53 protein-coding genes, 9 pseudogenes and 2 riboswitches (1 of these 64 running past the window's edge) are annotated in these 57407 nt (G+C 53.1%); of the genes and pseudogenes, 44 read left to right on the top strand and 18 right to left on the bottom strand.

Annotated features, from left to right (window positions below; translation table 11 throughout):
• A protein-coding gene (gene pdxR, locus BA6348_RS00300) for a MocR-like pyridoxine biosynthesis transcription factor PdxR (protein WP_005835559.1) crosses the window boundary here: on the top strand, positions 1-106 show its end. The gene continues 1274 nt to the left of window position 1, outside the view; only the last 106 of its 1380 coding nucleotides appear in the window; the start codon falls outside the window, past its left edge; the stop codon is at positions 104-106.
• Positions 107-480: 374 nt separating this feature from the next.
• Here the strand turns inward: pdxR and BA6348_RS27075 are convergent, their stop codons facing one another.
• From BA6348_RS27075 to BA6348_RS00240, 12 genes are all read right to left on the bottom strand, one after another.
• Positions 481-570 carry a putative holin-like toxin gene (locus BA6348_RS27075; RefSeq protein WP_221175370.1) on the bottom strand — a complete coding sequence of 30 codons (90 nt, stop codon included), beginning with the start codon at positions 568-570 and terminating at the stop codon, positions 481-483.
• Positions 571-722: 152 nt separating this feature from the next.
• Positions 723-1028 carry a hypothetical protein gene (locus BA6348_RS00290; RefSeq protein WP_122953217.1) on the bottom strand — a complete coding sequence of 102 codons (306 nt, stop codon included), beginning with the start codon at positions 1026-1028 and terminating at the stop codon, positions 723-725.
• 165 nt (positions 1029-1193) lie between these two features.
• Positions 1194-2009 (bottom strand): ABC transporter permease, encoded by an 816-nt coding sequence (locus BA6348_RS00285; protein ID WP_005835554.1) that lies wholly within the window; start codon positions 2007-2009, stop codon positions 1194-1196.
• Positions 2006-2992 carry an ABC transporter ATP-binding protein gene (locus BA6348_RS00280; protein ID WP_026558281.1) on the bottom strand — a complete coding sequence of 329 codons (987 nt, stop codon included), beginning with the start codon at positions 2990-2992 and terminating at the stop codon, positions 2006-2008. The genes BA6348_RS00285 and BA6348_RS00280 overlap by 4 nt, the downstream gene beginning before the upstream one ends.
• Positions 2993-3008: 16 nt before the next feature.
• Positions 3009-3818, bottom strand: coding sequence for an ABC transporter permease (locus BA6348_RS00275; protein WP_007776835.1), 810 nt, complete (start codon positions 3816-3818; stop codon positions 3009-3011).
• Position 3819: 1 nt separating this feature from the next.
• Positions 3820-4911, bottom strand: coding sequence for an ArsR/SmtB family transcription factor (locus BA6348_RS00270; RefSeq protein WP_026558280.1), 1092 nt, complete (start codon positions 4909-4911; stop codon positions 3820-3822).
• A gap of 155 nt (positions 4912-5066) precedes the next feature.
• Complete coding sequence (locus BA6348_RS00265; protein ID WP_237716574.1) at positions 5067-6398, bottom strand: DUF4129 domain-containing protein; 1332 nt, start codon at positions 6396-6398, stop codon at positions 5067-5069.
• 11 nt (positions 6399-6409) lie between these two features.
• Positions 6410-7600, bottom strand: coding sequence for a DUF58 domain-containing protein (locus BA6348_RS00260; protein WP_005835549.1), 1191 nt, complete (start codon positions 7598-7600; stop codon positions 6410-6412).
• A gap of 4 nt (positions 7601-7604) precedes the next feature.
• The gene (locus tag BA6348_RS00255) at positions 7605-8543 is read right to left on the bottom strand and encodes an AAA family ATPase (protein ID WP_026558278.1); all 939 of its coding nucleotides are present in this window, start codon (positions 8541-8543) and stop codon (positions 7605-7607) included.
• A gap of 66 nt (positions 8544-8609) precedes the next feature.
• Positions 8610-9824: an MFS transporter gene (locus tag BA6348_RS00250; protein WP_122953218.1), complete on the bottom strand. Its 1215-nt coding sequence runs from the start codon at positions 9822-9824 to the stop codon at positions 8610-8612.
• Positions 9821-10876: an ArsR/SmtB family transcription factor gene (locus tag BA6348_RS00245; RefSeq protein ID WP_026558276.1), complete on the bottom strand. Its 1056-nt coding sequence runs from the start codon at positions 10874-10876 to the stop codon at positions 9821-9823. Before BA6348_RS00245 ends, BA6348_RS00250 begins: the two co-directional genes overlap by 4 nt.
• Before the next feature lie 234 nt (positions 10877-11110).
• The gene (locus BA6348_RS00240; RefSeq protein ID WP_122953219.1) at positions 11111-12415 is read right to left on the bottom strand and encodes a homocysteine synthase; all 1305 of its coding nucleotides are present in this window, start codon (positions 12413-12415) and stop codon (positions 11111-11113) included.
• A gap of 89 nt (positions 12416-12504) precedes the next feature.
• Positions 12505-12613: riboswitch (SAM riboswitch) on the bottom strand.
• Between the two features lie 494 nt (positions 12614-13107).
• On the opposite strand from BA6348_RS00240, the gene BA6348_RS00235 reads away from it, so the two are divergent.
• Positions 13108-13419: a rhodanese-like domain-containing protein gene (locus BA6348_RS00235; protein WP_005835542.1), complete on the top strand. Its 312-nt coding sequence runs from the start codon at positions 13108-13110 to the stop codon at positions 13417-13419.
• Between the two features lie 125 nt (positions 13420-13544).
• On the top strand, positions 13545-14168 hold the full coding sequence (locus BA6348_RS00230; protein WP_005835541.1) for an SCO family protein: 624 nt from the start codon (positions 13545-13547) through the stop codon (positions 14166-14168).
• On the opposite strand, the gene BA6348_RS00225 is transcribed toward BA6348_RS00230, so the two are convergent.
• Positions 14169-14507, bottom strand: coding sequence for a YqzG/YhdC family protein (locus BA6348_RS00225; protein ID WP_005835540.1), 339 nt, complete (start codon positions 14505-14507; stop codon positions 14169-14171).
• A gap of 110 nt (positions 14508-14617) precedes the next feature.
• Here BA6348_RS00225 and BA6348_RS00220 point away from each other — a divergent pair, with 110 nt between their 5' ends.
• The 5 genes and pseudogenes from BA6348_RS00220 to BA6348_RS27905 all read left to right on the top strand — a co-directional run.
• Positions 14618-15394 (top strand): hypothetical protein, encoded by a 777-nt coding sequence (locus tag BA6348_RS00220; protein WP_122953220.1) that lies wholly within the window; start codon positions 14618-14620, stop codon positions 15392-15394.
• A 98-nt stretch (positions 15395-15492) separates the two neighbouring features.
• Positions 15493-17163: a ribonuclease J1 gene (gene rnjA, locus BA6348_RS00215; RefSeq protein WP_035316672.1), complete on the top strand. Its 1671-nt coding sequence runs from the start codon at positions 15493-15495 to the stop codon at positions 17161-17163.
• A gap of 88 nt (positions 17164-17251) precedes the next feature.
• Complete coding sequence (locus tag BA6348_RS00210; protein WP_005835537.1) at positions 17252-17680, top strand: BrxA/BrxB family bacilliredoxin; 429 nt, start codon at positions 17252-17254, stop codon at positions 17678-17680.
• 81 nt (positions 17681-17761) lie between these two features.
• Positions 17762-18634, top strand: a complete 873-nt coding sequence (locus tag BA6348_RS00205; RefSeq protein ID WP_007776867.1) for an aldo/keto reductase — start codon at positions 17762-17764, stop codon at positions 18632-18634.
• A gap of 58 nt (positions 18635-18692) precedes the next feature.
• Positions 18693-18761: pseudogene (locus tag BA6348_RS27905) on the top strand (hypothetical protein); the annotation flags it as partial.
• A 2-nt stretch (positions 18762-18763) separates the two neighbouring features.
• Here BA6348_RS27905 and BA6348_RS27065 read toward each other — a convergent pair.
• Positions 18764-19165 (bottom strand): MFS transporter, encoded by a 402-nt coding sequence (locus BA6348_RS27065; RefSeq protein ID WP_242507430.1) that lies wholly within the window; start codon positions 19163-19165, stop codon positions 18764-18766.
• Positions 19166-19180: 15 nt separating this feature from the next.
• Entirely contained in the window at positions 19181-19354 is a 174-nt protein-coding gene (locus tag BA6348_RS27060) for a hypothetical protein (protein ID WP_157179489.1), read from the bottom strand.
• 189 nt (positions 19355-19543) lie between these two features.
• Here BA6348_RS27060 and BA6348_RS00190 point away from each other — a divergent pair, with 189 nt between their 5' ends.
• The 7 genes from BA6348_RS00190 to BA6348_RS00165 all read left to right on the top strand — a co-directional run bounded on the left by BA6348_RS00190 (position 19544) and on the right by BA6348_RS00165 (position 25912).
• On the top strand, positions 19544-20551 hold the full coding sequence (locus BA6348_RS00190; RefSeq protein ID WP_005835535.1) for an LCP family protein: 1008 nt from the start codon (positions 19544-19546) through the stop codon (positions 20549-20551).
• A 65-nt stretch (positions 20552-20616) separates the two neighbouring features.
• Entirely contained in the window at positions 20617-20766 is a 150-nt protein-coding gene (locus BA6348_RS26460; protein WP_005835534.1) for a hypothetical protein, read from the top strand.
• 145 nt (positions 20767-20911) lie between these two features.
• The gene (locus BA6348_RS00185) at positions 20912-21175 is read left to right on the top strand and encodes a hypothetical protein (RefSeq protein ID WP_025845724.1); all 264 of its coding nucleotides are present in this window, start codon (positions 20912-20914) and stop codon (positions 21173-21175) included.
• 105 nt (positions 21176-21280) lie between these two features.
• A riboswitch (SAM riboswitch) is annotated at positions 21281-21398 on the top strand.
• Positions 21399-21497: 99 nt separating this feature from the next.
• Positions 21498-22511 carry a methionine ABC transporter ATP-binding protein gene (locus BA6348_RS00180; RefSeq protein WP_005835532.1) on the top strand — a complete coding sequence of 338 codons (1014 nt, stop codon included), beginning with the start codon at positions 21498-21500 and terminating at the stop codon, positions 22509-22511.
• Positions 22512-23177 (top strand): methionine ABC transporter permease, encoded by a 666-nt coding sequence (locus BA6348_RS00175; RefSeq protein ID WP_005835531.1) that lies wholly within the window; start codon positions 22512-22514, stop codon positions 23175-23177.
• Positions 23178-23236: 59 nt separating this feature from the next.
• Positions 23237-24076 carry a MetQ/NlpA family ABC transporter substrate-binding protein gene (locus BA6348_RS00170; protein WP_005835530.1) on the top strand — a complete coding sequence of 280 codons (840 nt, stop codon included), beginning with the start codon at positions 23237-23239 and terminating at the stop codon, positions 24074-24076.
• Between the two features lie 189 nt (positions 24077-24265).
• Positions 24266-25912, top strand: coding sequence for a peptide ABC transporter substrate-binding protein (locus BA6348_RS00165; RefSeq protein WP_122953221.1), 1647 nt, complete (start codon positions 24266-24268; stop codon positions 25910-25912).
• A gap of 71 nt (positions 25913-25983) precedes the next feature.
• On the opposite strand, the gene BA6348_RS00160 is transcribed toward BA6348_RS00165, so the two are convergent.
• Positions 25984-26433, bottom strand: a complete 450-nt coding sequence (locus BA6348_RS00160; protein ID WP_122953222.1) for an SRPBCC family protein — start codon at positions 26431-26433, stop codon at positions 25984-25986.
• A 117-nt stretch (positions 26434-26550) separates the two neighbouring features.
• Here BA6348_RS00160 and BA6348_RS00155 point away from each other — a divergent pair, with 117 nt between their 5' ends.
• The 12 genes from BA6348_RS00155 (at position 26551) to pstB (BA6348_RS00100) (ending at position 40343) form a co-directional block, all read left to right on the top strand.
• Positions 26551-27357 carry a helix-turn-helix domain-containing protein gene (locus tag BA6348_RS00155; protein ID WP_122953223.1) on the top strand — a complete coding sequence of 269 codons (807 nt, stop codon included), beginning with the start codon at positions 26551-26553 and terminating at the stop codon, positions 27355-27357.
• Between the two features lie 281 nt (positions 27358-27638).
• On the top strand, positions 27639-29264 hold the full coding sequence (locus tag BA6348_RS00150; RefSeq protein WP_007776885.1) for a peptide ABC transporter substrate-binding protein: 1626 nt from the start codon (positions 27639-27641) through the stop codon (positions 29262-29264).
• A 433-nt stretch (positions 29265-29697) separates the two neighbouring features.
• Positions 29698-31344 carry a peptide ABC transporter substrate-binding protein gene (locus tag BA6348_RS00145; RefSeq protein ID WP_005835494.1) on the top strand — a complete coding sequence of 549 codons (1647 nt, stop codon included), beginning with the start codon at positions 29698-29700 and terminating at the stop codon, positions 31342-31344.
• Positions 31345-31574: 230 nt separating this feature from the next.
• Positions 31575-33170, top strand: a complete 1596-nt coding sequence (locus BA6348_RS00140) for a peptide ABC transporter substrate-binding protein (RefSeq protein WP_122953394.1) — start codon at positions 31575-31577, stop codon at positions 33168-33170.
• A 142-nt stretch (positions 33171-33312) separates the two neighbouring features.
• The gene (locus BA6348_RS00135; RefSeq protein WP_005835490.1) at positions 33313-33570 is read left to right on the top strand and encodes a hypothetical protein; all 258 of its coding nucleotides are present in this window, start codon (positions 33313-33315) and stop codon (positions 33568-33570) included.
• A 93-nt stretch (positions 33571-33663) separates the two neighbouring features.
• Entirely contained in the window at positions 33664-34083 is a 420-nt protein-coding gene (locus BA6348_RS00130) for a hypothetical protein (protein ID WP_005835488.1), read from the top strand.
• A 175-nt stretch (positions 34084-34258) separates the two neighbouring features.
• The gene (locus BA6348_RS00125) at positions 34259-35896 is read left to right on the top strand and encodes an N-acetylmuramoyl-L-alanine amidase family protein (protein ID WP_005835486.1); all 1638 of its coding nucleotides are present in this window, start codon (positions 34259-34261) and stop codon (positions 35894-35896) included.
• A 14-nt stretch (positions 35897-35910) separates the two neighbouring features.
• Positions 35911-36459, top strand: coding sequence for a GerMN domain-containing protein (locus BA6348_RS00120; protein WP_007776898.1), 549 nt, complete (start codon positions 35911-35913; stop codon positions 36457-36459).
• A gap of 220 nt (positions 36460-36679) precedes the next feature.
• Positions 36680-37621, top strand: a complete 942-nt coding sequence (locus tag BA6348_RS00115) for a phosphate ABC transporter substrate-binding protein (RefSeq protein ID WP_005835481.1) — start codon at positions 36680-36682, stop codon at positions 37619-37621.
• 94 nt (positions 37622-37715) lie between these two features.
• Positions 37716-38663 (top strand): phosphate ABC transporter permease subunit PstC, encoded by a 948-nt coding sequence (gene pstC, locus BA6348_RS00110; RefSeq protein ID WP_005835479.1) that lies wholly within the window; start codon positions 37716-37718, stop codon positions 38661-38663.
• Positions 38664-39554, top strand: a complete 891-nt coding sequence (gene pstA, locus BA6348_RS00105) for a phosphate ABC transporter permease PstA (RefSeq protein WP_007776903.1) — start codon at positions 38664-38666, stop codon at positions 39552-39554.
• Positions 39555-39569: 15 nt separating this feature from the next.
• Positions 39570-40343: a phosphate ABC transporter ATP-binding protein PstB gene (gene pstB / locus BA6348_RS00100; protein ID WP_007776906.1), complete on the top strand. Its 774-nt coding sequence runs from the start codon at positions 39570-39572 to the stop codon at positions 40341-40343.
• 169 nt (positions 40344-40512) lie between these two features.
• Here the strand turns inward: pstB (BA6348_RS00100) and BA6348_RS00095 are convergent, their stop codons facing one another.
• On the bottom strand, positions 40513-42540 hold the full coding sequence (locus BA6348_RS00095; RefSeq protein WP_005834685.1) for a methyl-accepting chemotaxis protein: 2028 nt from the start codon (positions 42538-42540) through the stop codon (positions 40513-40515).
• A 210-nt stretch (positions 42541-42750) separates the two neighbouring features.
• Between BA6348_RS00095 and pstB (BA6348_RS00090) the strand changes: the two are divergent.
• The 7 genes and pseudogenes from pstB (BA6348_RS00090) (at position 42751) to BA6348_RS27900 (ending at position 49119) form a co-directional block, all read left to right on the top strand.
• A pseudogene (pstB, locus tag BA6348_RS00090) lies at positions 42751-43502 on the top strand (phosphate ABC transporter ATP-binding protein PstB).
• Positions 43503-43578: 76 nt separating this feature from the next.
• Positions 43579-44876: pseudogene (locus tag BA6348_RS00085) on the top strand (arsenic transporter).
• A gap of 108 nt (positions 44877-44984) precedes the next feature.
• Positions 44985-45377, top strand: coding sequence for a hypothetical protein (locus BA6348_RS00080; protein WP_005834680.1), 393 nt, complete (start codon positions 44985-44987; stop codon positions 45375-45377).
• Between the two features lie 6 nt (positions 45378-45383).
• Positions 45384-45947 (top strand): gluconate 2-dehydrogenase subunit 3 family protein, encoded by a 564-nt coding sequence (locus BA6348_RS00075; protein ID WP_242507429.1) that lies wholly within the window; start codon positions 45384-45386, stop codon positions 45945-45947.
• An 84-nt stretch (positions 45948-46031) separates the two neighbouring features.
• Positions 46032-47605: pseudogene (locus BA6348_RS00070) on the top strand (GMC family oxidoreductase).
• 95 nt (positions 47606-47700) lie between these two features.
• A pseudogene (locus BA6348_RS00065) lies at positions 47701-48034 on the top strand (ArsR/SmtB family transcription factor).
• A 785-nt stretch (positions 48035-48819) separates the two neighbouring features.
• Positions 48820-49119: pseudogene (locus BA6348_RS27900) on the top strand (transposase).
• Between the two features lie 603 nt (positions 49120-49722).
• Here the strand turns inward: BA6348_RS27900 and BA6348_RS27895 are convergent.
• On the bottom strand, positions 49723-49878 hold the full coding sequence (locus tag BA6348_RS27895; protein ID WP_242507428.1) for a glutaredoxin family protein: 156 nt from the start codon (positions 49876-49878) through the stop codon (positions 49723-49725).
• Between the two features lie 530 nt (positions 49879-50408).
• Here BA6348_RS27895 and BA6348_RS00045 point away from each other — a divergent pair.
• The 10 genes and pseudogenes from BA6348_RS00045 to BA6348_RS00005 all read left to right on the top strand — a co-directional run.
• Positions 50409-50708 carry a holo-ACP synthase gene (locus BA6348_RS00045; protein WP_129552143.1) on the top strand — a complete coding sequence of 100 codons (300 nt, stop codon included), beginning with the start codon at positions 50409-50411 and terminating at the stop codon, positions 50706-50708.
• Between the two features lie 299 nt (positions 50709-51007).
• A pseudogene (locus tag BA6348_RS27770) lies at positions 51008-52041 on the top strand (outer membrane lipoprotein-sorting protein).
• Positions 52042-52233: 192 nt separating this feature from the next.
• Positions 52234-53009, top strand: a protein-coding gene (locus BA6348_RS00035) for an IS5 family transposase (protein ID WP_170206163.1) whose coding sequence is annotated in 2 segments (ribosomal slippage) — positions 52234-52561 and positions 52561-53009 — 777 coding nt in all. Because the reading frame shifts where the segments join, the coding sequence is not laid out codon by codon here.
• A gap of 98 nt (positions 53010-53107) precedes the next feature.
• Entirely contained in the window at positions 53108-54229 is a 1122-nt protein-coding gene (locus BA6348_RS00030; protein WP_122953518.1) for a coiled-coil domain-containing protein, read from the top strand.
• 280 nt (positions 54230-54509) lie between these two features.
• Entirely contained in the window at positions 54510-54950 is a 441-nt protein-coding gene (locus tag BA6348_RS00025; RefSeq protein WP_005830198.1) for a hypothetical protein, read from the top strand.
• A gap of 2 nt (positions 54951-54952) precedes the next feature.
• Positions 54953-55593 (top strand): annotated as a pseudogene (gene alr / locus BA6348_RS28175) (alanine racemase); the annotation flags it as partial.
• 69 nt (positions 55594-55662) lie between these two features.
• Positions 55663-56154, top strand: coding sequence for an alanine racemase C-terminal domain-containing protein (locus BA6348_RS28170; RefSeq protein WP_479722893.1), 492 nt, complete (start codon positions 55663-55665; stop codon positions 56152-56154).
• Between the two features lie 177 nt (positions 56155-56331).
• Positions 56332-56631 (top strand): CopG family ribbon-helix-helix protein, encoded by a 300-nt coding sequence (locus BA6348_RS00015; protein ID WP_129552142.1) that lies wholly within the window; start codon positions 56332-56334, stop codon positions 56629-56631.
• 3 nt (positions 56632-56634) lie between these two features.
• Positions 56635-56985 carry a type II toxin-antitoxin system PemK/MazF family toxin gene (locus BA6348_RS00010; RefSeq protein ID WP_129552141.1) on the top strand — a complete coding sequence of 117 codons (351 nt, stop codon included), beginning with the start codon at positions 56635-56637 and terminating at the stop codon, positions 56983-56985.
• Between the two features lie 128 nt (positions 56986-57113).
• Positions 57114-57405 (top strand): annotated as a pseudogene (locus BA6348_RS00005) (transposase zinc-binding domain-containing protein); the annotation flags it as partial.
• Between the last annotated feature and the right edge of the window lie 2 nt (positions 57406-57407).

Raw genomic sequence — 57407 nt, 5'->3', positions numbered from 1 at the left:
GCATGACACGCGGCAGTATGCGACGGTATTGCTTGGGTACGGCGCTTTGAGCGAGCAGGAGATCGAGGAAGGCATTCGCCTGCTCGCTTCTGCCTGGTTCGGGTGACTGTACCCTTTTTTTCTGTCCCGCTCACCTTGTTCCATCTGTCCCTTCAAGCAGTGGCCCTTGACCCTCTATGATGGACAAGAAAGCGACAAAGCAAAGGGGACAAACACGAGATGAGATTTATATTCGATCTGGACGGGACAATCTGCTTCAAAGGCCAGCCGATCTCCAAAGCCCGTTGTCAGTGAAGCGGGAAGGGTGCTAGGATGGAAATAGAAAAGTTATCAGTATTTCGACTGATGCAACGGGAACACTAAAAAGAAACCGACACGGTGCGGGAACACTATGTCGGCAGTACAAGACGGCCCCTTTCAGGGGATCGGCTCAAGTTTATTGCACGACTGACAAAATGACCGCCTTAGCCTGTCAAAGCTTTAAGGGCGGTCATTTCGTTTGGTCAGGGCAACGACGATTGCTACGACAAGGCTCAACAGTCCGACAAGAAAACCGCCAAACTGGAGCATGAGCGAAAGCGTTTCAGGAAGTACTTGCCACGCTCCCACGCTCCTTCCGTTTCCGACGCGGGAGATGAGCCGACCATCTAACTCAGCTTTGAACGGCTGAAAGAAGAAATCCGCCAGCGGCAAAGAGCGATCCAGACTGGCCCCAAGTATTATCAGACCAAATGCGCAAAATACGTATCAATTACAATATTTGTGCAAGTGTACGCCAACATAACCATCACAGCATATATCGCATAATCGAGTACAAGCTCCTTTTTATTGCTATGAAAACCTTTCCTATATATCACTTTCACAGTCCACACGACAATAACAAACCCCATGATGTAATAACCATTTTTCAAAAAGTGATAAATAGTAGTATCGCCAAGGGCATGGGGATCGGCTAGCAAAAATACGAGCATTTCTCCAAAAAAAGTATATACGACTGACAAACAGCACATGGCTACATACTTTTTCATGCATGACCACCTGCCTTTCCCTTTCCGCATGGTACTAGCCAGCCCACCCTTCATTGGAGCGGGCCGACTGACGTTCGTTACTCAGAACCAGCGATTGTCGTCATACCAGCTTGTACCTTCATGTCCCCAATATAGGCTACCCATCCTTGATTTTCCAGAAAAACCTCAATACATCACCATATTCCCCGTCTCTTTCATATGCCTTTCCGCTTTTTTCAACAGCAGGACCGTCGCCATCACCAGCACAAGCAAGACACCGACCAAAAGCGCCAATTCGGGCAGCAAGGACGCGAGCGAAGCCCCTTCCATCAGCAAACCGCGCACGAGCTGGAGAGCGTAGGTCAACGGAAAGCAAAAGGAAATCGCCTTGGCCCAGAGCGGATAAGCCATGGGCGGGAGGCGGACGCCGGAGAAAATCAGCATCGGCTCATCCAGCACGGTGTACAAAAAGCTGGAATCGCGGGAAAACAGAAACAGGACGCTCAAAAATCCACCCCAGACGATCGCCGAGCCGAGCAGGACGACAAAGGCGAGCGGCACTGCCCACCATCCGCTCAGGTGAACGCCGCCGACGAACAAAAGCGCAAGCAGCGTGAAGCAAAAGAACAGCCAGCCCCCCTCGACGAGCGAAGACAGCGAGCGCCCGTATAGAAAGGCCAGACGATTGACCGGGCTGATAAAAATCATCTCCATCGTCCCCGCCTCCCGCTCAAAGCTCATTTGCCAGGCAGACTGCACCAGGCACCAGAAAAAAATGTAGCCGAGATACCCGGTCAGCAAAAACAGGGGCAGTTGTTCCGGCGAGAGAAAGCGGGCAAGCGGCGAGTCAGCCCCCAGGCGAAAAGGGGCAAAAGAATAATACGCGGTCACAAACATGATGGCTGGCCAGATGAGCAGGCTGAAGTACACCATTTTGCTGTGAAAAGAATGGCGGTGCTCCTTCACCATTTCCGCCCACAGCAAGGAAGCGAGCTGTTTCATGCGCCTCTCCTTTCCGCCATGTGCAGGATGACGTCCTCCAGCGACGGCTGCTCGGTGTGCAGGCGCAGGACAGGCGATTGGTGGGCGGCCAAAAGCGAGAGCAGCGGAGTCGTCATATCGGTTTTGCCGCGCAAGGTCACTTCCCATGTCTGTTCGTCCGTCTCCGCGATTTCCCGCGTGCCGCCGTTGCGCAGGGCGAGCTTTTGCAGATCGGTGTCCAGCGTGTCGGAGAGGGCGGGGATCACGACGTGCAAAGCCGTCTCCAGGTGGAGCGAGCGAGTCAACTGCTCGGGCGTGTCGTGGGCGACGAGCTTTCCTTTGTCGATGATGTACACCTCGTCACACAGTTCCTCGACCTCGTGGATGTAGTGGCTGGTCAAAAGAATCGCTTTTCCGTGCTCTACAGCCAGTTCCTTGACATGCTTGCGAAGCTGTCTGGCGATGGGCGCGTCCAGCCCCAGCGTCGGCTCATCCAGGAACAGGTAGCGCGGGTCGTTGATGAGTCCGCGGGCGATTTGCAGCCGTTGCTTCATCCCTTTGGAGTAGCGCTCGACAGGCGTATCGGCCGCGTCCAGCAGTCCGACCTGCAAAAGCAAGGCGTCAATCCGGCTGCGCAGCGCCTGGCCGTGCAGTCCGTACAAGCTGCCGAAATACTGCAAGTTTTCCCGCCCGGTCAACCGCCAGTACAGCATCCGTTCGCCGCCCGCAATCATGTTGACCTTGGCCTTCACGAACCGATCGTCTTTTACCGCGTCATATCCGTCAACCGTAATCGTGCCGCTGGTCGGGGTGAGCAGCGTGGAGCACATTTTGATCGTCGTCGTCTTTCCCGCGCCGTTGATGCCCAACAGCCCGATGATTTTGCCGGGCACCATCCGAAACGAAACGTCGGAGACCGCCTCGACCTGTTTCCATTGCTGCCGGAGCCAGCCTTTTTTCTCCTTCACCCGATATACTTTCCGCACATTTTCCACAATCAGCATGAGAAAAAACCTCCTGTTATCCAAAGATTGATTCGACGACGCGCTTTTCCATCCGCCGCATGCCCCACACGCCGATCGCGAGGTAGACGAGCGACAGAGCCGCCATGTGGAAAAGCTGTGGGGAAACGGCGATCAGCGGCTTGCCCTGGATCACGCATTGGCGAAAAGCGTCCAGCGCAGGGGCAAGCGGCATGATCGCGCCCAGCGGCTGCAGCCATTCCGGCAAGTACGGGATGGGAAACGTGACGCCAGATACAAACGCCATGATGACAAACAGCGTGTTTTGCGTGATGTACGTATCGCGAAAGCGCAGCATCAGGCTGCCCAAGACGAGCGCCTGACAGAAAAACGCCCCGGTAGACAAAAGCCAGACAACGATAGCGCTCCCGATGTGGGCGTGGACAAGCGTAAGCCCGAACAAGGCGCCGACGATGACGATGACGGAAAATTCAAACACTGTGCGCATGAGCTGTTGGGCAACGTTGCCCAAAAAGTATCCTCTGCGCAGGGACGGGGTGAGCAATACCGCCTCCAGTGTTCCTTCCCGCAGCTCGGTAATGAGCGAGCGGCTGACATTCATCAGCGTGGAGACGGCAAAAGCGTAGAAGGCGCCGCCCAAAATGGCGTAGGACAAATAATCGTCTGTCCCCGTCAAATGCAGGAAACGGCCGTCCAACTGCCCGGCAAATACGTAATGATAGGCAAAGTAGGCGAACAGCACGGTGTACACGCCAGACAGGATGTGGCCGATGACGAACGACCACGGGTAGGCGCGCATCATTACCAGCGTATTGCGGACAAAGGTTGCTTTGGCAACTCGAAACACGTCAGTTCCTCCGTTCAGATGGTTTTGGCGTCGAGAGTGCAAGGCCAGGGGCAGGCATGTCGATGAACTCGTGAAGATCGACAGCCAGTTGTTCCAGCCGGGAAGTGATGCCGCGGTAAAACACGTACCGACCGCGCCGCTCGCTCCAGACGAAGCCCGCCTCTACCAGCAGCTTCAAATGCTTGTTGACGGCTGGCTCGCTGATGCCGTGCAAGTCTGCCAACTGCTGCGTGCAGTAAGGGTGATCGAGCAGCGACTTGAGAATAGCCGTCCGCGTCGGGTCGCTGAACACCTTCATTTTCAGCGTGAAGTCCGCGGGAATGGTTGAGGCTGTGGAGATGCCCGGAACGTCGACCGCAAAGCCGACGGAAATATGCTCCCCGCAAATGCCGAGCAGCAGGTGGGGCGAGACGAAGGTGGAGGCGCGCAGGTGGATGCCCGCCAGCTCGGAGTAGGCGAAGGTGTACGTCTGCGCTTTGTGAAACTGCAAAAAGTTCTCATGCACCTTCAGCCGAGGATGCACCTGCGCCAAAAAGCCGACCGGATCCGCGGCAATCCGCTCCTGTCCCTCGTGGACCGCGCGTACCAGCCAAGGTTCGATGCGCCGTTCCTCTGCCCGGAAAAAAGGGAGGTAGGCGTGGCAAAACTCAAGAAAACGGCGTTTTGTGGACAAGGGATGCCGCAGTAACTCCCGATGCTCCGGCTTGAGCTGCTCAAACAGATCGTCCGTGTGCCCTTGCATCCACTGTTGCAGTTGCCGGGGGTGATAGACAGGCCCCAGCATCAACTGGGCAAACTGTGCCGCATCCATTGCCTGCAACTGCTCCAGGCTGGCCTCGACGGAATGCTCGTATCGCTCCTCCCACGGCACCAGGAAGTCCATTGCATCGAGAAACTGGTTGGACATGTTGCTGAACTGGTGCAGCTTTTTCACAAGCGATGCGGGAAGCGCGGAGAGAGACTCCTGCGCCCAGCCAAGACGGCTCGTGTGGTGGTCAGGGTTGGCGAGCACGTGCAGGCTGAGAAAAAACTCGTGACCCGGCACGTACGCAATCGACAAATGCTTTTGCAGCCAGGCAGCCAGGTCTTGCATTGCGAAACCTCCTTTCTTTTCGATTAACCGTTTGGTGAATTGAATTTACGAGTGGGCAAAAGTGAAAAAATTATGCAAGAGGAAGAAACGGTTGTCAAGCGAAAAAAAGCAACCACAGACGCCGGGAGCGCGTGGTTGCTTCATGATCGTGCCCGTTACACTTCTTTTGGTTCACTCGGACTGCTGGTCTGCTCATAGGCCACCAGCGCCTGGACAGCTTGCTGCATGTCCGCAAGTTCTTGCTGCGACAAGGGATGTTCCTGGTAACGATACTGCTCGTAAAAGTCGGTGATTTTGCCTGCCAGCTCCAGTTGTGCCGCCGTCAGCGCAGGATGCTTTTGCAGCCGCTGCAAAAACTCCTGCGTCGTTTCATGCGGGTGGATCGTGACACCTTGCTTGCCCATCGTCTGCAAAAACTGGAAGTAGGCGTAGCGGGTCGCGTCGTCTGCGGGGCCAAGCGGTTTTTTGAACCATTTGGAGACATCCCATTCCGCCGCTTCGCCTTCAGCAGCGGGGGGCAGCGGGGCCAGATCAATCGCCGGGGCAGCCGTGATTGCTTTTTCCTCCTGCCAGTTGCGATTGCGCCGTTTCCACATGTACCTGCCCAACAGAAACAGCGCTACGACGACGACAAGCGAGATCAGATAAGGCTCCAGCAAGGAAAAGAGCGGTTCGCCCTGGCTGACAGGGTCCAGGGGAGGATTGCCGCCTTGCCCTTCGTTGTTCAGCACATTATGAACGCGCTGGTCTTTGTCCAATACTTGCGACAGCCCGGAAATCCACTCCGCCAGCATCTGCAAGGCAGGCTCGATCAGCATGTAAAGCCCGGTGCCAAGCGGTCCTTTCACCCACGACCAGAGCAGGCTCAACAAACCGAGCAGGGCAGAGGCAGCCGCCACATAGCCAACTGTCACAAGCAGGCGCGTCCCCAGCACCTGACCCGCGAGCATCAGGCGGAGGCGGGCAGGCAGGCGGATGGGAAGGGCTTCCTCCCGCAGCAGGTAAGCCCCGACCGCGATCAGCACGTAGCTTGCGGTCACGAGGGCGAGCATGCCGAAGTAAGGGGCAGGCGAAAACGTCTCCGAATCAACGGCAGTTCCGTACAGAGCCGCGACAACCAACTGGATCAGGCAAACCATAAAGGCCAGAACGAACCGCCGCAGCAGACTGACATGGTTGATCCCGTTTGCAGCCGCTCCCTGAATCCGCCAAAAAAAGACGCCTGCCAGGGCGAGGGCGATCAGCCACGAGCCGAACAGAACAAAGCTGAGCACCCCGACGCCAAGCACAAACGGATAGAGCAAGAGATGCAGCACGGTATGGCGGCCGCCGTGGTGATACAGCCAGCTTCCCGCGATCAGGAGCAGACAGCCAGCGAGGCAAAAGAACAGCAGCGCGCCAAAGTCTGCCGTCATCCAGCCAAGCATCATCAGCGAACCGCCAACGAGCAGCGCCTCCAGCCAAAACGTCAGCGTCCATCGGCTCACGAGGGAAAAGCTCATCGCGCCATCACGCTCCTTTTTTCCAGACGCGCCTGTTCATATCGCCTGACCGTAGCCTGTTCCCCGGATACGTCGAGCACGGCAATGTTGTGTCCGCGCCGCACCAATCGCTCCAAAGTCGTCTGGGGCAATTCCTCCGGCCGCGCCGTCACGAGGATGATCGCTTCCTTGGCCGGACTTTCCTCCAGACGGCGGAGCAGGCTGGCTAGCGGCGTCGTCACATAATGGTGCATTTGCGCGAGTTGGGTCATGACGTGCAGATGGTGCGTCTTGCCGCTGCCGGCAGGCATGTGAAAATGCTCGCGGCCGCGCTGCTTGACGGTGAGAAGCAGCTCGTAGCCAATCGACTTTTTCCGGCACAGCATGGACAGCGCAGCAAGGCTGGATATAATCCGTTCATTGACGACATCGTTATGCCGCTGCTGCAACGGTTCATAGGACGGCAAAATATGGCCGACGATCCGCCAGTTTGGATGGGCGGTGTGCTCGAACAGCCTTGTCTCGAGCGTGCCCGTCTTGGCAGTCGCTTTCCAATGAATATGCTTGAACCGATCCCCGGGCATATACGGCCGCGCTCCCCGCAAAAAAGTGACATCCTCCTGTTGCCGTTGGCGCGAGAGCCTGCCTCCGTCCGGCTGCGTCTCTTCCAGTGACAGCGGAGGCAGCGGTAGCGGCAACGGGTAGACGAGCAGGGAAAACGATAGCGACAACGGCAAGGAAGTGACTTCCCCGGCGAACAGCGGCAATGTCTCCGATTGAATCTCTGTCAGCCAGACGGTGCCGCGCTTGTGGGGAGTAAGCGTCAAGGTTCGGGCTGCGCTCTGGCGCATGGGCAAGTCGAAGCGCAGTCGCACAATCGTCCGCTGGTTGCTCGTTTTCACTTCGTCCCCGCCGTCGGCCGTGACGTGCTCAGGCAAGGAAAAGCGCAGCCATGTCGAGGGCAACGGCAGCCAGGAGCGATTGTACAGGCGCACGGTAATCGTCACAGGCGTACCAGGCATGACGCGGGTTTGATCGCTTGTCCACTCCAGCTTGATCCATTTGGGGAGCGACTCGGCCCACCACTTTTGGGCGGCAGGCATGAAAAAGAAAAACCCGCCGAGCAGCCAAAGAAACCAACTGCCGGAAAACAGCGCGAAAAGCAGAAGCACAAAGCCGATCACATGAAAAGTTTGCTTCGTATCCATCCGGCTACACGCTTTCCTCGACGGGGGCTGGCACGCTCGACATGATCTGCGCTACCACTTCCTGCTCGGTTACATGCAGCTCCGCTTCCATGGACAGGCGGATGCGATGGACGGCGAGGCTCGGGAAAACAGCCTTCACGTCGTCCGGCAATACATAGGCGCGGCCCGAGACAAAAGCGTAAGCCTGGGCTGCGCGCAAGAGGGCGAGCATGGCGCGCGGACTGATGCCGACATCGACGGAGCGGTGGCTGCGCGTCGATTCCGTCAGGTCGATGACGTAATCTTCTACCGCCTGACTGACATGGACGGCCGTCACTTCTTTTTGCAGGGCGGCGATTTGTTCCACCGAGATCACTGGCTGCACCGTCTCCAGAGGAGAGGTGCTGCGGAATCTGCGGAGTATTTCCTTGGCGTCCTTGCGCGTGCCGTAGCCGAGTGACAGGCGGAACAGGAAGCGGTCCAACTGGGCTTCGGGCAGGGGATAGGTCCCCTCCGATTCAATTGGGTTTTGGGTGGCGATCACCAGCATCGTTGAGGGCAGCGGCAGCGTGACGCCTTCGATGGTGACCTGGCGTTCTTCCATGCATTCGAGCAGACCGGATTGGGTGCGGGGCGTTGCGCGGTTGATTTCATCCGCGAGCAAAACGTCCGCGAAAACAGGTCCTTTGCGCAGTTCAAATTCGCTCGTCCGCTGGTTGAACACGTGCAGTCCGACTACATCGGAAGGCAGCAGATCAGCGGTGAACTGCAGGCGGTTGTACGTCCCGCCGATGGCCTGCGCCAACGTTTTGGCAAGCACGGTCTTGCCCATGCCAGGCAAGTCTTCCAGCAGCACGTGCCCGCGCGCCAACAGAGCGGTCACCAGCAGGCGAACCTGCTCTTCTTTTCCTACGATTACGCGATTTACGGAAGTCAAAAGGCTATCCAGAGCGGGATGAGTCATGGAAATTCTCCTTTAAGTAGATAGGATGGAGAGGCAGTTGCTGGATTTCATTATACATGGAATATCCTATATTTTACAAATTTTTTGTAAAGTAATCCCGCCGACGGCAGCGACGACAATTAACGCGCCGATGGCGACGTAGAGGGGCCGAACGCCGACGCTGTCGCTGAGTGTTCCGCCCAGCCAGATGCCTGCGGGCATGGTCGTGCGGACGATCAGCAGGCGCACGGAGAAGACGCGCCCCATCATGGCGGGCGGGACGTGGAGCTGATAGAGACGGGTGCTGTGCAACTGGAAAAACGGCGCGGCGACACCCGCCAGCACTTCTATCAAAATCGCCAGTTCGATCATATGGGTAAACCCTAGAGTGACGAAGCTCGCCCCGCCTGCGACCAGAGAGCCTAGCATGATGAGCGGCTGTTCCCGTCCATTGCGCAGCCGCGGCACGAGAAACGTCCCAAACAAGTAGCCGAACGGATAGCTGGCCAAAAACAACCCGACGTGAAAGGCTGTTCCGTGCAGCTCTCCCGCCACAAACGGAAGGTTGAGCACGAGCGTGACCCCTACCGCAAACTGCACGAGAGCCGAATACAGGCTCAGATAGAGAAGCAGCGGCTTTTCCCCAAAAATCGCGAGGCCGGCTTTGAACATGGAAAACCACGATTCGGCCACCCGGGCAGGGAGGGCGGGAGCGTTTTTGCACGGGAGAAGAAAAGCTCCACTGAGCGCATAGCCGACGGCGACCAATGCCAGCACCTGATCGCCACCGATGCTGGCGACGAGAACCCCGCCCAGCGGCGGACCTGCGATCATGGCGATGCGCAGCGCGCTGTCCAGATAGGCGTTTGCTTGCAGCAACTGTTCTTTTGGGACGAGAGCAGGAAGCAATGACTGGCTTGCCGGGACGTACAGCGGCTGGACGAGGCCGTTCACGAGCGCGGTCAAGTAGAGCGGCCACAAGGAGCCGGGCGTGGTCGCAATCGCGGCGAAGGAACAGCCGAACGCGATGCTGCGCATCCATTGCGAAAACAGCATGACGCGTTTTTTGTCATAGCGGTCGAGATACGGTCCGGCCACAAGCTGCACGACGAGCGATGGTACAAAGTAGAGCAGCCACATCTGCCCGACGGCTGCCTGCGAGCCGGTCACCTGGTAGATGATCCAGCTATTGGCGAGCGTGCCGAGCGAGGCGCCCAGCTCGGAGGTGAGCTGGCCGAGCAGGATGTAGCGGTAGGAGCGGTCTTTCCAGAGGGCGGATGTGCTCGTGGCTGCTGTCATCATTTGTCCGTGTCGAGAAACTGCCCGAGTAGCAGCGGGAGTTGCGAGAGAGCTTGGCTGCGCAGGCGATAGCGGGTTCCGCTCGTCTCGACCAGCCGGGCGGAGCGCAGCATCGACAAGTGATGATGCACCGTCGATTTGGCCATCTGGAGCGCTTCTGTCAGTTCTTGCAGCGTCAGCTCCTGTTTTGCGAGCATTTTCGCCATGCGGAGCCGCTGCTCGTCTCCGAGCGCCTTGAAGGATTGGACCAGCGTCTGCGGCGGCTGATACGGGTCGATTTGCTCGCGCAAGTTTTCATCGGCAACCGGGTAGTAAAAAATTTTGCAGCCTGCGTCATCGGCCTGCACCGTCCAGGGGCGATAGACCGCCTGCGGAATCAGCAGGACGCGGGTGACAGTCGGCTCAGGCGGATAGCTTGCTCCAGTCGCCCATTCCACCAGCGCTTCCGGGTCGAGCTTTTCTTGCATGCCGCGCTTTTGGGCAATCTCCCGTTCGAGCATGCGGCAGATGCGCTCCTCCTGCGGCTCGATGTGCGCCTGATACCAGCCTTCCATCAGCACGAGCAGGTGCTGGCGCAATTCCTCCGCGTCCACCGAAGTAATATGGGCGATGTACCGTTCGAAAAAGAGATGGCTGCGACAGGCCGCCTGCAACAGTTCGCGATCGGCGCTGCTTCCTTGCGCGGCTTTTCGCCGGGAAGCTTGCTGCGCTTCGCCCAAAAAAGGCAGTGCCTGGTAGCGCAGCTCTTCCTCTGGCAACTGCCTGACGTAGCCAAGAAACGACTTCAGCTCGGCAAAAGGCTGCTGGCGGTACTGGTGAAGCAGATGCAAAAGCGTCTTCCATGTGTTGTGCGCCTTGGCGTAAGCGACCTCGCGCTGGACAGCAGGAGGCAGCGCCTCGATTAGCTCGCGCCAGTGGGCGGGCGGCTGCTCCAGCGTGTGATGAATCTGCTCGTAAGTGGCAACGGCGATGCCCAGCGCTGCTTCAAAAAGCGGCGAAAAGGCGAATTGCACCTCGTAGGTCGTGCGTTCGCTCCCGATGTTCCATACTTTCAAGAGGGGATCATCCTTCCAGTATTTGTAGTACGTCTCATTCTAAATGTTTTGAATTGTAAATTCAATATTTTTCGTATGACTGGTTAGATGGATTTCGAACCAGAATCGTTGAGTGTGGCAGGAAGAGGGGCGAGCGCCTGAAAGCAGCAAGCAGAAGACAGCACCCGAAAAAAGAAAAGCGGCACGCCTCTCCCGCGAGAGTTGCGTGCCACTTTTTACGAGACAAAAGCAAACTTAGTTGACAGTAGAAGGTTGAACGGCGCGTTGCAATGCCTGCTCCAGATCGCCGATGATGTCGTCGATCGCCTCTGTGCCCACCGACAGTCGGATCAGCCCTGGCGTGACCCCGGCAGCCGCCTGTTCTTCCTCATTCATCTGCTGGTGCGTCGTGCTGGCCGGATGGATGACGAGCGACTTGGAATCGCCCACGTTGGCCAGGTGCGAGAACAGCTTCACGGATTCAATCAGTGTTTTGCCTGCCTTCACGCCGCCGCGAATGCCAAAGGTGAGGATGGCGCCAGCGCCTTTTGGCAAATATTTTTGTGCCAGCGCGTAGTTGGCGTCACCTTCCAGGCCAGGGTAGCTGACCCACTCGACCGCTGGATGCGCGGCGAGGAATTGGGCTACGGCCAGGGCGTTCTGGCTGTGGCGTTCCATGCGCAGGTGCAGCGTCTCCAGACCTTGCAGGAACAGGAAGGAGTTGATCGGGGCCACGGCTGCGCCGATGTCGCGCTGCAGTTGGACGCGCGCCTTGATGATGTAGGCGAGCAGTCCGACTGCTTCCGTATAGACGACGCCGTGGTAGCTCGGGTCTGGTGTCGTCAGGCCCGGGAATTTGCCGTTGTTCCAGTCGAACTTGCCGGAATCGACGATGATGCCGCCGATCGCTGTGCCGTGCCCGCCGATGAACTTGGTCGTGGAGTGGACGACGATGTCTGCGCCATGCTCGAATGGACGGCACAGGATCGGCGAAGCGAACGTGTTGTCCACGATCAGCGGCACGCCGTTTTCGTGCGCGATGTCAGCGATTGCCTGCAAGTCCGCCACGTCAATGCGAGGGTTGCCGATCGTCTCGCAAAAGAGCGCCTTTGTTTTCTCATTGATGAACGCCCGGAAGTTTTCCGGATTGGACTGATCGACAAAGTGAACCTTGATGCCAAGACGCGGCAAAGTGTGCGCAAAAAGGTTGTACGTACCGCCGTACAAGCTGCTGGATGCGACAATTTCATCCCCGGCTTGGGCGATGTTCAAAATGGAAAAGGTGATCGCTGCCTGACCAGAGGAAGTTGCCAGAGCACCGACGCCGCCTTCCAGGAGTGCCACGCGCTTTTCAAAGGCGTCCTGGGTCGGATTCATGATGCGGGTGTAAATGTTGCCGAACTCTTTTAAGCCAAACAGGTTGGCGGCGTGCTCCGTGTCGCGGAAGACGTAGGAAGTCGTCTGATAGATCGGAACGGCGCGCGAGCCTGTTACGGGATCTACTTCTTGTCCACCATGTACAGCGAGGGTTTCCGGTTTCCATTGTTGCTGGTCAGACATGCTTATCTCTCCTTTATATATGGGGATTAGGGATAAAAAAACGGAGCATTCCTCTGAGGAGAAGAAGGCTCCGGCTATACACGGGTGTGCACTCATCTCTCAGAATCTATGGATTCTGCAGGAATTAGCACCGCGCAAGGCACGCTTGCTGGTTGCCGGGTTTCACAGGGCCTGTCCCTCCACCGCTCTTGATGAACTGTTGCTTCAGTTGTTGTCATAATTGTATGAAAAACCACACTTCGCTGTCAATAATCAATAATGAGTTATCAGGTTGGATTTGGTGGGATTGAGGCGTTGAGAGATTTGTTCATGCTCACCCGTTCATGCTGTTTCCCATGACGTCCAAAGTACCTGTGTGATACGCCTTGTTGACGTGGTTTGCAGGCTGATGCCCCGCACTCCAAGGGTGCTCTGCGTTTCTTGCACCCGCCTTTTTCCAAACCAAAAAGAGAATGCTGTTTTGTATAGTAGTCTTCATATATAGAATGGTTATTTTTGTAAATGTGTCACCCGCCTGTACCGACCAACCATCTCCCTGTCCAAAAACAAACCCACCCTCACACTGTCACAAATTTGTCCCTATATCTCCGCGCTTTCGCCGCCCGCGTCGTTAGAAAATGGCATGGCCCTATGATATGATGGGAGTGGCAGAAAACGACCAAACGATTGTACATATAGGAGGAACATACGCGATGAGCCATGGCGTGAAGGAAATTACCCCGCAGGAGCTGCTGGAAAAGCTCGCGGCCAACGAAAAGCTTCAGGTGATTGACGTGCGTGAGGTGGAGGAGTGGAACGAAGGCCATATCAAAGAAGCCAAGCTGATTCCGCTCGGCTTTTTGCCGCATCGCATCGACGAGCTGGACAAGGAGATCCCGGTCGTCATGGTGTGCCGCAGCGGTGCGCGCAGCCACAGAGCGACCGAATATTTGTGTGAGCTTGGCTTTGACGCTGCCAATATGGTCGGCGGCATGCTGGCTTGGCCTGGCGAGAAGGAAGTGTAAGCCGTACGGTCCATACGGTCACGACCGCACTGGCAACGCCGAGACGTTTTCCACACAAAAAGAAACATGCGCTTTTACGCGGTATAGCGGCGGACGCATGAGAGAAGCAGGGGAGGAAGAAAATCGTGAGTGAGGGAGCACAGCAACAAGGATCCGCGTTGCAGCGCCATTGGTTTACGGTGCTCGCAGGCGTGATTATCCTCGCGATTGTAGGCGTGTTGGGCTACAAATACATGGCAAAAGAGCCGATTCCCGTGATGAAGCCGATTGCCGATTTTACGTTGGACAACAGTGACGGCACTTCGTTTACGTTTTCGGAAGGCAAAGGCAAGGTGCGGCTGGTCGAGTTCATGTTCACCAACTGCCCTGACATTTGCCCGGCGACGACGTACAACATGTCCAAGCTGCAAGAGCAGCTCAAGGAGAAAAAGCTGTTCGGCGACAAGGTCGAGTTCATTTCCATCACCTTTGACCCGGATTTCGACACGCCAGAAGTGTTGCAGCAGTACGCGGCGAAGTTCAAGGCGGATCAGAGCGGCTGGAAGTTTTTGCGCGGCGATGCCCAGGCGGTGGAAAAGGTGACGAAGGATTTCGGGATTGCCGTATTGAAGCAGCCTGACGGTTCCTTTGCCCATACCGCCCGCATGTTCCTCGTCGATGGCGATGGAAACATGCGCCGCGCCTACGGCATGGCAGCCGACATGGACATGGAGCAGATGCTGAAGGAAATGGAGCAGCTTGCGGACTAATCAGGCTGATTCCTCGTACGTGATCTGCACGACATGCTCGGTTTGATTTTCAAATTCAATATGCACGAGTAACGCCCACCTGCGATTGCCCTCCTGGAGCAAGAGTTTGAACGTCTCCTCTGACGTGGTGGGCGTTTTTGCTGTGCGCCCGACGTGCAGGTAGTCGACGATCTGGGCATGCGGATATTTTTTCATCGTCTCCTGCATCGCCAATCTGCCCCATTTGGCATATGGCGGCTGGGCGCAGGCAGGGGCATACTGGAAGAAGAATAACAGCAGGCTTGCTGCGATGGCGGTCAGGACGCTTCGCGCGAGGCGAACGGATACAGAGGCTTGCATGGCGTAAGACCCCCTTTTTTGTATTGGAAAACAAGCTTGCCCTCTATTTTGAAGCCTTTTTTTCATGTCATTCGTAGAAAATATTTACAATTTGGAAAGCGGGGGATTTCATGTACTACTTGCTCATTCCCTTATTTGGTGTTCCGCTCATCCTGGCGATTTTTGCGCTGCGCTCTCGCCGGAGCGGCTTCTGGAAAAAATGGTGGCCGCCTGTCGTGTCAGCGCTGCTGATTTACGGAGGCTGCCTCGCTGCCAACGTGTATTGGCAAGTACAGTACGGCATTCCGGTGCTTCCGACCAAAGCCGATCTGGAGCTGTTTCTTTATTTTTGCCTGTTCCTCGTCTTCGTGTTTTTTATTATGTACCTCGTCTTTTTCTTTGTGATGCGCAAACCGTTCTGGAAAATGAATCTGTTGTTTCTCGCCACGTCGTCTGGTCTGTTTCTCCTGTTTGCCGGGGCTTTTTTAGGCATGGGGCCGTTTATGTCGAAGGTGGAGTACGTCTCGGTTGTGCAGAGTGTAAAAAACAAGTGGCAGGCCGTGCCCGTGCAGGCGTCGAGCAATAAGCCGATTGACGTCACGCTCGTCTACAGCAAAAGGGACTGTCTGAAAAGGTGTGCTGGCCAACCTTACGACAGCCTGATTTTGGTCCGGAACCAGTCGGGGCAGCCGCTGGGCATTGAGCTTTTGGTTCGCCTGCAAAACGAAAGTGGGGCCGTCATCGAAGACAAACAGGCGTTGCCGCTCAAGCTCGCTGCGGGGGAAATCGTGCCGGTATGGACAGAAGATACAAACATGGAAGAAAACTTTTGGGAGCGGGTCAGTACGGTCACGGATGAGAGAGTAGCGGCGATTGCGTATCAGTTTTCTATTATTGACCGAAGATGAATGTGTCGAATTGTCAAGACTGGATGAAACGAACGCCTCGCGTTGTGTTACAATAAGAATGGCATGCTTGGTTCGGGTTCCCAAAATCATGCACGATGATGTTAGGAGGAAAGAGTTTGAGCGACGTTAAGATTTTCGCGATGGGCGGCCTCGGCGAGATCGGAAAAAATATGTATTGCGTCGAGTATGAGGACGAAATTATCATCATTGACTGCGGGGTGAAGTTCCCCGAGAATGAAATGTTCGGTATTGATCTGGTCATCCCCGATATTTCCTATTTGGTGGACAACCAGCACAAGATTAAAGCACTTTTGTTAACGCACGGACATGAGGATCACATCGGAGCGATTCCTTATATTTTCAAGCAAATTAACGTGCCGATCTACGGTGGTCGTCTGACCCTGGGCTTGGTCAAGGCGAAGCTGGAAGAGCATCGCATGCAAAATGACGTGAAGATGATTCCGATCTCAGAAGATACGGAAATCCCCTTCAACCGCCTGAAAGCGTCCTTTTTCCGCACGAATCACAGCATTCCGGATTCGTTCGGGGTTGTGATTCATACGCCGGAAGGGATGGTCATTCATACAGGTGACTTCAAATTCGATATGACGCCAGTCGGACAGACGACCGAGTACGGCAAGATTGCGAAAATCGGGGCGAGCGGCGACGTTTTGGCGCTGCTCTCTGACAGTACGAACAGCGAGCGCTACGGCTTCACCATGTCGGAGCGCACTGTTGGCGAAGGGATTCTCGACGTGGTGCGCAAAGCGCGCGGGCGGATCATCCTGGCGACATTCGCGTCCAACGTGCATCGCCTGCAGCAAGTAGTAGACGCTGCCGAGCAGTGCAATCGCAAAGTAGCGGTGATTGGCCGCAGCATGGAAAAAGTGTTCCTGATCGGACAAGAACTGGGCTACATCCAGATGCCGGAGGGCATGCTGATTGATATCAAGCACATTGACAACTACGCCGACAATCAGGTGCTGATTATTTGCACCGGAAGCCAAGGCGAGCCGATGGCGGCATTGACCCGAATCGCTTCCGGATCGCACCGGACCGTGTCGATCTACCCGGAGGATACCGTCATTATCTCGGCTTCCCCGATTCCAGGCAACACGATCAATGTCAGCAGGACGATTGACAAGCTGTACCGCGCGGGCGCGAACGTCGTGCTCAGCCACGTGTTTGACATTCACGCGTCCGGTCACGGCAGCAGCGAGGAGTTGAAGCTCATGCTCAACTTCATTCGTCCCAAGTACTTTATCCCGATTCACGGGGAGTACCGGATGTTGAAGACGCACGCGAAGCTGGCGCAGCAGGTAGGAATTGAGGAGAGCAACATTTTCCTCATGGACAACGGCGAGGTGCTGAACTGCAACCGCGAAAAGGCATGGCTCAGCAAGGTTCACGCCGGCATCGTCCTGATCGACGGCAGCGGCATCGGCGACGTGGGCAACATCGTCCTGCGCGACCGCAAGCATTTGGCAGAGGATGGCCTGATGGTCGTGGTCGTCAGCCTCGATATGAAAAACTTCAAGATTCTCACCGGACCTGACATTGTCAGCCGCGGCTTTGTGTACGTGCGCGGTTCGGAATCGCTCATCCAGGAAGCGACGCTGTTGGTTCGCCAGCGCCTCCAGGAAGCGTTGGACAAGAAGATCAAGGAATGGTCGGAGTTGAAGTCCCAGATCAACGAAGTCATCAAGCCGTTTATTTACGAAAAGACGGGCCGCAATCCGATGATTCTCACCATTTTGATGGAAGTGTAGGACTGGAGCACTTCTTCGTTCTCCCGGGGACGCGATCGGGTTATAATAATACGTAAATGGATACGTGATACAAAGGAGAGGTTGCCCCATGATGTCTTATGAAGCATATATGAGCCAAGTAATTCAACCGATGCGCGACGAACTGACGCGCAACGGATTTGTAGAGCTGCGCACAGCAGAAGAGGTTGAGCAGACGCTGCCAAACGCAAAAGGTCTGACGCTGGTAGTCGTAAACTCGGTTTGCGGCTGCGCGGCAGGGCTGGCTCGTCCGGCAGTGGTTCATTCCTTGAACCATTCCACCAAGCCAGACAACATTTACACTGTATTTGCAGGACAAGACAAGGAAGCGACAGCGAAAGCCCGCGAGTACTTTGAAGGCTACGCGCCATCTTCCCCGTCTTTTGCGATCATGAAGGACGGCAAAATCATGACGATGATCGAGCGTCATCAGATTGAGAACAACGACCTGCAAACGATCTCCAACCTGTTGACTACCGCTTACGACACGTACAAATAAGCTAGCATGGCCATGACAAGACGCTCGCGAACGGGCGTCTTGTTTCACATCCCGATGAACCTGAAAGGAGCTGCCCGCAGCATGCAGACCCGATCGTTTGGACGAGATCCGCATCAAGTCTCTTTGCTCGGCTTCGGCGCCCAGCGAATTGTGGACGAGCACGATTGCACCGAGGAGCAGGCAATCGCCATCATTCGGCGCGCCGTAGAAGCAGGAGTCAATTACTTTGATACAGCCCCTACATACAGCGCTGGACAGTCGGAGACACGGGTAGGACTGGGGCTTGCAGGCTTGCGCGACCGCGTGTGGATCGCGACGAAGACGGGAGGACGCACGCGCGACCTGGCCCTGAAAGATTTGGAGGGCAGCTTGAAGCGGCTGCAGACCGATTACGTCGACGAGTGGCGGATGCACAACATCATGCAGCCGCACGATCTGGAGGCGATTTTTGCAAAAGGAGGCGCGCTGGAAGCGATGCTGGAAGCGCGAGAGCAAGGCTTGATCCGCAAAATCAGCATCAGCGGGCACACAGACCCGCGCCTGCTGGCAGAAGCGATTCGCCGCTTTCCTTTTGACAGCGCCCTCGTCGCTTTGTCTGCTCTCGATCATTTCATCTACAGCTTTGCGCACGATTTCGTTCCGCAAGCGGTGGAAAAAGGCGTCGCGGTCATCGGCATGAAAGTGATGGGGCTGGGCAAGCTGGCTCCGTGGACAGAGCAAGCGCTGCGCTATACGTGGAGTCTCCCCGTTTCGACGGCGATCCTCGGCGTGAGCAGAATGGACGAGCTGGAAGCGGACTTGGCCGCGGCCAACGCCTTCGTGCCGATGACGGACATCGAACGCGTGGAGCTGTTTCAACAGATCATGCCGCTGGTGCGCCCGGACGTGCTGCGCTGGAAGGCGCGCGAATGGATGGCTGGCGAATGGTATCAGTTGCCGGAGCTGTCTTTTTGACAAAAGCGAAAGTCTCTTCTGATTTTCTGGAAGGGGCTTTCTTTTTGTTTTTTAGAGCATGGCTGGAAACAAGCTGGTGGTCATAACCGGAGCTACGCGAGGATTGGGCAGGTCGATGGCAGAGCGATTTCACGAAGCAGGCTGGAGCGTGGCAGGCTGTGGCCGTTCGGCCGTGGCGCTCGATCCGGGCGGCAGTATTGACACCTCCATGCTGCGTTCCTGCTCGCCGCAGGAAGTGGCAATGACCCCGGCCAGCGAGGTGCCGATGGCCATTCCCAGGTTGTTCGCGACATATACGATGTTGAACAGCTCTCGGCGCTGCTCTTTCCAGCGAAAGCCGATGAACGCCTGAATCGCCGGGAACGACAGGTTGAAGGTAAAGCCAAGCCCGGTCATCAGCGCGATGTAAACAGGCCAGCTATTCGTGAGCGGAATCGACAACTGGATGAGTCCTTGAACCAGCAAGGCCCCGACGATCAGCCGTTTGGCGCCCAGGCAGTGAAAAAGCGTCCCGCCGACGAACTGCCTCACAATTCCTGCCAGCGATTAAACCATCAGCACAAAGCCTGCCTCGGTCATGGAGCGTTGCAAAATCGTATGTACGTACAAAGTGGTAAGCGGCCACATGAAAGCGCTGCCGGAAGAGTTGATGAAGCTCGCAACCAGGAAGAACAGGGCTTCTCGCGGATACCGCTGCAAAAAGGAAGTGGGAGAAATCACGGCCGGTCACCCCTTTGGGATTGTGTTGCTTGTAGTATAACGAATATTTTAAACATTGCAAACATAAAAATATAAAAAGTGAAAAGCACCCAAATAAAGGCTGCTCCACATCCTATAGATTCGAGTATACTAAACAAGTGGTGAGATGAGTTCATGTGATACAGAGAATAAAAGGTGGAGTAGTTCTTTATGCGAATGTGGAAACGGGTGTTGCTCCTGATGTTTGTCGCGATTGCCGCGACAGCAGGTTATTACGGATACTCTTTTTATCAGTTTGCTCACAATATTCAAGAGCCGAATGTCATTCGGCCAGCCCCGCCGGATGGCGGTGCCGCGACGAAAGCGGCGGAGATTCCGGAATGGGATGGCGAAGAGCGGGTGAACATCCTGTTGATGGGTGTGGACCGCAGGGGAATGAAAAATAACGGACTCCCCCGTTCGGACTCGATGATGCTCGTCAGTATCGACCCGGCCTCCAAGCGCTACGACGTATTTTCCATTTTGCGCGACACGTACGTAGACATTCCGGGGAACGGCAGCTCGCGCATCAACTCGGCGATCGTGGAGGGCGGACCGGAACTGGCGATGAAGACCGTCAGCCAGTTTACAGGGCTTCCGGTGGACCGCTACGTCATCACCGACTTTGAAGGCTTCAAGGCTTTGATTGACTCTGTCGGTGGTGTCGAGATTGATGTGGAAAAAAATATGTACTATCACGACCCGACCGATAAAGGCATCTACGACATCAATTTGAAAAAGGGACTGCAGCAACTGGATGGCAACAAGGCTCTGCAATACGTTCGTTTTCGCCATGACGCCACATCGGACTACACGCGCACAGAGCGTCAGCGCAAGCTGCTGACGGCTGTGGTGAGCCAGATGAAGAGCGGCACGACCTTGATTCAATTGCCGTCCATCCTGAAAGAAGTGACGCCGTATATCCAGACGAATATCAGTTCCATGGATATGCTGAGGCTGTCTGCGCTTGGGCTGAAATTAAACACCGCGGAGCCAGGCAACTACCAATTGCCGCCAATGGGGATGTTCCGCGAATCCCATCGGGCAGGCGCGGTGCTCATTCCGGATGTCGACCAGATCCAGTCTTTTATCAAGGAAAAGCTGGAACCGCCAGCAGAAGAAGCGGTTTCGCAAACGAATAGCACGACCGATAGCAACGAAAACAGCACGCCAAATTGAGCGTGCTGTTTTTTTGTGTTTTCGGGCAGACTAACCATGATTTGCTATGTATGGGGGTGAGGGGAATGGACCAGGAGATTGCGCGTAAATGGTTTTCCCATACAGGGGACTTGCGAACGGAACATATCGACGAGCCGGACGGCCGCATGCGGCTGTATTTTTTGACCAGCATGGCGGATGCCAAGTCGTTTACAGCGAGCTCATCCCGAAGCTGAGAGAAATTTGTCTGGCTGAGGCAAGCATAGGGGAAGTGGAGCGGCAGCTCGGGGGAGCCGGGAGCAATCGGGTCTATCACACCCAGGAGGCGATTCAGCGCCTGCTCGAAGGCTATCGCCCAAGGAAGCGTTTCTCATCAAGCTCGTGCACGGGAAATTCCGGATTGGCAGCTACGACACGTCCGTCCCGGCGCAAATTTTCGGGAAGACCGACAAGAACCGCGGCAATCCCAAGGATATGGTGCACCTTGCTTTTGACACGATTTCCAGCAACGCCCGAATCAAGCTGGAGCAAGTATCGCCGCCGGTGTTCGATATTCGCATACGCTTGAAGGCGAGAATCCTTGAGAAAGCGACGTTTCATTTTCACGTCAATGCCACCATCATTCGCAACGGAGTAATGGATTAAAAAAGTTTTTCCTGTGATTGCTATTGACGGGATATTTTCAAAAAGGATATAATCCGGTTTGTATCATGAAAATATGAAAAACGAACATAATATACGTGGAAATCTTTCTTATCAAGAGAGGCGGAGGGACAGGCCCGATGAAGCCCGGCAACCGGTTCATTTTTTGAAATGGACGTCGCGGTGCCAATTCCTACAAGATTGGTTGGATCTTGATAGATGAGAAGGGTGGATGCGAACGTATACATGCGTTGCAGCCCCTTTTTCGTTTATGAAAAAGGGGTTTTTACGTTTTTCACAAGGATTTTGCTGGGAGGTGGATGCGTTGATTCAATTGAAAAATTTGCATAAAAGCTATCAAGTGCAGGGCAAGACGATTCCGGCGTTGCTCGGGATTGATCTTTCTATAGATAAAGGGGAAATTTACGGGATTATCGGCCATTCCGGGGCGGGGAAAAGTACCTTGATCCGCTGCATCAACCTGCTGGAGCGCCCTACGTCGGGACAAGTCATCGTCGATGGGGTCGACCTGACCAAGCTCGACGATGTCAAGCTGCAGGAAAAGCGCCGCGAGATCGGGATGATTTTCCAGCACTTCAACCTGCTGTCCTCGTCCACCGTCGGGGAAAATGTCGCGTTTCCGCTCAAGCTGGCCAAGCGTCCGAAGGCGGAGATTCAGAAAAAAGTGGACGATCTGCTCAAGCTGGTAGGGCTGGAAGCGCACCGGGACAAATACCCGTCCCAGTTGTCCGGCGGCCAGAAGCAGCGCGTCGGCATCGCGCGGGCGCTGGCAAACGATCCGAAAGTGCTGCTGTGTGACGAAGCGACCTCGGCGCTCGATCCGCAGACGACCAACTCGATTTTGGCGCTGCTTTTGGACATCAACCGCAAGCTGGGATTGACCATCGTGCTGATTACGCACGAGATGCACGTCATCCGCTCCATTTGCGACCGCGTAGGCGTGATCGACGGCGGAAAAATCGTCGAGTCGGGCGAGGTGCTGGACGTGTTTCTCAAGCCGCAGCATCCGACTACGCAGGAATTTGTCGAGCAGGTGGCAGATTCCACCGAGCTGCGCGAAGCTGTCGCGCACGAAAAAGCAGCGGGGAACCGCACGATTGCGCGCGTCACCTTCCTGGGAGAAAAGACGTACCAGCCGATTTTGTTCCAGACGATGCAGGAGACAGGCACAGTATTCAGCATTTTGCAGGGAACGATTTCCCGCATGAAGGATACGCCGTACGGCCAACTGGTCGTCGAACTGGAAGGCGATGTCCGTCAAAACGAAAAAACCATCGAGACGTTGCGTCAGCGTGGTTTGGAAGTAGAGGTGATATAGATGGACTGGACAATGGAAAATGTGGATTGGTCGGAGATCGCTGAGGGTACACTAGACACACTGACGATGCTGGGTTTCTCCACGTTGTTTACGATCCTGATCGGCTTGCCGCTGGGAATCATTTTATTCCTTACTTCACGTGGACAGTTGCTGCAAAACAAGGCGTTTTACTCGGTTGCTTCATTCATCGTCAACGTATTGCGTTCCGTGCCGTTCATCATTCTGATGATCTTGCTGATTCCGGTCACGAAACTGATCGTCGGCACTTCGCTCGGCGTACTCGGAGCGATTCCGCCGCTCGTGATCGGGGCCGCCCCGTTTTTTGCGCGGCTGGTGGAAACCTCTCTGCGCGAGGTAGATCGCGGAGTCATTGAGGCCGCCCAGTCGATGGGGGCGTCCAATTGGCAAATCATCTGGAACGTCCTGCTGCCAGAGTCTCGTCCGGGACTGGTGGCCGGAATTACGATTACGACCGTTGCGCTCGTGTCCTACACGGCCATGTCCGGGGTAATCGGCGGCGGCGGTCTGGGCGACTTGGCTATCCGTTACGGTTATCAGCGCTTCCAGACCGATGTCATGATTGTCACTGTCGTCATTTTGCTCGTGTTGGTGCAGATCTTACAGTCGCTGGGTGATCGCCTGGTATTGCGTTTCAGCCGCAAGTAAGGTCTTTCCCATAGAAGTTTGCAAGTACAAAGATCAAAAAAAGTAGGGGGAAATCATTTATGAAAAAGCTAGTCGTATCTGTACTTTCTACCGTATTGGCATTTTCTTTGGCAGCGTGCGGAGGCAAAACGGAGACTGCTCCAGCTCCAGCCGAAGGCGGCGCACAAGGCGGACAACAAGAAGTGACATTGAAAGTAGGCGCTTCTCCGGTTCCACACGCAGCAATCCTGAAGCACATCGCACCAAAACTGAAAGAACAAGGCGTAAACCTGGAAGTACAAGAGTTCACCGACTACGTACAACCAAACGTACAGCTCAACGAAAAACAACTCGACGCAAACTTCTTCCAGCACAAGCCTTACCTGGAAGACTTCAATAAAGGACAAAACATGGATCTGCAACCTGTAGTTGCGGTTCACATCGAGCCATTTGGCGCTTACAGCAAAAAAGTGAAATCGGTTGACGAACTGGCGGAAGGCGCAACTATCGCGCTGCCAAACGACCCGACCAATAGCGGCCGCGCCCTCGCTCTCCTGGAGAAAAACGGCGTCATCAAGCTCAAAGAAGGCGCTGGCATCAGCGGAACTGTGAAAGACATTGTGGAAAACAAGAAAAACCTGAAGTTCAAAGAGGTTGAAGCAGCGATGCTGCCGCGCGTTCTGGAAGAAGTGGACCTGGCGCTGATTAACACCAACTACGCGCTCGAAGCGAAGCTCGTGCCAACCAAAGACGCTCTGTTCATCGAAGACAAGGAATCTCCATATGCGAACTTCCTGGTAGCTCGTCCTGACAACAAAGACTCCGAAGCCATCCAAAAGCTGGCGAAGGAATTGAACTCCCCTGAAGTGAAAAAATTCATTGAAGACGAATACAAAGGTTCCATCATCCCGGCATTCTAAGGAAAAGTAATTGATGGATCAACAAATAAACCCAATTGGCCCTTTAAGGCTGTTGGGTTTATTTCTGTTTACAAAAGAATAAATATTCATAAAATTTAATTAAATATCACCGAACCCCATTTTCAAGAAATCTGTCGTCGAGTATATTGTGGTGGCGATAGAAAAAATTTGATAAGGGGGAAAATTCTGATGAAGGGAACATTCAAAATGTTTGTCGGCCTGACATTGGTGGTCGGAAGTCTTTTGGCAGGCTGTGGAGGCAGTCCGACTTCGACTGCACCTGCTGCTGCTCCTGCGGGTGAGGCTTCGTCTGGCGCGCCTGCCAGCACAAAGCCGCAAGTGTTTCGGGCCAATCTGACCAGCGAGCCATCGACGGCAGACCCTGGGCTCGCCAAGGACACTACCTCAGGGGCGATCGTCCGTGCCACTTTTGACGGCTTGACCAGGCTGGACAAAGACGCGAAGCCGATGAACTCGGTTGCGTCTGATGTGAAAATATCCGACGACAAACGGGTGTACACGTTCACGATTCGCGACTCCAAGTGGAGCAACGGCGATCCGGTGACGGCGCACGACTTTGAATTTGCCTGGAAACGCGTCCTCGATCCAAAGCTGGGAGCCGAGTATGCGTATCAGCTCTACTACATCAAAAATGCGGAAAAAGTACACACAGGCAAGGCGCAAGCAGACGAGCTGGGGGTAAAAGCTCTGGATGACAAGACGCTGGAAGTAACATTGGAAAACCCGACACCGTTCTTCCTGGAACTGACGGCATTTTACACGTATTATCCTGTAGACAAAAAGGTCGTAGAGGCCAATCCGAACTGGGCGAATGAAGCAGCAACACACGTGAGCAACGGGCCATTCAAGATGACGGGCTGGGAGCACAAGAGCAAGATCGTTTTGGAGAAGAACGAAAACTATTGGGACAAAGACGCTGTCAAGCTGGACCGGATCGAGTTTGCCATGATTGAGGATGATAACACAGCGCTGTCCATGTTTGAAAACGGCGAGCTGGACTGGGCGGGTCAACCGCTTGGCGGCCTGCCAACCGATGCGATTCCGTCCCTGAAAGAAGCAGGCAAACTCGTCGTTCATCCAAAGGCGACGATGTATTGGTACAAAATCAATACCACCAAAGGAGTGCTGCAAAACGTAAAAATTCGCAAAGCACTCGCTTATGCGGTTGATCGCCAAAGCATCGTGGACAACATCACACAGGTCGGCCAGGTGCCTACGATGGGGATGCTGCCGCAATCCATGATTATCAAGCCGGAGGGCTACTTCCGCGACAACGACGTGGAGACAGCGAAAAAGCTGCTGGCGGAAGGCATGCAGGAGTTGGGGCTGAGTCAGTTTCCGACCATCACCATGTCGTACAACCCGACAGACCGCCACAAAAAAATCGCCGAAGCCATGCAGGACCAGTGGAAGCGCAACCTTGGCATCGACGTGAAGCTGGCGATCAAGGAATTTAAGGTGCATTTGCAAGATTTGCATGAACTGAATTACGAGATTGGCCGTTTGGGCTGGAATGCCGATTTTAACGATCCGATCAACTACCTGGAGATGTTCCGCGATGCGAAGACGGGAAACAACGACACAGGCTGGGAGAACGCGCGCTACAAGGAGCTGCTGCAACAGTCGGCCATGGAGAGTGATCCGGAGAAGCGCAAGCAGCTTTTTGCGGAAGCCGAGCAAATTTTCATGGATGCCATGCCTGTAATCCCACTGTTTACGGACGTGGATGTCTGGGTGCAGAGTGATAAGGTAAAAGGCGTGCAAGTGGACGGACTGGGCTTTATTGATCTGAAGTGGGCGGAAATGGTCGAGTAACAGGCAAAAACCCCAGAGGCGAAGTGCCGAGGCAGCTCGCTGCTGGGGTTTTCCTTCCTTTTTGCCCGGAATTAATAGCCAAAATCCAACGTTTTTCCGGTTTCTGCATATGTTTTGATGTTGGAGAGAATCATCGGCCAATGGTTGCTCGCGTTGGCGAAGGAAGGGTGATCTTCGATCCACTGGTCGTTAATCAGCGTCAGCCGCGTGCATCCGCCAACAGGCTCCAATTGGAAAGTTACGCGCGATTGAAGCTCGGCGTGGTTGGCGTGGTACGAAGGGCCGGGATGTTCCAGGAAGCTGAAGGTTTGCTGCGGCTCAAACGCCAAAACCTTGCCGTACACATGGACAGTTTCGTCGCCATCATTTCCGGGACCGACATAAGCGAGATCGTCCCCTACCTGAAAAGTAGAGCGGATGACAGAGCCAAAAAACGTATGCTTGACTCCTTCTTCCGAGGTAAGAACGTGCCAGACGTGCTCCGGGGTGGCCCCGATGTAAAAATCGAAACGCAGTTCCATAGCAGTGCCTCCTGTTTCCATTCATTTTCAAATTGTAATCGTTTGCTGTTGCTACTACTCTTAGTATAGGCAGATAATGGAGGGGCGTATTGTAAAAATGCGACAGGAGGCGGCGCTATGGAAAAAAAGCAGGACATGCTGCCAAAAGGTGTGCTGCATGCCATGCTTGGCGGAAAAAAGTTTTCGCTGCAAAGGTATGAACCAGGCGGCGACGTCGGTTACTTCGTCCAGCATTACTGGGTGGTCAGGTGGGATTTGCGCGGGCAAGCTCCTTACTCCCAAACCGTTTTGGCCCACCCCAATGTGAATCTGGTGTTTGAAGAGGGCGCCACAGGCATATTCGGTGTCGCTTTGTCCACGTCCTCGCATTTGCTGGCTGGCCAAGGCCATGTGTTCGGAGTGAAGTTCAAACCAGGCGGCTTTTATCCATTTTGGCAAAAGCCGGTTTCGCAGTTGTACGGCACGGTTACTACGTTGGAAGAAGTGTTTCAGGTGGAGACAGCCCCGCTGGAAGCCGAGATGCTTGCCATGCCGGAAGACGCCCAGATGGTTCGCCGCATCGAAGCGTTTTTGGGCGAGCGTCTGCCGGAGCGCGATCCGAATGTAAAGAGAGTAAGCGAGCTGGTCGGCTTGATTCAGGCAGATCGGACGGTGCTGAAGGTAGAGGATGCGAGCCGACTGTCCGGAATGAGCATCCGGACGATGCAGCGCTTGTTTGACCGCTATGTTGGCGTCAGTCCGAAATCGGTAATCCAGCGCTACCGACTGCACGAAGCGGCGCAGATGATCGACCAGGGAGCCGTCAGCGACTGGCTGGACTTGTCCATCGCGCTCGGCTACTACGACCACTCGCATTTTATCCGCGACTTCCGGGCGATTGTCGGTGTATCGCCGCAAGAATACCGGCAGACCCAAACTTTATAATTGTAAACAAAGTCCCCTGTGACGTCGCTTTTTCGCGATGGGAGGGGGCTTTTTGTTTTGCCTCGGTGAGCGGCGATACTCCTAAGATTTGCATAGTTTTTCTTGTGCGAGGCATACTTCATGTAATGAAGAATGTGAATTTATTTCCCTTAATATAATTTGATCTTTGAATAAAACATAATTAAACTTGCTTAAAATGTCTTCAATATTACTAAAAATGCAGTATATTTGTTGAAGTAGCTTTCCATGGAGTGTTACACATACAAAGGGGGTCAACACTAATGAAAAAAAGCGTATTTGCAGCGATGAGTTCCATCCTGGTTCTGAGTGCGGCGCTGGCTGGCTGTGGCGGCGGCGAGAAAGCAGGAGAGCAAGGAAATTCTGCTGGAAGTGAACAAACTAGCGGTCCAAAAGTTCTGCGCATGAACATGAAGAGTGAGCCGCCGACGGCTGACCCTGGCTTGGCTGAAGATTCCACATCCGGTGCTGTTTTGCGTGCGACTTTTGATGGTTTGACTCGTATCGGTGAAGATGGCAAACCGCATGAATCCGTAGCGGAAAAAATCGACGTTTCTGAAGATGGACTTACTTATACATTCCACCTGCGCGACAGCAAATGGAGCAACGGTGACCCGGTAACAGCGAAAGACTTTGAATACGCGTGGAAGCGAGCGCTCGATCCGAAGCTCGGCTCCACTTATGCTTACCAATTGTACTACCTGAAAAACGCTGAGGAGTACAACACCGGAAAAGCGAAAGCAGAAGATGTGGGCGTGAAAGCAACCGATGACAAAACATTGGTTGTTACGTTGAAAAACCCGACTCCGTTCTTCCTGGAGCTGACTGCTTTCTACACCTACTACCCGGTGAACCAAAAAGTGGTCGAATCCACACAAAACTGGGCGGGTGACGCCAAAACGCACGTAGGTAACGGTCCGTTCAAGATCGAGACTTGGGAGCATAAGAGCAAGCTCATTCTCGCGAAAAACGAAAACTACTGGGATAAAGATGCTGTAAAACTGGACAAGATCGACTTCTCCATGGTAGAGGATGAAAACACCGAGCTGTCCATGTTTGACAACGGCGACCTCGATTGGGCAGGTGCTCCTACAAGCGCACTCCCAACAGATGCAATCCCGGCACTGAAAGAGTCCGGCAAAATGCAAACCCGTGCGATTGCGGGTACGTACCTGTACAAATTCAACACGGAGAAACCGCCGTTCAACAACGCGAAAATCCGTAAAGCGTTCGCTTATGCGATTGACCGCAAAACGATCATCGACAACGTAACGCAAGCGAACCAGGAGCCGGCAATGGGTCTGGTACCTCCAACAATGGCTGTGGCAACTAGCCCGTACTTCAAGGACGGCGACGTGGAAACAGCGAAAAAACTGCTGGAGGAAGGGATGAAGGAAGAAGGCATCACCAAGCTGCCAACTCTGACTCTTTCCTATAATACGTCCGAAGGTCACAAGAAAATCGCGGAAGCTATCCAAGACCAATGGAAAAAAGCGCTCGGCGTAGAAGTGAAGCTGGAAAACAAAGAGTGGAAAGTATTCCTGGACGACCTGCACCAAGGCAAGTTCCAGATCGCTCGCTCTAGCTGGACTGGCGACTACAACGATCCGTACACCTTCCTGGATCTGTTCAAACTGAAAAAAGGCAGCAACAACGATACCAACTGGGAAAATCCCAAGTATCAAGAGCTGCTGAACCAATCCGCGGTGGAAAAAGACCCGGAAAAACGCAAACAAATCCTGGCGCAAGCGGAAGCGCTGCTCATGGACGAAATGCCAGCCGCGCCAATTTACTACTACACGCATTCCTATGTGAAGAGCGACAAAGTACAAGGCGTTGTGCTCGACGGTCTCGGCTTCGTAGACTGGAAATGGGCAGACATTAAATAAGAAAGCCAAGCGAACGATAAGAAGAAGGGCGAATAGCCCTTCTTTTTTTGGCGAAAAATAAAGCGCAAAGGATGGGAGATTCTTCATCTATCAACAAAATGGGGAGGAGAGCTGTTCGCAACTATAAATATTTTTAAAATTCAAACGAGGCGTGGGACAAGCCTCTCACTGACGCTGTCTCATGGTAATCTTGTGTGCAGCAAAGAAAAAGGTGGGGAGGTCCATGGAGAAAACCGCGATAAATCAACATTTTCAAGCTGTCTATACTAACGGGAATCATTTTCCATCGAGTTTTATCAATAAATTATTTTTTATAAATCATTAATCATCTTTATAAATAAATAAAAATTTATTAAATCATTCTAAAACATATTTAAAAATAATATAAAAGCATGTATATTGAAAAAAGATTTAGAAAAGGGGGATTACTTGTATGAAAAAGAATGTTTTCGTAGCAATGAGTTCTATCCTCGTTCTTGGTGCGGCACTCGCAGGATGCGGCGGCGGCAACCAAGCAGCGCCAGCAGATAACAACGCAGCAGGCAATAAAACAGAAACCACTGCACCAGCAGCGGGACCAAAAGTACTGAAATTGAACCTGCACTCCGAGCCGCCAACAGCAGACCCAGGTATCGCGGAAGACACTACTTCCAGCACAATCATCACTGCTACCTTCGAAGGTCTGACTCGCGTAGGCAAAGACAACAAAGTGCATGAAGCAGCAGCAGAAAGCTATACCGTATCTGAAGACGGTAAAAAATATACATTCAAAATTCGCGATGCAAAATGGAGCAACGGCGATCCTGTAACAGCGAAAGACTTCGAATTCGCCTGGAAACGCGCGCTCGATCCGAAAACAGCTTCCAACTACGCTTACCAACTGTACTATGTGAAGGGTGCGGAAGCATTCAACAAAGGTACTGGTAAAGTAGAAGACGTTGGCGTAAAAGCGCTCGACGACAAAACACTGGAAGTGGAACTGACAAACCCAACTCCGTTCTTCCTGGAGCTGGTAGCGTTCAAAACATACTTCCCGGTTCACCAAAAAACAGTTGAAGCCAACGACAAATGGGCTACTGACGCGAAAACAATCGTGGGTAACGGTCCATTCAAAATGGAAACATGGGAACACAAGAGCAAACTGGTTGTCGTGAAAAACGAGAACTACTGGGATAAAGACAACGTAAAACTGGACAAAATCGAGTTCTCCATGGTAGAGGATGAGAACACTGAGCTGTCCATGTTTGAAAACGGCGAGCTGGATTGGGCAGGTGCTCCAACTTCCGCATTGCCAACTGACGCGATTCCTGCTCTGAAAGAGTCTGGAAAAATGACAACCCAACCAATCGCGGGTACTTACTTCTACCGCTTCAACACAGAAAAAGCGCCATTCAACAACGCGAAAATCCGTAAAGCGTTTGCTTACGCGATCGACCGTCAAAGCCTGATCGACAACATCCTCCAGGCAGGTCAGTTGCCAGCAACCGGTTATGTACCACCGAGCATGGCTCTGAACAAAGATGGCTACTTCAAGGACAAAGACCTCGAAACAGCGAAAAAATTGCTGGAAGAAGGTATGAAAGAAGCTGGCATCAGCAAGCTGCCAACTCTGACTCTGTCCTACAACACTTCCGAAGGTCACAAAAAGATCGCAGAAGCAATCCAAGACCAATGGAAGAAAAACCTCGGTGTAGACGTGAAGCTGGAAAACAAAGAGTGGAAAGTATACCTGGATGACGTACACCAAGGTAAATACCAAGTAGCTCGCGCTGGTTGGCTGGGTGACTTCAACGATCCGATCAACTTCCTGGAAATGTTCAAGGAAAAAGACGGCGGAAACAACGATACTCGTTGGGAAAATCCGAAGTACAAAGAGCTGCTGAACCAATCCGCTCTGGAAACAGATCCGGAAAAACGGAAAGCGATCCTGGCTGAAGCTGAGCAAATCCTGATGGATGAAATGCCAGTCATGCCAATCTACTTCTACACGCAATCTTGGGTGAAAAACGACAAGGTTGACGGCGTAATCATCGACGGTCTGGGTGCTGTTGACTACAAATACGCTGACATCAAACAATAATAGAAGCAAAGCAACCGATTTAAGGAAGAGGGGCGTTTTTGACGCTTCTCTTCTTTTTTGTTTGAAAAGCGGGTGTTGATCGGGGCTGAAAATTCTCACCCGAAAAGGGGCGAACCATTTTTTTCCTAGTCGAGTTGCATCAAAACTAACTAAAAGAAAAAACATCCAAAAATCCCTTTTTCTTGTATACTGATGATAGAAGTGTATACAAAAAAACGAGGTGCTTGATCGTGAAAAAGAATGTCGTTGCAGTCGCAGGTGCGATGCTGATTCTCGGCGGGAGCTTGGCAGGGTATGCGGATGCCGGGCAAGCGGCGGAGCCAAAAGCAAAAGTATTAAGAATGAACATGCATTCCAATCCCCCAACCGTAGATCCGGGCATTGCTGAAGATTCAACGTCCGGCACAATAAGCAGGGCAATCTTCGAAGGGTTGACTCGTTTGGGCAAAGACGGAAAAGTACATGTAGCAGCGGCAGAAAGCTATACCGTTTCGGCTGACGGCAAAACTTATACGTTCAAAATTCGCCCTGCCAAATGGAGCAATGGCGATCCGGTCACCGCCTATGACTTCGAATACGCCTGGAAACGTGCGCTAAGCCCCAGGACAGCATCGAATTACGCCTACCAGCTCTACTATTTAAAAGGAGCGGAAGCGTATAACAAGGGAACCGGGACGGCGAGTGACGTTGGTGTCAAAGCCGTCGACGCCAAAACATTGGTTGTGGAACTGACGAATCCGACCCCGTTTTTCACGGAGTTGACGGCTTTTTACACCTATTATCCTGTTAACAAAAAAGTCGTGGAAGCCGACAAGGAATGGGCAAGCAATCCCAAGACGATAGTAGGGAACGGTCCGTTTCAAATCGAGACATGGAAGCCCAAGCACCAGCTCGTTCTGACGAAAAACCAGAACTACTGGGACAAACAAAATGTAAAATTGGACAAGATTGATTTTTCTATGATTGATGACGGGTATGTAGAGCTGGAGATGTTTCGCAACGGCGATCTGGATTGGGCAGGCGCCCCTTTGTCTGAAGTCCCCATGGATTTCGAGCTTTCCTGGAAGTCGCCTGCGCTGTTTCATACGCAAGCGATCGCGGGCACTTACTTCTACCGCTTCAACACAGAGCAAGCGCCTTTTCACAATGCCAAAATCCGCAAAGCTTTTGCTTATGCACTGGATCGTCAAGCTTTGGTGGAGACCATGTTGGCCAACCACCTTCCCGCGACAGGTTTTGTGCCGCCGAGCATGGCTGTTGCATCTGGTGGCTACTTTACAGACAATCACACAGAAGAGGCCAAAAAGCTGCTTCAGGAGGGCATGAAGGAAGCGGGAATCGCAAAACTTCCTCCCATCACCGTCTCCTATAACACGTCGATGGGCCATAAAGCGATTGCTGAAGAAATCAGGGACCAGTGGAAGAAAAAGCTCGGGGTAGACGTGAAGCTGGAAAACAAAGAGTGGAAAGTATACATAGAGGACGTACACCAGGGGAAATACCAGATTGCGCGTGCGGGTTGGCTAGCCGACTTCAACGATCCGATCAACTTTTTGGAAATGTTCAAGGACAAAAACGGCGGAAACAACGACACGGGCTGGGAACACCCCAAATACAAAGAGCTCTTGAACCAATCCGCTTTGGAGCAGGACCCGGAAAAACGGAAGGCGATTTTGGCCAAGGCCGAGCAAATTTTAATGGACGAAATGCCGATTATGCCGATCTACTACTATGCCCAGAGCTGGCTGCAAAGCGAGAAAGTCGACGGCGCGATTTTGGACGGGCTCGGCATGATCGACTTCAAGTACGTCGATATCAAGCCTTAATCTTATATAGAGGAAATGATTCAAAGAAGAGGGGTGCCGCTGCCCTTCTTCTTTTTTTCTCCCGCATGGACAAATGACCAATCCATTGTGCTCCTGGCTACATAGAGTAAAAAGGAACAAACTGCAACCAGGGGGGATCGCTGTGGATATTGGCAAACTGCTCAGTATTGTAAGGTCAATTCCCAAGGATAAGCTGAAGACGGATGCAGGCTTGAAGGAAGTCATCCGCGATTTGGGCAAAAAAGCCGGTAAAAACTTCACGGATAAGGAACTGAACGGATATGTGGCGCAGTTTCGGCATATGTCCAAGACAGAAAACGTCGGCAGCCTGCTGAACAAGCTTTCCAAAAAAGGCGTCAACGCCAAAGACATCGACAGCCTGAAAAAGCGCTTTAAATAAAGGGGGGCTTACCAGGAGGGAGGTGGGATTATCGCTGCCAAAACGAGAAAGAAAAAGAAACAGGCCGGTGCCCAGGGGCAACTGATAGAGACGATGAACAAGCTGGCGGATGCGCACAATGTGAGCAATGCTCAGGTGATGCGCGAGATGAGCCAGATGAAGCAAGAACTGCAGGACATGAAGGATACGCTCGGAAGGCTGAAGGCCGCTCCCAATCAGGGGCCGCGGCGCAGCATTCTGTTTGGACCGCGCCGGCGTCCGATTCCCGTGCAGTCCGTCCCTGAGAAAGCAAAGCCTGCGATTTCCATTGAGGATTTGCTGCCATTGCTGCCGCATTTGAGCGGGGCTATCCCGCAACTGAAAAATCCGAAGGTGGCCGATTCCATCAAAGTGCTGTCCAATCCGGCCGTCCTGTCGATGATTCAACAGTTTATCGCCAACGGCGGCTTGAACATGCTGAAAGCGCCTGTAGAAGAAGTGAGCAGACGAGAACGGCGCGGGTTGTTTCGCTAATCGACAACTTTCTTGGTTTTCTGGACTGCTTCTTTGTCAAAAAGGAGCAGTCTTTTGTCTTTTTGGTACGAAAAGACTATAAACTTTACAGATGTTGACGCGTCTAATAGAATGGTGAACGTTGCACAATGGTCTAACGCCACACAACAGAACAGACATCACGGAGGAGGTCAGGATGAAAAGACGATTTTACCCTCTGCTTCTGGCGCTGCTGGTCCTGCTGCTTATCCCCGGTTGGGCGGCTGCGGCAAGTAGTGCAACTGAGGAAGCCGTCAACCTGATGATCGGTGGACAAGCAGTGACCCCGGACGTGCCACCAGTCATCAAGAGCGGGCGGACATTGGTTCCCGTGCGTGTCATCGCAGAAGGTTTGGGCGCGGATGTCGCCTGGAACGAAGCGAAGCGGACAGCGGTGATTACACGGGGTACGACGCAGCTTTCCCTCACATTGGACTCGCGCACAGCGCTATTGAACGGCAAGCAGGTAAAGCTGGATACGCCGCCTGTCATCTCCCAGCAGCGCATGCTGCTCCCTCTGCGGTTTGTCGGGGAATCGCTCGGGATCACTGTAGGGTGGGACAACAGCTCCCGCACCGTCATTGCTAACGAAACGCCACAGGTTACGCTGAACGGCCGTGCTCCTGAAAAAGCGATCAAGCTGTATCAAGTGTCGGACACCATGTACGTGTCTGCCGATGCGGTCGCGGAGCAGGTCGGACAAAAAGGCTTTGTATGGAATCGCCCGGAACGCGGCATGACGATCGACAGTCAACTGGTTCTTCCAATTGAGCAAGTAGAGGACGAGCTAGGCGGTTCGATCACTTGGAACAAGAAAAAGAATCTGCTTGAAATCGAAAGACTCAATCGGCTGACAGGTGTTACAAAGGATGGGGATCGCGTACATATTGAGATGAAGCTGCCCGTGCAGGCCAATTCTTTTGTGCTCACAGGCCCCCATCGCATCGTGCTGGACCTCCCGCAAACCGCTTTGGCGGACGATTTGGTGGAAGAGTTGAAAAAGAACGAAGAAAACGGCAGTATCGGAGAGTCAGAGGAGCGCAAGCAAGCAGCTTCTTCCGGCGAAGAGGACGAGCAGTCAGCAGCCAGCGAGCCAAAAGAAGAGCCGCTGATCGCAAGCCTGCGGTACAGCCAGTACAGTGCTTCGCCAGAGACCGTGCGTGTCGTGATTGAGCTGAACCAGAAGAGCGAGTATAATCTGGCCTATACAAAAGACGGCATTGAAGTGAAGCTGACGCCCAAGCCTAAGAAAACAGGCTACCTGATCGTAGTCGACGCGGGTCATGGCGGAAAAGACCCAGGTGCATTGGGCGTGGCGGGCAACCACGAGAAAGACTACACGCTGGCTGTCGCCAACAAAGTAGTCGCTTTGCTGAAGCAATATCCGGAGTTTCAAGTAGTGCCTGTGCGCACGACAGATGTGTTCTACGAGCTGTCCGAGCGTGTGGCAATCGCGAATGAGCTGGAGGCGGACCTGTTCTTGTCCATTCACGCCAACTCGTTCCCGAAACCGACGACAGGCGGTACGGAAACCTTCTATTACAATGCAAACAGCAAGACGTTTGCGCAATTGGTGCACAAGCACCTACAAGGAGCAACGCAGTTCCCGGATCGGGGAGTCAAGGCGAGCGGCTTTTACGTTATCAAGAACACGAAAATGCCAGCCGTGTTGACAGAGACAGGTTTCCTGTCCAATCCGCAAGAAAATGCGCTGCTGACCTCGCCTGCATTCCAGGACAAAATCGCGAAAGCCCTCGTTGCGGCTATCCGTGAATACTATCAGTCTTATCAGTAAGGGAGGCTTTCACGATGAAAAAAAGTCGGATGATCTGGGTGGCGGCTTTGGCTGTGCTGCTAATGGCTGGTTGCGGACAAAATGCGGCTCCTGCACCGCAGCCTACGGCACCTGTTGAACAGCCATCTGGCACGAACACTGACCCATCGACAGCAGAGCCGACACTCAACAAACAGGTCGTTACCGTCTACTATTCCGACGGCGACCTGATGGAGCTGCAAAAAGAGGAACAAGAAATCACTTTTGCAGAAGACATCGAAAAGTACAAGAAAACCCTCTCGCTTTTGGAGAAGCCGACAAAAGCAGAAGAGCACTTTCCGCTCTGGAAAGACTTCCGATACCATGACATCACTTTTGCGGATGGCACGTTGACGATTGATGCCGACAGCAAAAACCAGTACAACCTCGGCTCAAGCGGCGAAGGGATGGCGCTGGACGCGCTGAAGAAAACCTTTTTTCAGTTCCCGGAAGTAAAGCAAATCGTCTTCCTGGAAGATGGCAAAAAAGTCGAATCGTTGATGGGCCATGTCGATGTATCGGAGCCATTGACGCGCGACAACTAAACAGGCAATCGCCGAGTGAAGGCGGCACAACCTGGTAGCATCCAGGCTGTGCCGCCTTTTTGCTGTTTCGTCAAGCGGCTTGTTTTCGTTTTATACAGGGTTGGCTCCATCTTTAAAAAAGCTTAACAATCGCATCACAATCCTACAACATTCGACCTGTATAGTTTGTACTTGTAAGAGAGAAAAACAAACCGAACCTGTTAAGGAGGATTTTCATCCAATGAAAAAACTCAGCAAAATGTTTATGGCGCTGACATTTGTAGGGGCACTGCTCGCCGGATGTGGCAGCAACAGTGCGGCTCCATCGCAACAACAACCAGCGCAGCAACAACCAGCTACCCCGGCTCCGGAAAGCAACTCTGGTTCGACTACAACAACATCCGGTGAACCGATCACAGCAGTTGGTTCCACCGCTTTGCAGCCTCTGGTCGAGCAAACGGCCAAAGACTTTATGGCGAAAAATCAAGGTGTACAAATTCAAGTACAAGGCGGGGGAAGCGGAACAGGGCTGAGCCAGGTAGCAAGCGGCGCAGCAACAATCGGTAACTCCGACATTTTCGCAGAAGAGAAAAAAGGCATTCCGGCAAACGAACTGGTTGACCATAAAGTAGCCGTTGTCGGAATGGCAGCAGCGGTTAGCCCGCAAGTAAAAGTAGACAACCTGACCAAGCAACAACTGATCGACATCTTCACTGGCAAAATCACCAACTGGAAAGAAGTTGGCGGCGATGACATGAAAATCACGCTGGTGAACCGTCCGAAGTCTTCCGGTACTCGTGCAACATTCAGCAAATTCGCACTGGACGGAAAAGAAGAAGCAGAAGGCATCACAGAGGATTCCTCCGGTACTGTTCGCAAAATCATTGCCGAAACACCGGGCGCAATCGGCTACCTGGCTCTGTCCTACTTCAATGACTCCGTAAAAGCATTGAAACTGGATGGCGTGGAAGCAAACGCAGAAAACATCGCAACGAACAAATACCCAGTGTGGGCATACGAGCACATGTACACAAAAGGCGAGCCTACTGGTAACGCAAAAGCGTTCCTGGATTACATCCTGTCTGAAGAAGTGCAAAAGAAAACGATTGTCGATCTGGGCTTCCTGCCAATCACAGACATGAAAGTAGAACGCGACGCTGAAGGAAAAGTAACACAAAAATAAGACACTCACGGGTCAACAGCAAAATAGAGGGGTGGAGGGGCCTTACCCCTCATTTTGCTTGCGCGAAAGCCGTTTTCTTTCTAGGAGGGAGAACATGAACCATCGTATTGAAGGGGTAGAGACAAATCGCCAATCGCTGATTGCGCGAAAAATGCTGACATATAACAAACGTCAATTTACAGAGAACATGACGGGCCGAACGATTGCCATGGTCTGTGCGGCCTTGCTGGTCATCGTCGTTTTGTCGATTACGTACTTCATCGCTTCAAAAGGGCTGTCCACCTTTTTTGTCGACGGCGTCAGTATCAGCGAATTTTTAACACAGGTGAAATGGGACCCGGAGGGCGAGCCTGCACTCTACGGTGTGTTCCCGTTCATTCTCGGATCGTTTTTGGTGACGGCTTTGGCTGCGTTGATCGCGGCACCGCTCGGGATCGGGGCGGCTATTTTCATGACGGAAATTTTTCCGGGCTTCGGCAAAAAAGTGTTGAAGCCGGTGATCGAGCTTTTGGTTGGCATTCCATCCGTTGTGTACGGATATGTTGGTCTTACTCTTCTGGTTCCTTTTATTCGCGAACAATTTGACGTTCTTGGTTTCAGTCTTTTGGCAGGGGGGCTTGTGCTTGCCCTGATGATCCTGCCTACGATCACCAGCGTGGCGACAGACGCCATTGAAGCCGTACCGCAAGATTTGCGCAACGCTTCTCTCGCTTTGGGAGCCACACGCTGGCAGACGATCTGGAATGTGGTGCTGCATTCTTCGCTTCCCGGCTGCCTGACCGCGGTTGTATTGGGGATGGCTCGCGCTTTTGGCGAAGCGCTCGCCGTACAGATGGTCATCGGGAACACGACGAAGCTTCCGGGCAGTCTCTTGGACCCGATCAGCACGCTGACCAGCGGCATCACGCTGAACATGGGGAATACGATTCAGGGAACCCCGTACAACAATGCACTCTGGTCCATGGCGCTTCTGCTGCTTCTGATGTCGTTCGTCTTCATTATGATCTTGCGCTTTTTGGGCAGAAAGAGGCTGGTGAAGTAGATGAGAGCGAGACTGATGGACCGCGTTGCTACGATCGTTTTGACGTTGATTGCCGCTTTGATTATCGGCACGCTCATTGGCTTGCTCGGCTTCATTTTGACGCAAGGCTGGCACAAGCTGAACCTGGACTTTTTGACCTCGCCGCCAGATATCGTCAATGCAGGGGGCGGGATTGGTCCGCAGTTGTTCAACTCGTTTTATTTGCTGGTCTTGACCATGCTGATCGCCTTGCCGATTGGAATCGGAGCAGGTATTTATATGGCTGAATACGCGCCGGATAACAAGTTTACGCAGTTTATCCGCATGAGTATAGAAGTGCTTTCTTCTTTGCCGTCCATTGTCGTTGGTTTGTTTGGCTTGCTCGTCTTCGTAAACATGACAGGCTGGGGCTATACGCTTTTCTCCGGTGCCCTCGCGCTGACCGTCTTCAACCTGCCGCTGCTCGTGCGCGTGACAGAGGATGCGTTGCGCAACGTGCCGCGCAGCCAAAAAGAAGCGAGCCTGGCGCTTGGCATCACCAAATGGCGGACAATTGTCTCCGTCATTCTTCCGGCGGCTTTGCCTGGGATCATTACGGGGGCGATTCTCGCTTCCGGACGCGTCTTCGGGGAAGCGGCTGCCTTGCTGTTTACCGCAGGGATGTCTTCACCGAACCTGAACTTTGCTGATTTCTCGCTGAACAGCCCGACTTCGCCGCTGAATCCGTTCCGCCCGGCCGAAACGCTGGCTGTGCATATCTGGAAAGTAAACAGCGAAGGGCTGACGCCGGATGCGCGCGACGTGGCGGATGGCGCTGCCGCTGTGCTGATTATTGCCGTGCTGCTCTTTAACGTCTCGGCCCGCTGGTTCGGGACGTGGGTGTACAAAAAGATGACGTCAGGTTCCAACTAAGGAGAGGTGATAGCGATGTCCGTACTCACCATGCAAGATACGATTATTCAGACGAACAATGTCTCGGTTTACTACGGGGATAAGCAAGCGGTCAAAAATATTTCGATGGACATTGAACGCAACTCGGTGACGGCCTTTATCGGGCCGTCCGGCTGCGGGAAGTCCACGCTTTTGCGCAGCCTGAACCGGATGAACGATCTCGTGCCTTCCTGCCGCGTCACAGGCTCCATCGTCGTCGACGGCATTGACATCAACAGCCAGCAGGTCAACATCGAGAGCTTGCGGCAAATCGTCGGAATGGTGTTTCAGCGCGCCAATCCGTTTTTTAAATCGATTTATGAAAATATCGCCTTCGCTCCGCGCTTTCACGGAATGACAGACCGCCGCGAGCTGGATGAGCTGGTCGAGACGAGCTTGCGCAAAGCGGCGTTGTGGGACGAGGTAAAAGACCGTCTGCGCGACTCTGCGCTCTCCCTGTCAGGAGGACAGCAGCAGCGCCTGTGCATCGCCCGCGCCATTGCCATGCAGCCGACGATTTTGCTTCTGGATGAGCCGGCTTCCGCGCTCGACCCGATCTCGACGATGAAAATTGAAGAGCTGGTCACGCAGCTAAAGGAAGAGTACACGATCGTGATCGTGACGCACAATCTGCACCAGGCGGCCCGCATCTCGGACAAAACGGCATTCTTTTTGCTCGGGGAGCTGATCGAGATGGACGAGACCGCAAAAATTTTCACCTCGCCGGAAAACGATAAGACCGAAGCGTATATTAGCGGCCGTTTTGGCTGAACCGCACAAAAAAATGCCTTCCTTGCGCCTGACGCGCAAACGGAGGGCTTTTTGCATGGTGCAACGCAGTCTGGAATGGGTGTGCTATAGCGCCGTGCAGCTTGCCGGGGCCGACGTTTTCTCCTACCTGTTTCTCTACAGATGTGCAATCGTACAAGAAAAAAGCCTTCTATGCAGAAGGCTTTTCCACTGCCCGGAAGAAGTGGATTTCCTGCTCCAAATCTTCCACGATGCCCGCCAGCCGCTCGGAATCGTGCAGGAACTGCTCCGAGAGGGAGAGGCTTTCCTGGTTGGCCGCGACCGCTTGCTGTGTGCCCGAGACGACTTCCTGGGCGGATTCCGCCAGGCTGTCCACGCGGCGGGAGATGATCTGGCTTTGGCTTGCGATGGATTCGGCCAGATGTCTGATCGTTTCAAACTGCGCGGTGAGCGCTTCGCTGATGGCGAAGGTTTGCTGGAAAATATCCGTTGCCTGATGCAGCGTCGAAATGCCGTTGACCGTGGCGTGATCGGTCGTTTCCAGACATGCGGCCACCCGTTCCATCCGGTTTTCCCCTGAAGCGATGACTTGTTGAATGCGGGCCGTCGCTTCTTCTGTCTGTTCAGACAGGAGGCGAATTTCGTCCGCGACGATCCCGAAGCCGAGTCCCGCCTGGCCGGCTCGTGATGCTTCGATGCGGGCGTTGAAAGACAGCAGCTTCGTTCGTTGGGAGATCGAGGAGATCCAGCCGAGAATCTCGCGGATGTCGTCCATGCTCTCGCGCATCGAGCCCATCGCCTGGAGGGAGGCTTTCATGTCTGTCGATATTTTTTGCATGTTGTCCTTCAGCAAATCAATCGAGGTAGCCGCTTTGGCGCTCTGCTCCCGCGACTTTTCGTTTTGCCTGACCGCTGTTTCCATCGACTGTGTAATGCGTGTCATTTCTGCTGTAATTCCGGCCATCGTGGCGTGGATGTCGTCGATTTGCACCTGCTGGTTGTCCATTTCTTGCGCCAGCCGCTCGGTGACGGAGACGACCTCTGTCTGCATGGCGTGAGAGTGTCGCGAGCCTTTGCCCACATGCTCGGCCACCTGTTTGACGTCGGCGATCACGTGCTGGATTTTGCCGATGATGGTGCGGATTTGCCCGCTCATCCGATTGAAGCTGTCGGCGAGCTGGCGGATTTCGTCGTTGGTCTGGACGTGCATCGTCTGAAACAGGTCGCCTTCGCTGAACGCCGTCATTTTTTGCTGCACCTCTTTGACGGGCTTGATAATCTTGCGGACGTACAAGTAGAGCAGCAATGCCAACGAGCCTAATCCGACGAGGGAGACCGCGAGTATCGTCAACTGCAGGCGGCGCACCTCCTGTTTGACCTCGGATACGGACTGCACGACGATCATGCCCCATTTGAGCGCCGGGTCGAATTTGTAGGCGGCAAAGGCGTCCATGCCGTTTATATGAAACGATTCAAAGCCGGAATTGCCCGCAATGACATTGGCGACGACAGGCAGCTCGGTCAGGAGCGGGCGCTGCAGGGCGTAGGCTTTATCCGGGTGAGCGAGCAGCTTCCCTTGCTGGTCGACAATCATGGCGTATCCGGTTTGCCCCAGCTTGATCTGTCCGATTGATTCACTGAGCTTCGGCACGGAGACGAAGGCCACGACGACGCCGACAGGCTCTTCCTCCTCGTTGCGCAAAGCCATGGAGACAGCGATCTTCGGAAATTCCGTGGCGGAAAACTGAAAGACGTCCGAGACGAATGCGTTTGGCTTGTCCCAGGCGCCTTTGTACCAGTCGGCTGTTCGCGGATCGTAGGAGCTGTCCAGCGGCGAGCCGGGGAAGGTCAAATACCGCCCGTCTGCTGTCACGACTTGTATTTCGGAAATGGTTGGATTGTTGTTCACCATGTCGGTAAAAATGCCGAAGCTTTGACTGTTCGTGACCTTGCTGTTTTTGTACGTGGAAGCATAGGAAGCCAAGGCGGTGATGATGGACTGGACGCGGCTGTTCACTTCCTGCAAGGCGGCACTCGATGCATCGTGGAGCTGCTGCTTTGTCTTTTCGTTGAGCGTGCTCTCGGATTGATAACTGATAAAAAAAGCGGCGATCGCCATCATGCTGACAACCATGGTCAGAATCCCGAAAAATAATCTGGTGAAAATCGAACGGTACTGAAACGACGTGTTGCCCAATGTTCGTATTTTTCTCGGCATTACATGCTCTCCCCTTATTCGACAAAACGTTCAGCTTTATTGTAGGGGGTACTATGGGGAGCGTATATGGTTTGTCAGAAACATTTACCATAACTTTACCTGGCTTTAAAACTTTAAGGAAACTTAATATACTTCACATCAAAGCATAACATTCGCACGCTATAGTGGTTGGGAAGACAGATGCTACAACCGCGAAGGAGCGAAGGACGCATGAGTGTTATTTCGGTGAGAGAGTTAAATCTCTTCTACGGTAACAAACAAGCCCTCTACAATATAAATCTCGATGTTGAGCCGAATTCCATTACCGCGCTGATCGGGCCGTCCGGTTGCGGGAAGTCCACGTTTTTGCGAACGCTGAACCGGATGAACGACTCGGTGCCAAATACGAAAATCACCGGCGTGGTAAAAGTGTTCGATGAAGACATTTACAGTTCCAGCGTGGAAGTCGAGCGCTTGCGCAAAAATATCGGGATGGTGTTCCAACACCCGAATCCGTTCCCGAAAAGCATCTACGACAATGTCACGTACGGACCGCGCCTGCATGGCCTGATGGATCGCCACAAGCTCGACGAGATCGTGGAGACAAGCCTCAAGGCCGCAGCGCTGTGGGACGAGGTGAAAGACGTGTTGAAAAAGCCCGCAACCGGGCTGTCCGGCGGGCAGCAGCAACGGCTCTGTATCGCCCGGGCGCTCGCTGTTCAGCCGCAGGTGATTTTGATGGATGAACCGACATCCGCTCTCGACCCGATCTCCACAGCCAAAATCGAGGAGTTGCTGGAGGAGCTGAAAGACACGTACACGATTGTCATCGTTACGCACAACATGCAGCAGGCGGCGCGCATCTCCGACAAAACGGCGTTTTTCCTCAACGGAGAGCTTGTCGAGTTTGACCAGACGCCAACGATTTTCCAAAATCCCGGGACAAACGGACAGAAGACTACATTACTGGCCGTTTCGGATAACAACTGTTTGTAGTAAGGTAGAGGAGCGGCCCGCTTGCGGGTTCGCTCTTTTTTGCATGGAGGGGAGACATAGCAGGTGGTCTGGATTTCCTTGTTCATTTTTATCGTCACGTTGACGCTGGTCATCTGGCAGCCAAGAGGCTTGTCGATCGGCTATCCCGCCGTCGGGGGAGCGGTGCTGGCGCTGTTGACGGGCGTGGTGTCTCTCGACGATGTGGCCGAAGTGACCTCGATCGTTTGGAACGCCACGTTTGCGCTGGTCGGCATCATCATCATTTCGCTACTGCTGGACGAGATCGGCTTTTTGAATGGGCGGCCTTGCACATGGCCCGTTTGGCAAAAGGAAATGGCCGGCTGATGTTCGCCTACGTCATTTTGCTCGGGACATTGGTGTCGGCCCTGTTCACCAATGACGGCACGGCGCTGATTCTGACTCCGATTGTGCTCGCGCAGGTTCGGGCACTCAAGCTGGACGGGGGTGCGGTTGTGGCGTTTGTCATGGCCAGCGGCTTTATCGCGGACACCAGCTCGTTGCCGTTTGTCGTCAGCAACCTCGTCAACATCGTATCCGCCGACTATTTTGACATCGGCTTTGCCGAGTACGCGGTGCGGATGGTTTTGCCTACCTTGTTTTCCGTAGCAGGGAGTTTGTTGGTTTTATTCCTTTATTATCGCAAAAGCATCCCGCATTACGTGGATTTGTCCCAACTGAAGCAACCCGGTGAAGCCATTCGTGATGCAAGACTGTTCCGCCTGGCGTGGCCGATCCTCGCTGTGCTTTTGCTCGGCTTTTTCATTAGCGAGTCCATCCATGTCCCGGTGTCGTTTATCATTGCTTCCGCCGCCCTCGTCTTCTGTCTTGCCGCCCGAAAAAGCAAGGCGATTGCCATGGGCCGAATCATGCAGGAGGCGCCGTGGGTCGTCGTCATTTTTTCTATCGGGATGTATGTCGTGGTCTGGGGCTTGCACAATGCGAGGCTGACCGATCTGGTAAAAGCGGCGCTCGATACGCTGATGGAGTACGGTTTGCTTGCGACGACGCTCGGGACGGGGCTGATTGCCGCTGTCTTGTCTTCGGCGATGAACAACCTGCCTACCGTGATGTTCAATGCATTGGCGATTGGCAGCACGCAGGCGGAAGGCGTCTTTCGCGAAGCGATGATCTACGCCAACATCATCGGAAGCGATTTGGGGCCGAAAATTACGCCGATTGGCTCGCTCGCCACGCTGCTCTGGCTGCACGTGCTGGGGCGCAAAGCGGTCAAAATCACCTGGGGGCAATACTTTCGGACGGGGATCGTGCTGACGGTACCGACCTTGCTGATCGCTTTGCTCGGGCTGTACCTGACGCTTGTTTTGGGAAACGAGCAATGACAAAAGCTTGCTGATGCAACAGCTCAGCAGGCTTTTTCTTTTTGCCGGAATAAGAGAGGCGGTCAGGGGAAAAATAGGCGCAACGTGCGTAAAAAGGAGGATGTTTCCATGTGGCAGAGCTGGCCGATAGAGCGTGTGCTCATTTTGTTTACGGGACTGGCGTTTGTCTTGATTGCCGTGCAGGTCACCCTTTTTCATTCCAGGCAAAACTTCCGCCATTGGGCGATGTGGGTGCCTGTCATTGAGCTGCCTATTTTTGCGGTGACGGCGATTGTTTTATCGTTCGTAAATGCGGGATGGCTGCGCGTAGTGTTTGCCTTGATGATGTTCGTCGGGATGGGCGGCGGCGTGTACGGGGCTTACTTGCATGCTGCCGGAGTCAGACAGCGGGTAGGAGGCTTTTCGCAATCGCAAAACTTCCTCGTCGGCCCGCCCGTCATTTTGCCTCTGCTCATTACTGCCATCGCGGCTTTGGGGCTTCTTGCCCTTTTCTGGGGGTGAAGATAGATGGCCAAGCATAGACGTTATCCTTCCTATGACGTGTGGGAGCAGCATCAAAACTGGGACGTTCACACGAGACAAGTCGTTGGAGCCAGAAAAATGCCGCAGGTTGCCCATCGGTACTTGCAGCAGGCGGAAGCTTTGCTGTTGCAGGCAATCGTAAGCGTCCTCGTCGACGACCATCGGCTGGAGGTGCTGACCTTTGTTGTCGCGCACCTGGACGATTCGCTGGCGAGCGCGATCGGGGAGGCGCAGCGCAAGGTCGGGGTTCCGCCGAAAAAAGAGCTGTACCGTCTGGGACTGGCAGGGGTGGAGGCGGAGAGCCACGCCGGGTACGGGACGGAATTTGGCGCGCTTTCTGCCGCAGAACAGCAGGAGGTGCTGAGGCAAATCTCCACGGGCAACGTCAAGGATACAGAGGCATGGAGCCAGGTCGCTCCCGTCGATTTTTCAAAAAGCTGCTGCATGACACAGTGCAGGCGTATTACTCGCATCCGCTCGTCTGGTCAGATATCGGCTACGGCGGGCCTGCTTATCCCCGCGGTTATGTGCGTGTGGAAAAAGGATTGACGGACCCATGGGAGGCGAGGGCAAATGGCGAATAAAGAGCAGGAGCAGCGCGCAGGCGATAGCCAGGAACGCGGTACACGGCAGATGGAAAACAGGAAATACGCCGACGGAGCGGATGTATGCATCGTCGGAGCGGGAGCCGCAGGAGGCGTGCTGGCATATGAGCTGGCAAAAGCTGGCTTGCGCGTCGTCGTGCTGGAGGCAGGGCCTTTTTGGGACCCGCAGCGCGACTTTGCCAGCGACGAACTGGAGATGCAGCGTCTGGCCTGGCAGGAGACGAGGCTGGTAGCGGGAAACGATCCTCTGCGCCTCGGGCACAACAACTCCGGCCGGGGAGTCGGCGGAGGAACGGTGCATTTTACCGGGGTGTTTTTGCGGTTTCACGAGAGCGATTTTATGACGAAAACGATAGATGGCGTAGGGGAAGACTGGCCGATCACGTACCGCGATTTGGCCCCGTACTACGACAAGATCGAGCGGGAAATTGCCGTTTCTGGCCCGAGCCATTTTCCTTGGGGCGCTTTTCAGGGACCCTACCCTTACCCGGTCCGCGAGCCGATCAGCGCGAATGCGCAGTTGTTCCGGGAAGGCTGCGACAAGCTCGGGATCGAGAGTGTGGTCGCTCCGCTGGCGATTTTGTCGGCTCCGTTCGACGGACGTCCGCCCTGTATCAACCGCGGCTTTTGCAACCAGGGATGCATGCCCAACGCCAAATACAGCGGCCTGATCCACCATATTCCGAAGGCCATTGCGGAAGGGGCCGAGGTGCTGTCAGACTGTATGGTCACGGAAATTCTCATGGCTGGCGACCGGGTCAGCGGCGTGTTGTTCTCGCACAACGGGCTGATGCATCGGCAAATGGCGCGGGTCGTCATCCTCGCCGGCTTTGTCGTGGAGACGCCCAGGCTGCTGTTCAATTCCGCGACCTCGCGCTTTCCCGACGGGCTGGCCAACTCCAGCGGCTGGGTAGGCAAGGCGATCATGCCGCATTCCAGCCATGACGTCTACGGCCGCCTCCCGGAAGAAGTGCGCCTGTACAAAGGGACGCCAGTGCTTGCCCTGACCCAGCATTTTTACGAGACAGACCGGGAACGCGGCTTTGCCAGAGGGTACACCTTGAGCGCACACGGGGCAAGACCTGTTTCCATGGCGGGGGCAATTGCGACGGAGCGGGAAGACCAGACCTTTTTATGGGGAAAACAACTGCGGGAAACGATGCTCGACTACAACATGTACGGGCGAATCACGCTTGTCGGCGAAGTTTTGCCTCACCCTGACAATGCCGTCACGCTCAGCGGGGAAAAAGACGAGTACGGAATGCCGGTGCCCAAGGTCACTTTCAGCTATCAGGAAAACGATCGCAAACTCTATCAGCATGCGATCGGCCAAATGAACCGGATCATGGAAGCCATGGGCGGCAAGCCGGAGCACGTCGTCTCCGATACCGCGCATTTGATGGGTGGCTGCCGGATGGGGAACGACCCTGCGCAATCGGTTGTGAATGAATTTGGGCAGTCGCACGACATTCCCAATCTTTTCATAGCGGGCGCTTCCACGTTCGTGACATCGGGTGGCAGCAACCGACAAATACAGTAATGGCGCTGGCTGCGCGCACCGCAGACAAGCTGGTCGAAGCGATGCGGCAACGCGATGTTTAAGAAGTGTTCAAGGAACTTTTACGTTCATATCTTCCCCATCTTATAAGCCATATAGTATACTGGGAAACAGATATGCAAGGCAAAGGTGGGTTCGTATGGAAACGGATTTGATGCAGGTTTTGTTTTTGTCCGAGGTTTATAAGCTGCTTGGTGACAAGACGCGCTTGACGATCATGGCTCTTTTGCAAGTACAATCGTTATGTGTCCGTGATCTCGTGGAGATTCTGCAAACTTCCCAACCCTCTGTTTCCCAGCACTTAGCTAAGCTAAGACACATGGTTTGGTCAAAGAGCGTCGCAAGGGACCATGGGTATTTTACTCCGTTAATACAGAATGCTCTCCTGCAGTCAAGCAAATCTTGTCACACTTGCCGGATATGTCACCGATTGTCAACAAAAATCAGCCGAGAGTGAACCTTCCTTCGGCTGATCGGTCGTAGGAAGCGTTGGATCAGTTAAGATCCAACGCTTTTTTTAACGGATAAGAAAGTATAAATTTTGAGGAAGGGGAGTACCCATCCTTGTTAAGTTATTTGTAAAATAGAGTCATGGAGACAACATTCTTAGAGAATTTTCTTGATGAGAATCAACATTGGGATCGGTTTGAAAAGAAGCATGGTAGAAAATACGACCCATTGTCCGAAAAGAAGTGGAGAAATTTCGTAACTGTGGCAATCCAAAGAATGGGTTTAAGCTATTTGTATGTGAAGGGTGTCATGATGTTAGACGGGTACGTATCGATGTAAGGGGAGGTTCTGCACAACTTGCTCTGTTGGGGAAACCGAGGAATGGAGTCGGTTGCTCGAACACGAAGTATTTCAGTCAATCATCGCCATATTATCCTAACGATCGATGAAGGCTTACGGGACGTGTTCTCAAACATCGCAAGCTGTTAAAGGAGTTTATGGACGAAGGCGCGCGATTTATCCGAGAATACTTTGAAAAGAAACATAAAGTAAATCCAGGCATTATCGTAGGCTTGCATACATTTGGATCAGTATTAACTTTAATCCGCATCTACATTTGTTGTCACAATGGGAGGGATGAAGCGAACGGTGAATGGAAAACCTACGACTTCCTTCCGTTCGAGATGCTTCGAAAGCAGTGGCAAACCATTGTATTAAAGCTCATTAGACGTCTTCTGACAGAAGAGGAAAAAAGGAAGTACAGCGCCTTCTACAAAAGGCCTACTCCGCTAACGGGGAAGGCTTCTATGTGCATGCTCCGAAACAAAAGGGAAATAAAGCGCAGTTGGCTTATATTGGCCGATATATTCGTCGACCCGCCATCGCTCTTGGCCGGATTGAGGAATATGACGGCAATTTGTGACGTTTCGGTATAAGGATAAAACGGATGGGCAGGAAAAACAGAAACCGTAACAGTAGAGAATTTATTGCTCGCCTCATCAGACATATTCCGGACGAACAATTTAAAACGATTCGTTATTATGGTGTGTATGCCCGAAGAGTGAAAACCTTTGTAAAAGGTTCTTTCAGCGTGGCAAAAAAACTGTGAAAAGGTGGATCGTAAAGCAAAGCATGTACTTCGTCGAGAACATGGCGAGAGAAGATGATAAATTATGCAGGGAAAGACCCTATGGTTGCCCAAAGTGTGAGTGTACTATGAATACAAGGGAGAAGCCTGCTAAAAGATGGACAACTTACGGTCGCCTTTGCTGTTTGCGATCTATCTCGGCGTTGTCTGGAAAGGATGATTGAAGATCTCACAGGTGTCAAAAAAGAAAAGGCAAAGAAAAATCACAAAGCATACTCGACAGTTTCCGAAGGAAACAAGAGAGGAACGAAGTCGTCAAATATGTTTGTTTGACGTGTCATGAACAGAGGATGTACCTCTAAGTGTTGTTCGTGATTTTGATGCAATGGATGATGGTGACCCAACCGTGCCACCGCAATTTGGTTGTGAGTACTGTGGAAACCCCATGTATCCTGAGTATTATAAAGGTTTACCATGGCTATGAATACAAACTTTCGGATATCCTCTAGCGCAAAAAAGGGACAGTCAGGGCGTTTTTCCCTGACTGTTTTCTTAGTTCTTCCTTGTCGAAGCCGTGAATGACGAATTGCTCCCCGTTTTCCTTTTCGATAAACGTAACAGGGGTCATGCTGGCGCCAAGGTTGATTGCTTCCTGGAAATAGCATCGTTTTTGCGGATATCTCTGTCTTCAAAAGCGACGTTTTGGGATGCCAGCCACATTTTTTCTTCCTGGCAAGGGCCGCACGTAGTTTGGGTATAGACAATAACGGTTTGAGCCATACAGGTGCTCCTCCTTCAAGTGTAGTCGAACAACATAATTCGCGGTTGTGACGGATTTCCTGCGCAGCAAAACGTATAGGATGCCCGTCCTGCCGAAAGGACGCAGCGTCCGCGCCGTTCTGTGATGCCTCGATCTGGAAAAATGAGGATGGATACCAGCGAGGGGGGCGGTACAAATTATATTCAGTGACGTCGGAGGAGGTGAATGGAACGATGCCTAACAAAACAAGCAAACGGTTTGAACAAAGCAAACCAAGCAGCTCAGGCGCAAAACACTGCGACTGGAATTCGCGAGCGGAAACAACGTAGCGGAGTTTCGTCGTCAAAACCAGCAATCCGCTCAAAAATCCGGCCAACAAGCAGGTCAAGCTACTGAGTAGTAGCTATGGACAACAACCTCCGCTATATGCGGGGGTTTTTTCGTTTTTTCATCCGCGCTTGCAAAAAGGCCGAGGAGGATGGTACTGTGACAGCAGAATCTACAAGCTGGGAGGGCGAGAGTCCATGATTATCGGCATTGGGTGGATATCGTGGAAATTGAGCGGATCGCCGCCTTGATGAACGACAGGAAAGGCGATCGGACGGTTTTTGACCGAAGCAGAAAAGAAGCTGCTGGCTGGCAAGCGGAATCGAGACAAGCGGAAATGGTGGCGGGCAGGTTTGCGGCGAAGGAAGCCGGAGCGGAAAGCGCTCGGGACAGGCATCGCCATGCGCTCGGCTTTTTGGATATGGAAATTACCCCGAGCGAGACGGGCAAGCCGATGATGCGAGTAGACGGCGACGTTTTGACCAGCTCGGTTTGGACCCGCAGCGCGTTCGCGTACACGTAAGCATTTCCCACAGTCAGACACACGCCATGGCACAGGTAGTTGTGGAAGAGCTGTAAACTTGTCTGCATATTGGGACGAGGATGGACATACATTTATATCGCGTAGATCAGGAGGGACTACCTGCTCTTACACAGGAAGGGTAAGTCTTCAGCCGATCAAGCGATATCGCGTCCTTTTGTACCCAGTACAGCATTTTGACACGATGAGCGCGGCCAGAGGCGAAAGACTGACAGATTTCCCAGGAAATAGACAGGGGTGCCCTTCTTTGTCGAAAAAGTTGACAAGGAGGAGTTCATTGAATGAAGAGGGCAGCTTTACCACTGGTGTTATTGTTGGTCTTTACGTTGCTGCTCGGCGGTTGCTTCGGTCAGAAAACACCGGAAGATGTGGTGAGTGACCTGAACGGGACGCTGGGAAAAATGAGCGGGTACAAGTCTCAGGCAGTTTTGACCATGCAGACGGGCTCTACTCCAATGGAGTACGACGTTCAGGTTTGGTATGAAAAGCCCACCAACTATCGGGTAGCTCTTACTTCCAAACAGCGCGGAATCACGCAGATCATTTTGCGCAACAACGAGGAGTATTTGTACTGACTCCACATCTGAACAAGAGCTTCCGCTTCCAGAGCGGATGGCCGGAAAACAACGGCCCCCTGTATTTGTACGAGACGCTGGCGAAGAGTATCATCGACGACACGGAGCGTCAGATGAAGATGGAGGAAAAGCAGTACGTGTTTGAGGTGAAAGCCAATTACACCGGCAATCGCTCTCTGACCAAGCAAAAAATTTGGCTGACCGAAGACTTCAAGCCTACCCATGCAGAGATTATGGATTCGAGCATGAAGCCGCTGGTGAAAATCGACTTTACCGAATTTTCGTTCAATCCGACATTTGACAAGGATGCCTTTGACAAAGATCGCAACATGACGACCAGCTCGTTGACGGCGATTCCTACCATGGCAGGGCGAATGGACAGGTTGCCCAGCAGCCGAACAGCCAGTTTGGCGTCATCGTTCCAACGTATGTGCCGGAAGGAGTCAAACAGGGCGATATCGAGCCTGTCACGCGCGACGGCGAGAACGGTCATCCTCAATTACAAGGGAGCTTACAACTACAAGCTGATTGAAGCCCGTCCGACAGAAGCATCCGTCTCGTATGAACAGGGCATGCCGGTCAACCTCGGCTTTACGGTTGGGGTGCTGGCGCAAACGGGTGAAAACACGCGACTTCTGACGTGGGAGCTGGACGGAGTAGAATTTACGATCGCCGGCGATTTGCCTGAAGAAGAGATGGTGAATGTCGCCCAGTCGACATATGGTCTCGGCGGGAAATAAGAAAGAAAATACGGGAGAGGGGACGGGGCGTGACCGTCCTCTTTTTTTGTGCATAGGGGAAGCTTTTGGCTCTTACAAATACTCCTTGACTTTCCCGCAAGTTTTCCATTTTTCTCAAACAGGAATCTAGGACGTGTCTGAAAACTAAAGAAAATGTGGTATGATTTAGGAAAAACGAATGGAGCAACGAGCATGATTCAAAGACGGTACGAAATAAACGATGAACAGTGGGAACAAATTCAGGACATGTTCCCCCCCTATCGAACAGGACGTCCGTCCAAATTAAGTAATCGTACCATGTTTAATGCCATTCTTTGGATTGCCCGAAGTGGTGCGGCTTGGCGAGATTTGCCGGAAGAACGTTATGGTTCATGGAAAACGGTCTACAGTCGCTTCTGCAAGTGGAGAGATACCGGATTACTTGTCGCCATCTTCCAAGCTCTTCACGTAGAACCTGACTTTGAAAACTTGAGCATCGATTCTACATCGGTCAAAGCTCATCAACACAGTGCGGGTGCTAAAAAAACGCAGAAGGACACGAAGTAAATCAGCACATAGGCGTCAGCCGTGGCGGAAAGACAACCAAACTTCATACCGTCGTCGATGGATTAGGGAATCCCCTCGCTTTTCTTCTCACGGGGGGGCACGTCTATGATTCCGTTCCAGCGATCAATTTGCTTCAAGGGTTTGATCTTACGGGAAGCCATATTGTTGGTGACAAAGCCTACGGCTCAGAAGGCATTCGGCATTGGATTACGGCTAAGCAGGCAGCGTACACCATCCCGCCTAAAGCGAATAATAAAAATCCTTGGAAAGTGGATTGGTACCGCTATAAAGAACGGCACTTGGTGGAGTGCTTCTTCAATAAAATCAAACATTTTCGACGAATCGCTACTCGTTACGACAAGCTGGCCAAATCATTCCTAGCGTTTGTATATGTCGCGTCCATCTTTAAACTAACTCAATAATGAGTTTTCAGACACATCCTAATAAAGCCCCTGTACACTTGGACTTGTACCAGGGAGATGCGGTACATAACTACAGCAGATGAAAGGGTTGAGCAAATATGTTTAGCAAAGCAAAACTGGGTATGCTTTTGGGCACGATGGCAGCGGTTCTGAGTATCGGGAGCTTGGGCAGCGCCCTGGCAGCAGATACAGCGCAAACAGAGGCGCAAGCACAGCAATTGAACAAACCGGCAGAGGTGAAGTTCGCATTCAACAAGCTGGGTCACCCGGGCGGATTCGCGAAAGGAATCTCCTTCAAAGAAAACACTGAGCTGTTGTCCTTGCTGAAGCTGGATGCAGCCAAGCTGGAGGAAGAGCTGAAAGCAGGCAAGACGCTGGCAGCCATAGCGGAAGCGCAAGGCGTGTCTGTGGATGACGTCGTAGCGCTGTTGGTCAAACAGCAGGAAGCCAAGCTGAAAGAAGCGGTCGAAGCAGGCAAGCTGACACAGGAACAAGCCGATAAGATGAACGAAAACGCGGCAGAGCGCGTAAAAGAAATGGTGCAAAACACGCATCCGGGCAAAGGACCAGGCAAAGGCTTCGGATTTGGCCTCGACAAAAACGAAGAACTGCTGTCCTTGCTGAAACTCGACGCCGCCAAACTGCAAGAAGAGCTGAAAGCAGGCAAGACATTGGCAGCCGTAGCGGAAGCGCAAGGCGTATCCGTGGATGATGTGGTAGCCCTGCTGGTAAAAGAGCAGGAAGCCAAGCTGAAAGAAGCAGTGGAAGCAGGCAAGCTGACACAGGAACAAGCCGATAAACTGAACGAAAACGCAGCAGAGCGCGTAAAAGAAATGGTGCAAAACACGCATCCGGGCAAAGGACCAGGCAAAGGCTTCGGATTTGGATTTGGCTTCGACAAAAACGAAGAACTGTTGTCCTTGCTGAAACTCGACGCCGCCAAACTGCAAGAAGAGCTGAAAGCAGGCAAGACATTGGCAGCCGTAGCGGAAGCGCAAGGTGTATCTGTGGATGATGTGGTAGCCCTGCTGGTAAAAGAACAGGAAGCCAAATTGAAGGAAGCGGTCGAAGCAGGCAAGCTGACGCAGGAGCAAGCGGACAAGCGCAGCGAGGAGCTGGCTTCCATGGTGCAAAAAATGGTGGAAGGCAGCTTTGAGAAAATCGCCATCCGCAAACATGACCTGAAAAAAGAAGAGCAAGGCACAGCGAGCGAGCAATAACAGCGCTGCAAACAAGTCAGGCGGGAGCACATCTCGCCTGGCTTTTTGCGTCTCTGTCGCTGTCTCCGTCTCCCTTCCTCCGCATATGGCAGGCCGGACTGCATGGCGAGATATCTTTCGCCACGCAAAATAACGCTCCGGGATCGCGCGCAGTCGGCCGATTTGCCCCTGTAAGCTCGCGTGTGCAGGAGGAAAAAGGACAAACCCCGAATTGACACGCAGCAGGAAAACACGATACATTCAAGGTAACTTATACCGTAATGAGGTGGCATGCTGTAAGATGAAAAAACCGTCTACCGATGTTTTGTACCAGGAAGAGTCGACCTACGTGGACATGCTGTTGCGAAAAAGCTGGAGTATGCGCATCGCAGAGACTGTCGCCTTCGTTTTGGGCATGATGATTCTCGCCCAGTTTTTTCCGAGCAATGACACGACCTTCAAAGTGCTTGCCTTTGCGATTGCCATTGCGGTCGTCGGCCTGGCACCGTTCCTGTACAAGGCGACCATGCGTCCTGTGTACAAGCTGACGAAGACTCACCTGATTGTCAGCATCTCTGGCAAAGAAACCAGCTACCCGCTGTCAGAAGTGGAGCAAGTTTACGAAGGCCGCCATTTCTACCGTTTGGGAGGCAAAAAAGAATCGCTGATGGTTTCCAGGCAGTTTCTCAGCCATTTGAATGAGCGCTTGTTTTACTATCATAAAGGGAACAAGAGGAGATAGAAATGAAACCGTTTTGTCGTGACACTTGGGTTGAGGTTGATTTGGACGCCATCCGGGCCAATGTCGAGACGTTCCGCGGCCACTTGCCGAAAAGCACGGGCATTATGGCTGTCGTCAAGGCAGACGGCTACGGTCATGGCGCTGTGCATGTCGCCAGAGAGGCGCTGGCAAGCGGTGCCGACTCTTTGGCAGTAGCGATGCTCGATGAAGCGATCATCCTGCGGACAGCGGGCATAGACGCGCCGATACTGGTGCTCGGGTACACCCCGGCTGATTCGGTCGAGCAAGCCAGCAGGCTGAATGTAGAACTGACGGCGTACAGCCCGGAATGGATCGTTTCAGCGAATCAGCGGCTGGAACAGGCTGAGCTTCGCCCTGTCGGTGTGCACGTCAAAACCGACACAGGCATGGGACGCCTGGGCGTTCGGACGACAGATGATTTGCTCGAAGTGGTAGCGGCGCTTGAAAACAGCGCCAAGCTGGAATGGACAGGCATTTTCACGCACTTTGCCTGCGCGGATGAACCGGATACGACCCATGTGCGACGACAACACGAGACGTTTCAATCCTTTTGCAGGCGCTGCGCGAGCAAGGGAAAAAGTTGCCGAAAGTTCACTGCTGCAATACGGCGGCAGCGATCGCTTTTCCCGATTGGGGGTATGATACGATCCGTTTAGGCATAGGTTTATACGGATTGTATCCTTCTCCGTACATGAAAGAGCGAGCGGACGTCCCTCTTGTCCCTGCTCTTTCCCTGAAAACCAGAATTGCGCATGTAAAGACCGCTGTAGAGCCGTTTACGGTCAGCTATGGCGCTACGTACACAGCAAAGCTTGGCGAGCGGATCGCGACGCTGCCGATCGGATACGCAGACGGGTACTCCCGCCTCTTGTCCAATCGGGGAGAAGTGTTGTACAATGGTTCCCGCTATCCAATTGTCGGGCGAGTCTGCATGGACCAGATCATGGTCAGGCTGGAGCCGGGCGCAGGGCAGGTCGATGAGGAGATCGTTCTGTACGGTAAGCAGGGAGACGAGGAAATCTCGCTGGATGAGGTTGCCGCTTTGCTCGGAACGATCAACTACGAAGTTCCCTGCATGCTGAATTACCGGATTCCGCGCGTCTATGTTCGCAACAAGGAAGTGGCCGAAGTGTTCCATCCATTGGCGATGAAAACACGCGCCAGGAAAAGTGTAAATAACTAGCAAACAAAAACCAGCAGGAATTTTGTATTGGAGCGCGAATATTAGTTAAGCGCAAATGTGGGCTTTTTTGCCTGAAAAGCGTACGGATAGGTATATTTTTGCAATGGTTTCGACATAATGGTATTGTTCATGCTGGCTGTTCTTTCAAGAACTGCATGGTAGATGGAAGTTACGGTCATGGTTGGAGTGGATTTGTCTTGTCGAAGTCAAAACACGAAACGCATCATGATCAGTTTGCCGCAACACTTGCTACAAGAAGTGGATGGCGTCATTCAAAAGGAGAAATCCAATCGCAGCGAGTTCATTCGCCAGGCGATGCATTTGTATTTGAAGGAGCGTAAAAAACGTACGATCCGCGAGACAATGCAAAAAGGGTATATGGAGATGGCGAAGATTAATCTGAAAATGGCATCGGAGGCTTTTGGCGCTGAAGAAGAGGCTGACCATACTCTTGTCCGCTTAGTTAGCGGGGTGTGACCAGTGATTGTCAAACGTGGCGATGTATTTTTCGCGGACCTGTCACCGGTCGTTGGCTCTGAGCAAGGAGGCGTGCGGCCTGTTTTAGTCATCAGAACGACATTGGAAATCGATTTAGTCCGACGGTCATCGTCGCCGCCATTACGGCCCAAAATTCAGAAGGCAAAACTGCCTACGCATGTGGAAATTGACGCAAAAACATATGGATTTGATCGTGACTCCGTCATTTTGTTGGAACAAATACGAACCATTGACAAACAGAGGCTGACTGATAAGATTACCCATCTTGACGACGAGATGATGGATCGGGTCAATGAGTCTTTGCAAATCAGCTTGGGACTCATTGATTTCTAAAAATGAATCAGGCACTGGAGAGGAAAAGCCACTTGGGTGAAGCAAGTGGTTTTTTTGACGGATAAGAAAGTATAAATTTTGAGGAAGGGGAGTACCCATCCTTGTTAAGTTATTTGTAAAATAGAGTCATGGAGACAAACATTCTTAGAGAAATTTTCTTTGATGAGAATCAACATTGGGATCGGTTTGAAAAGAAGCATGGTAGAAAAATACGACCCATTGTCCGAAAAGAAGTGGAGAAATTTCGTAACTGTGGCAATCCAAAGAATGGGTTTAAGCTATTTGTATGTGAAGGGTGTCATGATGTTAGACGGGTACCATCGATGTAAGGGGAGGTTCTGCACAACTTGCTCTGTTGGGGAAACCGAGGAATGGAGTCGGTTGCTCGAACACGAAGTATTTCAAGTCAATCATCGCCATAT

Origin of the sequence: Brevibacillus agri, from assembly GCF_004117055.1 — a bacterium.
Classification (GTDB): domain Bacteria; phylum Bacillota; class Bacilli; order Brevibacillales; family Brevibacillaceae; genus Brevibacillus; species Brevibacillus agri.
This window is presented reverse-complemented; position numbering and strand designations above follow the sequence as displayed.

What these genes read in the sequence shown, in the direction of transcription:
- BA6348_RS27075 (WP_221175370.1), bottom strand. Translation starts at nt 570, where the DNA reads ATGCTCCAGTTTGGCGGTTTTCTTGTCGGACTGTTGAGCCTTGTCGTA.
- BA6348_RS00290 (WP_122953217.1), bottom strand. Translation starts at nt 1,028, where the DNA reads ATGAAAAAGTATGTAGCCATGTGCTGTTTGTCAGTCGTATATACTTTT.
- BA6348_RS00285 (WP_005835554.1), bottom strand. Translation starts at nt 2,009, where the DNA reads ATGAAACAGCTCGCTTCCTTGCTGTGGGCGGAAATGGTGAAGGAGCAC.
- BA6348_RS00280 (WP_026558281.1), bottom strand. Translation starts at nt 2,992, where the DNA reads ATGCTGATTGTGGAAAATGTGCGGAAAGTATATCGGGTGAAGGAGAAA.
- BA6348_RS00270 (WP_026558280.1), bottom strand. Translation starts at nt 4,911, where the DNA reads ATGCAAGACCTGGCTGCCTGGCTGCAAAAGCATTTGTCGATTGCGTAC.
- BA6348_RS00260 (WP_005835549.1), bottom strand. Translation starts at nt 7,600, where the DNA reads ATGGATACGAAGCAAACTTTTCATGTGATCGGCTTTGTGCTTCTGCTT.
- BA6348_RS00255 (WP_026558278.1), bottom strand. Translation starts at nt 8,543, where the DNA reads ATGACTCATCCCGCTCTGGATAGCCTTTTGACTTCCGTAAATCGCGTA.
- BA6348_RS00250 (WP_122953218.1), bottom strand. Translation starts at nt 9,824, where the DNA reads ATGATGACAGCAGCCACGAGCACATCCGCCCTCTGGAAAGACCGCTCC.
- BA6348_RS00240 (WP_122953219.1), bottom strand. Translation starts at nt 12,415, where the DNA reads ATGTCTGACCAGCAACAATGGAAACCGGAAACCCTCGCTGTACATGGT.
- BA6348_RS00235 (WP_005835542.1), top strand. Translation starts at nt 13,108, where the DNA reads ATGAGCCATGGCGTGAAGGAAATTACCCCGCAGGAGCTGCTGGAAAAG.
- BA6348_RS00225 (WP_005835540.1), bottom strand. Translation starts at nt 14,507, where the DNA reads ATGCAAGCCTCTGTATCCGTTCGCCTCGCGCGAAGCGTCCTGACCGCC.
- BA6348_RS00220 (WP_122953220.1), top strand. Translation starts at nt 14,618, where the DNA reads ATGTACTACTTGCTCATTCCCTTATTTGGTGTTCCGCTCATCCTGGCG.
- rnjA (WP_035316672.1), top strand. Translation starts at nt 15,493, where the DNA reads ATGTTAGGAGGAAAGAGTTTGAGCGACGTTAAGATTTTCGCGATGGGC.
- BA6348_RS00210 (WP_005835537.1), top strand. Translation starts at nt 17,252, where the DNA reads ATGATGTCTTATGAAGCATATATGAGCCAAGTAATTCAACCGATGCGC.
- BA6348_RS00205 (WP_007776867.1), top strand. Translation starts at nt 17,762, where the DNA reads ATGCAGACCCGATCGTTTGGACGAGATCCGCATCAAGTCTCTTTGCTC.
- BA6348_RS00190 (WP_005835535.1), top strand. Translation starts at nt 19,544, where the DNA reads ATGCGAATGTGGAAACGGGTGTTGCTCCTGATGTTTGTCGCGATTGCC.
- BA6348_RS26460 (WP_005835534.1), top strand. Translation starts at nt 20,617, where the DNA reads ATGGACCAGGAGATTGCGCGTAAATGGTTTTCCCATACAGGGGACTTG.
- BA6348_RS00175 (WP_005835531.1), top strand. Translation starts at nt 22,512, where the DNA reads ATGGACTGGACAATGGAAAATGTGGATTGGTCGGAGATCGCTGAGGGT.
- BA6348_RS00170 (WP_005835530.1), top strand. Translation starts at nt 23,237, where the DNA reads ATGAAAAAGCTAGTCGTATCTGTACTTTCTACCGTATTGGCATTTTCT.
- BA6348_RS00165 (WP_122953221.1), top strand. Translation starts at nt 24,266, where the DNA reads ATGAAGGGAACATTCAAAATGTTTGTCGGCCTGACATTGGTGGTCGGA.
- BA6348_RS00160 (WP_122953222.1), bottom strand. Translation starts at nt 26,433, where the DNA reads ATGGAACTGCGTTTCGATTTTTACATCGGGGCCACCCCGGAGCACGTC.
- BA6348_RS00155 (WP_122953223.1), top strand. Translation starts at nt 26,551, where the DNA reads ATGGAAAAAAAGCAGGACATGCTGCCAAAAGGTGTGCTGCATGCCATG.
- BA6348_RS00150 (WP_007776885.1), top strand. Translation starts at nt 27,639, where the DNA reads ATGAAAAAAAGCGTATTTGCAGCGATGAGTTCCATCCTGGTTCTGAGT.
- BA6348_RS00145 (WP_005835494.1), top strand. Translation starts at nt 29,698, where the DNA reads ATGAAAAAGAATGTTTTCGTAGCAATGAGTTCTATCCTCGTTCTTGGT.
- BA6348_RS00130 (WP_005835488.1), top strand. Translation starts at nt 33,664, where the DNA reads ATGAACAAGCTGGCGGATGCGCACAATGTGAGCAATGCTCAGGTGATG.
- BA6348_RS00125 (WP_005835486.1), top strand. Translation starts at nt 34,259, where the DNA reads ATGAAAAGACGATTTTACCCTCTGCTTCTGGCGCTGCTGGTCCTGCTG.
- BA6348_RS00120 (WP_007776898.1), top strand. Translation starts at nt 35,911, where the DNA reads ATGAAAAAAAGTCGGATGATCTGGGTGGCGGCTTTGGCTGTGCTGCTA.
- BA6348_RS00115 (WP_005835481.1), top strand. Translation starts at nt 36,680, where the DNA reads ATGAAAAAACTCAGCAAAATGTTTATGGCGCTGACATTTGTAGGGGCA.
- pstC (WP_005835479.1), top strand. Translation starts at nt 37,716, where the DNA reads ATGAACCATCGTATTGAAGGGGTAGAGACAAATCGCCAATCGCTGATT.
- pstA (WP_007776903.1), top strand. Translation starts at nt 38,664, where the DNA reads ATGAGAGCGAGACTGATGGACCGCGTTGCTACGATCGTTTTGACGTTG.
- pstB (WP_007776906.1), top strand. Translation starts at nt 39,570, where the DNA reads ATGTCCGTACTCACCATGCAAGATACGATTATTCAGACGAACAATGTC.
- BA6348_RS00095 (WP_005834685.1), bottom strand. Translation starts at nt 42,540, where the DNA reads ATGCCGAGAAAAATACGAACATTGGGCAACACGTCGTTTCAGTACCGT.
- BA6348_RS00080 (WP_005834680.1), top strand. Translation starts at nt 44,985, where the DNA reads ATGTGGCAGAGCTGGCCGATAGAGCGTGTGCTCATTTTGTTTACGGGA.
- BA6348_RS00075 (WP_242507429.1), top strand. Translation starts at nt 45,384, where the DNA reads ATGGCCAAGCATAGACGTTATCCTTCCTATGACGTGTGGGAGCAGCAT.
- BA6348_RS27895 (WP_242507428.1), bottom strand. Translation starts at nt 49,878, where the DNA reads ATGGCTCAAACCGTTATTGTCTATACCCAAACTACGTGCGGCCCTTGC.
- BA6348_RS00030 (WP_122953518.1), top strand. Translation starts at nt 53,108, where the DNA reads ATGTTTAGCAAAGCAAAACTGGGTATGCTTTTGGGCACGATGGCAGCG.
- BA6348_RS00025 (WP_005830198.1), top strand. Translation starts at nt 54,510, where the DNA reads ATGAAAAAACCGTCTACCGATGTTTTGTACCAGGAAGAGTCGACCTAC.
- BA6348_RS28170 (WP_479722893.1), top strand. Translation starts at nt 55,663, where the DNA reads ATGAAAGAGCGAGCGGACGTCCCTCTTGTCCCTGCTCTTTCCCTGAAA.
- BA6348_RS00015 (WP_129552142.1), top strand. Translation starts at nt 56,332, where the DNA reads ATGGTTGGAGTGGATTTGTCTTGTCGAAGTCAAAACACGAAACGCATC.